The organism is Gordonia sp. NPDC003376, from assembly GCF_053589235.1.
In genome coordinates this window covers 442890-499679 of sequence record NZ_JBSFRM010000001.1, presented here as the reverse complement: position 1 = coordinate 499679, position 56790 = coordinate 442890, and the positions used below count along the sequence as shown (strand labels likewise).

At 66.6% G+C, this 56790-nt stretch carries 55 protein-coding genes and 2 pseudogenes (1 of these 57 cut by a window edge); 30 read left to right on the top strand and 27 right to left on the bottom strand.

The annotated features are described in order from the left end of the window. The 5 genes from ACWDUA_RS02210 to ACWDUA_RS02190 form a co-directional block, all read right to left on the bottom strand. Positions 1-650, bottom strand: partial view of a mycofactocin-coupled SDR family oxidoreductase gene (locus ACWDUA_RS02210; protein WP_449749363.1) — the 5' portion only. The gene continues 184 nt to the left of window position 1, outside the view; 650 of the gene's 834 nt are visible here — the first part of the coding sequence; it begins with the start codon at positions 648-650; its stop codon lies beyond the left edge, outside the window. Between the two features lie 79 nt (positions 651-729). Continuing rightward, entirely contained in the window at positions 730-2364 is a 1635-nt protein-coding gene (locus ACWDUA_RS02205; RefSeq protein WP_449749362.1) for a flavin-containing monooxygenase, read from the bottom strand. Positions 2365-2423: 59 nt separating this feature from the next. Beyond that, entirely contained in the window at positions 2424-3365 is a 942-nt protein-coding gene (locus ACWDUA_RS02200; RefSeq protein WP_449749361.1) for an alpha/beta hydrolase, read from the bottom strand. Between the two features lie 53 nt (positions 3366-3418). Further along, positions 3419-3661, bottom strand: a complete 243-nt coding sequence (locus ACWDUA_RS02195) for a hypothetical protein (RefSeq protein ID WP_449749360.1) — start codon at positions 3659-3661, stop codon at positions 3419-3421. Next, the gene (locus tag ACWDUA_RS02190; RefSeq protein WP_449749359.1) at positions 3592-5055 is read right to left on the bottom strand and encodes a flavin-containing monooxygenase; all 1464 of its coding nucleotides are present in this window, start codon (positions 5053-5055) and stop codon (positions 3592-3594) included. Before ACWDUA_RS02190 ends, ACWDUA_RS02195 begins: the two co-directional genes overlap by 70 nt. 796 nt (positions 5056-5851) lie before the next feature. On the opposite strand from ACWDUA_RS02190, the gene ACWDUA_RS02185 reads away from it, so the two are divergent. Then, complete coding sequence (locus ACWDUA_RS02185) at positions 5852-7210, top strand: anaerobic C4-dicarboxylate transporter family protein (RefSeq protein ID WP_449749358.1); 1359 nt, start codon at positions 5852-5854, stop codon at positions 7208-7210. Positions 7211-7581: 371 nt separating this feature from the next. Here ACWDUA_RS02185 and ACWDUA_RS02180 read toward each other — a convergent pair whose 3' ends face one another. Further along, positions 7582-8184 carry a DNA/RNA non-specific endonuclease gene (locus tag ACWDUA_RS02180; protein WP_449749357.1) on the bottom strand — a complete coding sequence of 201 codons (603 nt, stop codon included), beginning with the start codon at positions 8182-8184 and terminating at the stop codon, positions 7582-7584. 121 nt (positions 8185-8305) lie between these two features. Between ACWDUA_RS02180 and ACWDUA_RS02175 the strand changes: the two genes are divergently transcribed. From ACWDUA_RS02175 to ACWDUA_RS02145, 7 genes are all read left to right on the top strand, one after another. Beyond that, complete coding sequence (locus ACWDUA_RS02175; protein ID WP_449749356.1) at positions 8306-8959, top strand: GntR family transcriptional regulator; 654 nt, start codon at positions 8306-8308, stop codon at positions 8957-8959. A 5-nt stretch (positions 8960-8964) separates the two neighbouring features. Then, the gene (locus tag ACWDUA_RS02170; RefSeq protein WP_449749355.1) at positions 8965-10302 is read left to right on the top strand and encodes an MFS transporter; all 1338 of its coding nucleotides are present in this window, start codon (positions 8965-8967) and stop codon (positions 10300-10302) included. Between the two features lie 210 nt (positions 10303-10512). Then, positions 10513-11445 carry a hypothetical protein gene (locus tag ACWDUA_RS02165; protein WP_449749354.1) on the top strand — a complete coding sequence of 311 codons (933 nt, stop codon included), beginning with the start codon at positions 10513-10515 and terminating at the stop codon, positions 11443-11445. A gap of 133 nt (positions 11446-11578) precedes the next feature. Next, positions 11579-12388: a hypothetical protein gene (locus ACWDUA_RS02160; protein WP_449749353.1), complete on the top strand. Its 810-nt coding sequence runs from the start codon at positions 11579-11581 to the stop codon at positions 12386-12388. A gap of 10 nt (positions 12389-12398) precedes the next feature. Continuing rightward, positions 12399-12884 carry a hypothetical protein gene (locus ACWDUA_RS02155; protein WP_449749352.1) on the top strand — a complete coding sequence of 162 codons (486 nt, stop codon included), beginning with the start codon at positions 12399-12401 and terminating at the stop codon, positions 12882-12884. 62 nt (positions 12885-12946) lie between these two features. Next, positions 12947-14620 carry an asparagine synthetase B family protein gene (locus ACWDUA_RS02150; protein ID WP_449749351.1) on the top strand — a complete coding sequence of 558 codons (1674 nt, stop codon included), beginning with the start codon at positions 12947-12949 and terminating at the stop codon, positions 14618-14620. After that, positions 14617-15375 carry a hypothetical protein gene (locus ACWDUA_RS02145; protein WP_449749350.1) on the top strand — a complete coding sequence of 253 codons (759 nt, stop codon included), beginning with the start codon at positions 14617-14619 and terminating at the stop codon, positions 15373-15375. The genes ACWDUA_RS02150 and ACWDUA_RS02145 overlap by 4 nt, the downstream gene beginning before the upstream one ends. 15 nt (positions 15376-15390) lie before the next feature. Here the strand turns inward: ACWDUA_RS02145 and ACWDUA_RS02140 are convergent, their stop codons facing one another. Beyond that, positions 15391-15924, bottom strand: a complete 534-nt coding sequence (locus tag ACWDUA_RS02140) for a MarR family winged helix-turn-helix transcriptional regulator (protein WP_449749349.1) — start codon at positions 15922-15924, stop codon at positions 15391-15393. Between the two features lie 560 nt (positions 15925-16484). Between ACWDUA_RS02140 and ACWDUA_RS02135 the strand changes: the two genes are divergently transcribed. Next, the gene (locus tag ACWDUA_RS02135) at positions 16485-16730 is read left to right on the top strand and encodes a hypothetical protein (RefSeq protein ID WP_449749348.1); all 246 of its coding nucleotides are present in this window, start codon (positions 16485-16487) and stop codon (positions 16728-16730) included. A 14-nt stretch (positions 16731-16744) separates the two neighbouring features. Here the strand turns inward: ACWDUA_RS02135 and ACWDUA_RS02130 are convergent, their stop codons facing one another. From ACWDUA_RS02130 to ACWDUA_RS02115, 4 genes are all read right to left on the bottom strand, one after another. Next, positions 16745-18187: an MFS transporter gene (locus tag ACWDUA_RS02130; RefSeq protein WP_449749347.1), complete on the bottom strand. Its 1443-nt coding sequence runs from the start codon at positions 18185-18187 to the stop codon at positions 16745-16747. Then, complete coding sequence (locus tag ACWDUA_RS02125; protein ID WP_449749346.1) at positions 18184-18636, bottom strand: MarR family winged helix-turn-helix transcriptional regulator; 453 nt, start codon at positions 18634-18636, stop codon at positions 18184-18186. The genes ACWDUA_RS02130 and ACWDUA_RS02125 overlap by 4 nt, the downstream gene beginning before the upstream one ends. 192 nt (positions 18637-18828) lie before the next feature. Next, positions 18829-20283, bottom strand: coding sequence for an APC family permease (locus tag ACWDUA_RS02120; RefSeq protein WP_449749345.1), 1455 nt, complete (start codon positions 20281-20283; stop codon positions 18829-18831). Next, positions 20280-21536, bottom strand: a complete 1257-nt coding sequence (locus ACWDUA_RS02115; RefSeq protein WP_449749344.1) for an aminotransferase class III-fold pyridoxal phosphate-dependent enzyme — start codon at positions 21534-21536, stop codon at positions 20280-20282. The genes ACWDUA_RS02120 and ACWDUA_RS02115 overlap by 4 nt, the downstream gene beginning before the upstream one ends. Positions 21537-21629: 93 nt before the next feature. Between ACWDUA_RS02115 and ACWDUA_RS02110 the strand changes: the two genes are divergently transcribed. Further along, positions 21630-22229 carry a TetR/AcrR family transcriptional regulator gene (locus tag ACWDUA_RS02110; RefSeq protein ID WP_449749343.1) on the top strand — a complete coding sequence of 200 codons (600 nt, stop codon included), beginning with the start codon at positions 21630-21632 and terminating at the stop codon, positions 22227-22229. Between the two features lie 66 nt (positions 22230-22295). Here the strand turns inward: ACWDUA_RS02110 and ACWDUA_RS02105 are convergent. Both ACWDUA_RS02105 and ACWDUA_RS02100 read right to left on the bottom strand, forming a co-directional pair. After that, positions 22296-23884 (bottom strand): annotated as a pseudogene (locus ACWDUA_RS02105) (ABC transporter permease). A gap of 17 nt (positions 23885-23901) precedes the next feature. Beyond that, positions 23902-24807 (bottom strand): ABC transporter ATP-binding protein, encoded by a 906-nt coding sequence (locus ACWDUA_RS02100; RefSeq protein WP_449749342.1) that lies wholly within the window; start codon positions 24805-24807, stop codon positions 23902-23904. A gap of 101 nt (positions 24808-24908) precedes the next feature. Here ACWDUA_RS02100 and ACWDUA_RS02095 point away from each other — a divergent pair, with 101 nt between their 5' ends. After that, a complete protein-coding gene (locus ACWDUA_RS02095) occupies positions 24909-25544 on the top strand; it encodes a TetR/AcrR family transcriptional regulator (RefSeq protein WP_449749341.1) in 636 nt (211 codons plus the stop codon). 109 nt (positions 25545-25653) lie between these two features. On the opposite strand, the gene ACWDUA_RS02090 is transcribed toward ACWDUA_RS02095, so the two are convergent. The 6 genes from ACWDUA_RS02090 to ACWDUA_RS02065 all read right to left on the bottom strand — a co-directional run bounded on the left by ACWDUA_RS02090 (position 25654) and on the right by ACWDUA_RS02065 (position 32329). Continuing rightward, a complete protein-coding gene (locus ACWDUA_RS02090; protein WP_449749340.1) occupies positions 25654-25935 on the bottom strand; it encodes a hypothetical protein in 282 nt (93 codons plus the stop codon). 29 nt (positions 25936-25964) lie between these two features. Continuing rightward, a complete protein-coding gene (locus ACWDUA_RS02085; RefSeq protein WP_449749339.1) occupies positions 25965-26126 on the bottom strand; it encodes a hypothetical protein in 162 nt (53 codons plus the stop codon). After that, positions 26123-27559: a wax ester/triacylglycerol synthase domain-containing protein gene (locus tag ACWDUA_RS02080; protein ID WP_449749394.1), complete on the bottom strand. Its 1437-nt coding sequence runs from the start codon at positions 27557-27559 to the stop codon at positions 26123-26125. The genes ACWDUA_RS02085 and ACWDUA_RS02080 overlap by 4 nt, the downstream gene beginning before the upstream one ends. Before the next feature lie 14 nt (positions 27560-27573). Next, a complete protein-coding gene (locus tag ACWDUA_RS02075; RefSeq protein ID WP_449749338.1) occupies positions 27574-29067 on the bottom strand; it encodes an HAD-IB family hydrolase in 1494 nt (497 codons plus the stop codon). Further along, a complete protein-coding gene (locus ACWDUA_RS02070) occupies positions 29064-31337 on the bottom strand; it encodes a glycerol-3-phosphate 1-O-acyltransferase (protein ID WP_449749337.1) in 2274 nt (757 codons plus the stop codon). The genes ACWDUA_RS02075 and ACWDUA_RS02070 overlap by 4 nt, the downstream gene beginning before the upstream one ends. Before the next feature lie 122 nt (positions 31338-31459). Further along, positions 31460-32329 (bottom strand): D-hexose-6-phosphate mutarotase, encoded by an 870-nt coding sequence (locus ACWDUA_RS02065; protein ID WP_449749336.1) that lies wholly within the window; start codon positions 32327-32329, stop codon positions 31460-31462. A 755-nt stretch (positions 32330-33084) separates the two neighbouring features. On the opposite strand from ACWDUA_RS02065, the gene ACWDUA_RS02060 reads away from it, so the two are divergent. Genes ACWDUA_RS02060 through ACWDUA_RS02005 form a run of 12 tightly spaced genes read left to right on the top strand, consistent with a single transcriptional unit; the run spans position 33085 to position 42054 of the window. Further along, on the top strand, positions 33085-34101 hold the full coding sequence (locus ACWDUA_RS02060) for a type 1 glutamine amidotransferase domain-containing protein (protein ID WP_449749335.1): 1017 nt from the start codon (positions 33085-33087) through the stop codon (positions 34099-34101). Positions 34102-34141: 40 nt separating this feature from the next. Next, positions 34142-34570, top strand: coding sequence for a nuclear transport factor 2 family protein (locus ACWDUA_RS02055; RefSeq protein ID WP_449749334.1), 429 nt, complete (start codon positions 34142-34144; stop codon positions 34568-34570). 14 nt (positions 34571-34584) lie between these two features. Continuing rightward, positions 34585-35064: a nuclear transport factor 2 family protein gene (locus ACWDUA_RS02050; RefSeq protein WP_449749333.1), complete on the top strand. Its 480-nt coding sequence runs from the start codon at positions 34585-34587 to the stop codon at positions 35062-35064. 20 nt (positions 35065-35084) lie between these two features. Continuing rightward, entirely contained in the window at positions 35085-36611 is a 1527-nt protein-coding gene (locus tag ACWDUA_RS02045) for a toluene monooxygenase (RefSeq protein ID WP_449749332.1), read from the top strand. Further along, a complete protein-coding gene (locus tag ACWDUA_RS02040; protein ID WP_449749331.1) occupies positions 36608-36913 on the top strand; it encodes a toluene-4-monooxygenase system B family protein in 306 nt (101 codons plus the stop codon). The genes ACWDUA_RS02045 and ACWDUA_RS02040 overlap by 4 nt, the downstream gene beginning before the upstream one ends. Then, positions 36910-37230 carry an MmoB/DmpM family protein gene (locus ACWDUA_RS02035; protein WP_449749330.1) on the top strand — a complete coding sequence of 107 codons (321 nt, stop codon included), beginning with the start codon at positions 36910-36912 and terminating at the stop codon, positions 37228-37230. Before ACWDUA_RS02040 ends, ACWDUA_RS02035 begins: the two co-directional genes overlap by 4 nt. Next, positions 37227-38240 (top strand): toluene hydroxylase, encoded by a 1014-nt coding sequence (locus ACWDUA_RS02030; RefSeq protein ID WP_449749329.1) that lies wholly within the window; start codon positions 37227-37229, stop codon positions 38238-38240. Before ACWDUA_RS02035 ends, ACWDUA_RS02030 begins: the two co-directional genes overlap by 4 nt. Before the next feature lie 5 nt (positions 38241-38245). Next, positions 38246-38572 carry a Rieske 2Fe-2S domain-containing protein gene (locus tag ACWDUA_RS02025; protein WP_449749328.1) on the top strand — a complete coding sequence of 109 codons (327 nt, stop codon included), beginning with the start codon at positions 38246-38248 and terminating at the stop codon, positions 38570-38572. Next, positions 38569-39813 carry an NAD(P)/FAD-dependent oxidoreductase gene (locus ACWDUA_RS02020; protein WP_449749327.1) on the top strand — a complete coding sequence of 415 codons (1245 nt, stop codon included), beginning with the start codon at positions 38569-38571 and terminating at the stop codon, positions 39811-39813. The genes ACWDUA_RS02025 and ACWDUA_RS02020 overlap by 4 nt, the downstream gene beginning before the upstream one ends. Further along, positions 39810-40622: an iron-sulfur cluster assembly protein gene (locus tag ACWDUA_RS02015; protein ID WP_449749326.1), complete on the top strand. Its 813-nt coding sequence runs from the start codon at positions 39810-39812 to the stop codon at positions 40620-40622. The genes ACWDUA_RS02020 and ACWDUA_RS02015 overlap by 4 nt, the downstream gene beginning before the upstream one ends. 45 nt (positions 40623-40667) lie before the next feature. Continuing rightward, the gene (locus ACWDUA_RS02010) at positions 40668-41069 is read left to right on the top strand and encodes a nuclear transport factor 2 family protein (protein ID WP_449749325.1); all 402 of its coding nucleotides are present in this window, start codon (positions 40668-40670) and stop codon (positions 41067-41069) included. A gap of 28 nt (positions 41070-41097) precedes the next feature. Further along, on the top strand, positions 41098-42054 hold the full coding sequence (locus ACWDUA_RS02005) for an AraC family transcriptional regulator (protein ID WP_449749324.1): 957 nt from the start codon (positions 41098-41100) through the stop codon (positions 42052-42054). Between the two features lie 80 nt (positions 42055-42134). On the opposite strand, the gene ACWDUA_RS02000 is transcribed toward ACWDUA_RS02005, so the two are convergent. From ACWDUA_RS02000 to ACWDUA_RS01975, 6 genes and pseudogenes are all read right to left on the bottom strand, one after another. Next, positions 42135-42530: an SRPBCC family protein gene (locus ACWDUA_RS02000; RefSeq protein WP_449749323.1), complete on the bottom strand. Its 396-nt coding sequence runs from the start codon at positions 42528-42530 to the stop codon at positions 42135-42137. A gap of 62 nt (positions 42531-42592) precedes the next feature. Next, positions 42593-43306 carry a type 1 glutamine amidotransferase domain-containing protein gene (locus ACWDUA_RS01995; protein ID WP_449749322.1) on the bottom strand — a complete coding sequence of 238 codons (714 nt, stop codon included), beginning with the start codon at positions 43304-43306 and terminating at the stop codon, positions 42593-42595. Positions 43307-43489: 183 nt separating this feature from the next. Further along, positions 43490-44378, bottom strand: a pseudogene (locus ACWDUA_RS01990) (hypothetical protein). A gap of 4 nt (positions 44379-44382) precedes the next feature. Continuing rightward, entirely contained in the window at positions 44383-45330 is a 948-nt protein-coding gene (locus ACWDUA_RS01985; protein WP_449749321.1) for a DUF808 domain-containing protein, read from the bottom strand. A 189-nt stretch (positions 45331-45519) separates the two neighbouring features. Next, positions 45520-46134, bottom strand: coding sequence for a 3-oxoacid CoA-transferase subunit B (locus ACWDUA_RS01980; RefSeq protein ID WP_449749393.1), 615 nt, complete (start codon positions 46132-46134; stop codon positions 45520-45522). Positions 46135-46181: 47 nt separating this feature from the next. Continuing rightward, positions 46182-46949 carry a CoA transferase subunit A gene (locus ACWDUA_RS01975; RefSeq protein WP_449749320.1) on the bottom strand — a complete coding sequence of 256 codons (768 nt, stop codon included), beginning with the start codon at positions 46947-46949 and terminating at the stop codon, positions 46182-46184. 182 nt (positions 46950-47131) lie between these two features. Between ACWDUA_RS01975 and ACWDUA_RS01970 the strand changes: the two genes are divergently transcribed. After that, positions 47132-47893 carry an IclR family transcriptional regulator gene (locus ACWDUA_RS01970; RefSeq protein WP_449749319.1) on the top strand — a complete coding sequence of 254 codons (762 nt, stop codon included), beginning with the start codon at positions 47132-47134 and terminating at the stop codon, positions 47891-47893. A gap of 115 nt (positions 47894-48008) precedes the next feature. Continuing rightward, on the top strand, positions 48009-49154 hold the full coding sequence (locus ACWDUA_RS01965; protein WP_449749318.1) for a DUF2235 domain-containing protein: 1146 nt from the start codon (positions 48009-48011) through the stop codon (positions 49152-49154). On the opposite strand, the gene ACWDUA_RS01960 is transcribed toward ACWDUA_RS01965, so the two are convergent. After that, a complete protein-coding gene (locus tag ACWDUA_RS01960; RefSeq protein WP_449749317.1) occupies positions 49148-50950 on the bottom strand; it encodes an ABC transporter substrate-binding protein in 1803 nt (600 codons plus the stop codon). The genes ACWDUA_RS01965 and ACWDUA_RS01960 overlap by 7 nt on opposite strands. 360 nt (positions 50951-51310) lie before the next feature. Here ACWDUA_RS01960 and ACWDUA_RS01955 point away from each other — a divergent pair, with 360 nt between their 5' ends. The 4 genes from ACWDUA_RS01955 to ACWDUA_RS01940 are packed head-to-tail and all read left to right on the top strand — an operon-like array spanning position 51311 to position 54274. After that, entirely contained in the window at positions 51311-51841 is a 531-nt protein-coding gene (locus ACWDUA_RS01955; protein ID WP_449749316.1) for a flavin reductase family protein, read from the top strand. Then, positions 51838-52887, top strand: coding sequence for an LLM class flavin-dependent oxidoreductase (locus ACWDUA_RS01950; RefSeq protein WP_449749315.1), 1050 nt, complete (start codon positions 51838-51840; stop codon positions 52885-52887). The genes ACWDUA_RS01955 and ACWDUA_RS01950 overlap by 4 nt, the downstream gene beginning before the upstream one ends. Before the next feature lie 47 nt (positions 52888-52934). After that, positions 52935-53843 carry a nitrilase-related carbon-nitrogen hydrolase gene (locus ACWDUA_RS01945; protein ID WP_449749314.1) on the top strand — a complete coding sequence of 303 codons (909 nt, stop codon included), beginning with the start codon at positions 52935-52937 and terminating at the stop codon, positions 53841-53843. Positions 53844-53845: 2 nt separating this feature from the next. Further along, positions 53846-54274, top strand: a complete 429-nt coding sequence (locus ACWDUA_RS01940; protein WP_449749313.1) for a hypothetical protein — start codon at positions 53846-53848, stop codon at positions 54272-54274. Here the strand turns inward: ACWDUA_RS01940 and ACWDUA_RS01935 are convergent. Then, complete coding sequence (locus ACWDUA_RS01935; RefSeq protein ID WP_449749312.1) at positions 54229-55362, bottom strand: hypothetical protein; 1134 nt, start codon at positions 55360-55362, stop codon at positions 54229-54231. The genes ACWDUA_RS01940 and ACWDUA_RS01935 overlap by 46 nt on opposite strands. 286 nt (positions 55363-55648) lie before the next feature. On the opposite strand from ACWDUA_RS01935, the gene ACWDUA_RS01930 reads away from it, so the two are divergent. Then, complete coding sequence (locus ACWDUA_RS01930; protein ID WP_449749311.1) at positions 55649-56416, top strand: acetoin reductase; 768 nt, start codon at positions 55649-55651, stop codon at positions 56414-56416. Positions 56417-56790: the final 374 nt, after the last annotated feature.

Below are 56790 nucleotides of genomic sequence, written 5' to 3'. Positions count from 1 at the left end.
GGCCGGAACATGCGGTAGATCTCGTCGTGCATGATCATCGGGGTGTCGACCTGGGTCGGATGGATGCTGTTGACCCGGATGCGGTGCTGCGCCAGTTCATTGGCGAATGCCCGCATCAGGCCGACGGTTCCGTGCTTGGCCGCCGCGTAGTGGGCGAGATTCTGTGGTGCGATCAGGCCGGCGGCGGAGCTGATGATCGTGATCGACCCGCCGCGGCCCTGTTCGATCAGTTGCGGCACGGCGGCTTTGATCGTCTGCCATACGCCGGTGAGATCGATGTCGATCATCTCGCGGAAGGCGTCCTCGGTGATGAGGTGGCCGGGTGCGTAGCTGGCGATACCCGCGTTGGGGACGACGATGTCGAGACCACCCAGTTCGGCGACGCCCCGATCCAGGGCCTCCTGGAGGGCGGTGGCGTCCCGGACATCGGCGACCGCCGACACCATACGGCGTCCGAGCGCGGTGACCTGCCGCTCGGTCTCCGCCAGGTCTTCCCTGGTGCCCAGCTCGTAGGTGACGCTCTCCACGGGCGCGCAGATGTCGATGCCGATGATGTCCGCGCCCTCCTCTGCCAGCCGGACGGCGTGACTACGCCCCTGCCCGCGGGCGGCGCCGGTGATGAAGGCGACCTTTCCTGCTACGCGACCCATGTCGTGCTCCTCTGTCGGTTCTGACGGACCTCGATCGGTCCGTTGTGGTGATGGGGTGATCCGGGTGCTGCCATGGCGGTCAGACGACCGAACGGGCTTCGGCCGGAGTGAGGATGAAGTCGGAGTACCCGTTGCGCGCGACCTCGTCGCACTTGTCGCGGAACACGTCGAGCCCGCCCGCATAGGGCAGGAACCGCCGCGGCTTGCCGGGGACGTTCTCACCGGTGTACCAGGACTTGGCCTTCACATAGAGCGTGCCGGCGCCGACCTCGTCGACGTGGGCGGCCCAGGCATCGTCGAACGCGTCGGTGGTCTCGATCGTCGCGATCGAGTTCTTCTGCAGGTGGTCGATGCAGTCGGTGATCCATTCGATGTGTTGCTCGGCAAAGCTGACGACGTTCCCGAGGACCGCCGGGCTGCCCGGGCCGTTGACCAGGAAGAGGTTGGGGAACCCGGAAACCTGCACGCCCAGTGTCGCTTTGGGGCCGTCGGCCCAATAGTCCCGGAGTCGGCGTCCGTAGCGGCCGGTCAGGTCGATATCGGTGACCGCTCCGCTGATGGCGTCGAACCCGATGGCGAACACGATGATGTCGACGGCATATTCCTCTCCGCCGCAGATGATTCCGTTCGGAGTGATCCGTTCCAGGGGCTTCTTGCGCAGGTCGACGAGATCGACGTTGTCCCGGTTGTAGGTCGTGAAGTAGTCGGTGTCGACGCACAGCCGCTTCGCGCCGAAGGGGTACTCCGTCGGTGACAGCGAACTCGCGGTCTCGGGGTCGTCGACGATCTCGGAGATCTTGGCGCGGACGAAGTTCCCGACGGTGAGATTCACACCCTCGTCGGTCATCACGTCGGTGAAGGCCCGAAGCAGGCCAGGCGCGCCACCGAGCTGCCAGCCGGCCTCGAGCACCGCGATCCGCTCGTCCTCGGAGAGCGGTGCGCCCGGTTCCGGCACGCTCATCGGGGGGACTCCGGACGGTGCGCGGCGTGCGCGGGCCCGACGATCCGCGTAGGTCGCCTTGACCTCGTCGAGCTCTTCGCCGCCGAGCGGCCGGTTGCCGGCGGGCACCGAGTAGTTGGGTGTCCGCTGGAGAACATAGACCTGGTCGGCCTGCTTCGCGAGCTGGGGAATCGCCTGGATGCCGGTGGATCCGGTGCCGATGACGGCGACCCGCTTGCCGGTCACGTCGATGCCCCCGGACGGCCAGCGCGCGGTGTGGAGCCACTGGCCACGGAAGCTGTCGAGGCCGTCGAAGTCGGGCTTCTTGGGAACCGAGAGCCCACCGGAGGCCATGATGGCGAACCTGGACCGGACGGTTTCGCCGGTGGAGGTGGTCACGGTCCAGGCGTCGTCGACGAACTCGGCGGCATTCACCCGGGTGTCGAGGCTGATGTGCCTGCGGAGGTCGAAGCGGTCGGCGACGTGGTTGAGGTAGGCCAGGATCTCCGGCTGCGCCGCATACCGTTCCGACCAGTTCCATTCCTGCTGGAGCTCTTCGGAGAACGAGTACGAGTAGTCGATGCTCTCCACGTCGCATCGGGCGCCGGGATAGGTGTTCCAGAACCAGGTCCCGCCGACGCTGGGGCCCGCCTCGAAGACTCGGACGCTCAGCCCCATCCGTTCGGCGCGGTAGGCCAGGTAGAGGCCGGAGAAACCGGCACCGACGACGGCGAGGTCGACGTCGACGTCAGATGGGGTGGTGTTGTCGGTCACTGGAGTTCCCTTCGAGGATGTTCGCGGCGCCCACGTGGGTTCGGGGGCGGCGGAGTGGGTCATCGGGTTGCGGTCCGGGTGATGGCCTCGGCCGTGGACCGGATCGCGTCGTCGGCGGTCGGCAGTGCGGCATACATGGGAAAGAAGCCATGCGCCATCGAGTCGTATCGGCGAACGGAGGTCGGGACACCCGCTTCGTCGAGACGTCGCGCATAGTCGAGGGCCTCGTCGCGCATGGTGTCGTACTCGGCCACGACGACCAGCGTCGGCGGCAGTCCGGTCAGATCCGCCGTCGTCGCCGGTGCTACCCGATGGTCGTCCCGCTCATCGGGTTCGGGCACGTAGCAGTCCCAGAACCACGCCATGTCGTCGGCGCTGATCAGGTACTTCGCGCCGTGTTCGCGATACGACGGGGTGGCCATCGTGTGGTCGAGGACGGGGTAGACGAGTACCTGCATGTCGATGCGGGGAGCGCCCCCGGACCGGACGTGGTCGAGGGTCACGGCGGCGGCCAGGTTGCCCCCCGAACTGTCGCCCATGACCACCAGCGGGCACGAGTCCGGCAGCATCGCGGCGATGTGTGCGACCGCGTCCCGGGCGTCGTCGTAGGCGGCCGGGAAACGATGCTCGGGCGCCAACCGGTAGTCGACGCTGAAGACGTCGAAGCCGGTCAGCGCCGACAGATACCGGCACAGGCCGTCGGACTCCGCGATACTCCCCAGAACCCAGCCACCGCCGTGAAAGAACACGATGGCACCGGTTGCGGTCGGGGTCGGCCGGTACCGGCGGACGGGGATCGACCCGGCCCGGCCGGTGACCTCGAGGTCCTCGACCGACTCGACGTCGGCCGGTGGCGGGGAGACCTTCTGCAGTGCGGCGCGACGAATCCGGAGGTCCGTCGCACCGATCTCGCGCATCGGCTCGCCGAGGTGGGACTGGAAGGCGTCGATGATCGTCTTCAACTGGGGGTCGAGTGGTGTTCGAGACGGTGCCGGGTTCATGGAGGACCTCAACTCGGGGAGTGTGGGAGGGATGTCGGTGTCGGGCTGTCGGGTCAGGACCTGTCGAACCCGGGGTAGCCCTTGGCCGATTCGTCGCCGAGCACGTCCCGGTAGCCCTTGACCCCGCCGAGGTAGAAGAACGGCGCGTGGGCCTTGCCCGGGATGTTGTCGCCGAGGAAGTAGTTGTTCCGGCCCTTCGCGACGACCGTGGCGTTGAGGATGTCGGTCAGGTTGTCGCGCCAGACGTCCGAGCACTCGGCGGACGGTTCGCTGACGGCGAGGTCGTGCTCGCGCATGTACGCGATCCGTTCGGCGATCCACTCCGCGGAGTCCTCGATGACGACGGGGCGTTCGCGAACGGTGCGTGCGGTCCGAAGATCATGAAGAAGTTCGGGAAGTCGGGGACTGCCACGCCGAGATAGGTCGACGGTCCGTCGGCCCACTTGTCGGCGATGGACAGGCCGTCGCGGCCGCGGATGTCGATCCGGGTGATCGAGCCGGTCGCGGCATCGAAGCCGGTGGCGAAGATGATCACGTCGGCTTCGTACTCGGTGTCGCCGACCCGGATCCCCTTGTCGGTGATCCGGGAGATCGGATCGACGCTCACATCGACCAGCGACACGTTGTCGCGGTTGAACGTCTCGTAGTAGAAGTGTCCGAGCGGAGGCCGCTTACCGCAGAACGGATAGTCTCTGGGGCACAGCAGTTCTGCCGTCGCCTCGTCCTTCACGATGGTACGGATCTTGTTCCGGATGAACTCCGAGATCACATCGTTGGTGCGTTCGTCGGTGAACACGTCGTCGAAGGTCTCGAACACGAAGTGGAATCCACCGATCTCCCAGCCGCGTTCGAGGATCAGCTGCATCTCCTCCGATGTGACGTCGTCGAAGGTCCGGCCGGCGAGGCCGAGGTCGAAACCGAAGACCTGGTCACGGGCCTGATCCCAGATGTTCGGATAGCGACTGCGGATGCTCTCCCGCTCCCGGTCGTGAAGGGTGGCGTTCCGCGCGGGCACAACATAATTGGGGGTGCGCTGGAAGACGGTGACCTGCTCGGCGGTGTGTGCGATGGTCGGGATGAGCTGGACCGCACTGGCGCCGGTTCCGATCACCGCGACCCGCTTGCCGGTCAGGTCCGGATCCACCTCCGGCCAGCGTGCGGTCATGTACCACTCGCCGCCGAAGTCGTCGATCCCGGGGAAGTTCGGCTTGTATGCAGCCGACAGCGGCCCGGTGGCACTGATGAGGAAGCGGGAGGTCACGCTCTCGCCGGTGCTGGTGGCCACGGTCCACACCGCCCGGTCCTCGTCGTACGTCGCCGATTCGACGCGCGTGTTGAGCGAGACCTGGTCGCGCAGATCGAAGCGGTCGGCGACGTGGTTGAGGTAGGAGTAGATCTCCTTCTGCGGTGTATACCGCTCACTCCATGTCCACTCGTTCTGCAGGTCCTCGGAGAACGAGTAGGCGTAGATCCAGGACTGGCTGTCGGTGCGGGCGCCCGGGTAGCGGTTCCAGTACCACACGCCGCCGATCTCCGGTGCCTCGTCGAAGCAGCGGGCCGAGATCCCGCGCTGTCGCAGGTCGTAGAGCTCACGGAGTCCGGCGAATCCGGCTCCGATCACGATCGCCTCGACGTCGACCGTCGATTCTCGATTCCTGAGGTCAAGGGGCCTGCTTTCGGTGACAACCATGGGGAGTCCTTTCGGCTTCTTCGGGTGGTGGCCGGGCAGCTGTCGGTCGGGTGGCCGGAGCTGGTGGTGCATGCCGTGTAGCTGCATGCCCGTGCGCTTCGGAGGCGTCGGTGGTCGAGTATGTTCGTATATAAGTTGTTCGATGTCTTAACTACGAACATGGTCAGGCTATTACGCGATCTGGATCACGTCAATGTCCCCGTATGCGAGAAGTCACTGGCGTGAGCCGCAGCAGGGACGACCGTGTGCCGGCGGTGGCCGCTGGGCGGTCGGATCGATCGGGACGCGAGGGAGCTGGGAGCCGGGCGTCGTGACGACGACGGGTGACAGCCGCGCGGGGATTCACAGCACGGCCCGGCGTCACGTGACAGAACGAATCTGCTTGTGTGCCCCTGCCGGCGCGGACGTCGGCCGGTGGTGTGCCCCACGCCGGCGGCGCCGACGATGACGGCGTCGGAGAGGCGCCCCGGGCGGGAACGTATCCGGTGGTGAAAGATATTGCCCGGTGATCGGATTCGCGATCCGCGTTGTCCAGTGCTTATGGCAGTACGCGCGCCCGGTGGCCCGAGTCCTGGCGGCGTCGGCGGACTCCGCGAGGACACCACACCCGGAAGGGTGGTGTGGGTCACCGGTGTCGGTGGCGAAAGTCGTTGCCGTGCCGCATCACTGGTGGAATTGGGACAACTCGGGCCGTCCGCGGCGCAGCGGGGTGGGCCTCGGCTAAGGTTCCGTACCGTTGGCGCCGACGTGCTCCCGCCGTCGGCGACGGATCACCCGAGAGCGGAATACGAGCCCTGTGCAGACCTTCGAGGTGATCGTCCAGATCCTGCTGTTCATCGCACCGCTGGCCATCAGCGTCCGGTACGGGCCGATGGCCCTGATCGGGTGCTCGGCGGTGTCGGTCTTCATCATGGTCGAGATCATGCGGATGGAGCCGGCGTCGCCACCGCTGTCGGCGGTGTTCATCATCCTGTCGGTGATCTGCGCGACCGCGGCGCTGACCGCCGCCGGTGGCATGGAATGGCTGGTTCGCCTGGCGGGCAAGGCGATGCGCCGCCACCCGCGCAGCATCCCCGTCGTCGGACCGCTGTTCGTCTGGCTGTTCACCGTCATGTCGGGGACGGGGAACATCACCTTCGCGCTCGTCCCGATCATGTACGAGGTGTCGTATGCGGCGAAGATCCGTCCCGAACGCATCCTCGGTACCGCGGTCGCGGTCTGCCAGCTCGCCCTGATGGCCAGTCCGGTGGCCGCGGTCACCTACGTCTTCCTCACTCTCACCGAGCCAGAGGGAAATACGCTTCTCAAGACGCTCGCCGTGACCATTCCCGCATCACTGATCTCCACCGTGCTGACGTCGATGGTGATGTCGCGGTACGGCAAGGATCTCGCCGACGACCCGGAGTACCAGCGGCGGCTGGCGGCCGGCGAGATCGAGTCGCCGAACACCGACGTCGACGACGCCGAGGATCTGCCGCCGCTGCGTGATCGTGCGCCGTGGAGCGCGTTCATCTTCCTCGGCGGCGTGATCTGCGGGTGCGTCCTCGGGTTCTTCGAACCGTTGCGGCCCACCAATCAGGTTGTGCAGGCCGATGGTTCGGTGCTCGACCACACGGTGTCGATGGCCTTCATGATCCCGATCACGATGTTCGCCGTCGCCGGGCTGATCATGATCGTGTGTCGGGTCAAGACCCAGGATGTGATCGGTCAGCCGATCATCGGTACCGGTCTCATCGCCGCGCTGCTGCTGGCGTCGGTGCCGGTACTCGCGGGCACGATCCTCAACGCGCACATGGACCAGGTGGCGTCGTTCGTCGGCAGCGCGATCGGGGTGTCGGTGGCGTTGTTCGCCCTGATCCTGTTCCTGCTCGCCTCGCTGATCCAGAGCCAGGTCGCGTCGCTGACGATGCTGGTCCCGGCCGCGTTGGCCGGGGGCCTGGCCATCGGCCCGATGACCGGCATGCTCGGCGCCGCCAGCGGCAACAACCTGCTGGCCTCGATGAGCGGTCTGGGGCAGGCGTGCATCCTCACCGACAAGACCGGCTCGACCAAACAGGGGTCGATCCTGATCAACGGGTCGTTCCTGCTGCCGATGCTGCTGGGATCGGTGTTCGCCATCGCACTCGGGCTGGGGATTCAGGCGCTGGTGTATTGACCGCATGCACGGCGACGATGACGATGAGTCCTGCTGGTCTCTGAGTCACCTCATGGCTGTATCCACGTGGCGGCTGACAGGCGGCTGATCGGGGCGCAGGTTTGCCGACACCGGGAAGGCCGCTCACCAAGTCGGCGAAGCTGCCGCGTGCACTCGACGGTCGGTCGACGGCCCGGGTCGGTTGCCAGACCGACAGCACCCAGCCGGGACGCCCAGGCCACGCAGTAGAGCGGGGTCTTGCCGACCGCTTCCCCCGGCAGTGCGGGCTTCAGCCAGCCGCCGGCATGGACCCCGCCAACGTGGAACCAGAGTGGCCGACCTCCTCGAATGGCTATTGCGTGCACGGGTTCTCGGTGAGTTGGAGAGAGTCGTCATCGGTTGAGAAAGCGCTCGACGATGATCGAGTCGTCGTCGAGTATCAGTCCGTACTCGAACGCAGCGGGCGTACTGCTCGTATCCCGATATATGCAGCGCACGAACAGAAACGTTCCAGGCCTCGTGGCCGCATACTTTTCCATCCTCCGCCAGCGTGCGCTGAGGTTCACCCGCGCGGACTGGACGACCAGGTTGAATCCCTCGTCGGGTCCTCCCACGCTGTGCGCGGCAATGTGTCCACGGTGGACGTCGAAGCCACCAGGTGGCCGACGCAAGGGGAATCCGGCCATGCGTGACGAACTGCGTCGATGCCGGGGCTTCGCGGACGTTCCATAGACGCCGACCATCCGAGCGTCGAAGGCACTGTCCTCGGGACTCGTCACATCCCACAGGTAGGTGAATGTCCCAGTGGTGAAAGCACGAACGTCGCGCCGGCCTGGTGTGGCTCGCTCATACAATGCCGCCCATTCCCCCTCCAGGGCCCTCGGGATCGTAGTACCGCTCGCCGGGTAGACGGCCCAGGAGAGAAGGTCCGGGTAGTCGACAAAGTGCGTTCCCCCCGGCTCGAGCTCGTCGACCACGTGATCGTGTTCATCCACGGATCCGATGGTGCACGATACCGAGACCCGGGATCGGCGAATCGTCCTCGTCGAGGTCGGCGACGGATGCTCCTCGACAGCACTTGCATGCATCGATGCATGCAAGTGCTATCGTCGTCCCATGTCCATGCGCACTCCCGACGACCAACCTGCGGTTTCGGCGTCTGATCGCGCCTTCCACCACGTGAAGGCGGCGATCATCCGCGGCGACTTCGCGTCCGGGACGATGATCAGCGAAGGGCTCGTGGTCGCCGATCTGGGGATCAGCCGGACGCCGGTCCACGAGGCGTTCCTGCGGCTGGCCGCGGAGGGGCTTCTCGACCTGCTCTCGCGCAAGGGCGCGATCGTCCGGCCGATCGCCCCCAGCGAGGCCGAGGACGTCCTCGAGATGCGCGAGGCCATCGAATCGGCGGCAGCGCAGCGGGCGATCCGGCTCGGCGACATCGACACGCTCATGCCGAGGCTTCGCCGGCTTCTCGACCTGCAGGTCGTCGCTACCGAGACCGCCGATGTCGTCGCCTATCTCGACGCCGACGACGAGTTCCACTCGGCGGTCGTCGAGGCGTCCGGGAACCGCATCGCCGTCGACTTCATGGGGCGACTGCACGACCGGCAGCAGCGCCTACGCCACCAGTTGGTCCGGGTGCGACCCGAACAACTGGTGGAGGGCCTGGCCCAACACCGGCAGCTGGCCGACGCCCTGGCCGCCGGTGACGGCGAGCGGTATGCGGCGGTCCTGCATGATCACGTCGCCTCGCATCGCGGGGCACTGTGATGGCGGTGTCGGCCGCCGCAACCGGAGTCACCTCACGCCTGCGCCCCTGGATGGCGGTGTGGGCCGGGATCTTCGCCTGCACCTGGGGCGGAAACCAATTCAGTCCACTGTTGCTCATGTACGAAGAGCGCGTGCACTATTCGTCGATCGTGGTCAACGGTCTCCTCGGGATCTACGTGCTCGGACTGATCCCGGCGTTGCTGATCGCCGGGGCGATGTCGGACCGGCGTGGCCGCAAGCGGCTGATGCTCGGCGGTGTGCTGGCGACGATCACCGGAAGCGTGCTCCTGGCCTTGGGGCCGTTCGGACTCGGATTCTTGGCCGCGGGCCGATTGTTCTCCGGGATCGGAGTCGGTGTGGCTATGGCCGTCGGGACCAGCTGGATGACCGAACTGTCCATGCGCCCCTACGAGGCGGGTGCGCGCCCCGGTACGGGTGCGCGGCGGTCGGCGGTGGTCTTCGGCACCGGATCGGCGTGCGGCGCACTGGTTGCCGGTCTCCTCGCACAGTGGGGACCGCTGCCGGAGACGCTGCCCTTCCTGGTGCACATCGCGCTGAGCGTCCCGGCGCTGGCCGCCGTCCTCACCGCACCCGAGACCCATCGCGCATCGGCCGACACCGCAGAATCGGTGTCACGACGCAGGTTCCGTGCGCCCGGCATGACCCACAAGCGTTTCCTTCTCGTCGTGATGATCGCCAGCCCATGGCTTTTCGGTGGCGCGGCGATCGGATACGGATATCTCCCGACCAGGCTCGAGGATGCGACGGGCGCCTACGGTCTGGTGTTCGCCACCGGTGCCTCGGTGATCGCGCTCGCGACATCCTCACTCGTGCAGCCGTTCGCGCGCTGGATCCACTCGGAGAACTCGGCTCGCGGACTGATCGTCGCGGTGCTCGCACTGACCGCCGGGATCGCCCTGGCCACGGTCAGCATCGACCTCCAGTCGATCGTCCTGGCCGTGGTCTCGAACGTCGCGATCGGCGCCGGTATCGGGATCGGGCAGGTCTCAGGGCTTCTCGAGGTGCAGCGGATCGCCGGACCATCCGAACTCGCGGTGCTGACCGGCGCCTTCTACTCGCTGGCCTACGTCGGCTTCTTCCTGCCGTTGATCATCGCCGGGCTGGCCGTCCACGTCGGACTGTTCGTCGTGCTGTGGTCGGTGGTGGCACTCGCCGCGCTGACCGTTCTGGGACTGGCATTCTCGTCCACGAAGTACCTGCCGCCGGTGCGCGGACTCGTCGAGGTGGAAGTTCCCGAGAGGCAACCAGGCGCCGGTGCAGACGGCGCACTGCCACAAGACGGGCACCGAACTGTCCAAACGGAACCATCGCCGCCGGGTTGAGAGACCCCGGTCGAACGACGGACCGTGTGAACCCACCCGACCAGGTCGCCCAGTTCGTGATAGACCAGTCGGGTCAGGCTGTCTGTCGCGTCACCGGGAGGGTGCCCTGTGATCTGTCCGCGCTGTTCGCAGGACCTGCGTCGTCGCGATCGGGAAAACCGTGTGTGTGCCAGGTGTCGTGCACGGTTTGCCCTCGAACCCAAGCAGACCATGCACAACCTCCACGACGTGCGGCTCCGCAAGCTCTCGGCGAAGCTCCGCACCGACGACGACCTGACCTTCACCTATACCCAACTCGTCTACGCCGCCGCACGCGGGCGGCTGCCGCGCCTGGGCGCCGGGTGGTCGCGCAGCGCGCTGGGCTGGACGATCGCGGTCTTCGTCGTCGTCGATGTTCTGACCGTGGCGTCCGCGGCCTTCCTGACCTCCAGGGGCGGCGACATCGCCGGGATGCTGCCGGTGATCATCGCCTGTGGTGTGGTGGCGATCATCGCGTCGGTGGTGGTCAATGTGGTGCGCAGGCCCGCGGCGCTCCGGAAGGCCCGCGTCGGAGTCGATGTGGCGCCCGCCGACGTCGTCGCCGAGGTCGAGAGGTACTGGAAGGCGGTCTACCGGGAGTCGGTCCCCGGGGCGGTCAACGACGACATCGCAGCCCTTCCCGCATGTCCGAATCCGAAGGTCGCGGTGGTCTGTCCGAGCCGGAGCGTGCTGGTCTGCCTGGCCGCCAACGGGTTCGCCGACCGGTATGCGATGGCCTTGGTCCACCGTCCCGAGGATGCACCGTCGGACCTGCCGATTCTGTTGCTGCATGACGCGAGCCCCGCGGGGACGGCGTTGGCGGAGCACGCCCGCAGTCGGTTCGGGCCTCGTGTCCGCGACGTCGGACTCGCTCCGCGGATGGTGATGGATTCGGAGAAGGCGCTGATCCTGCACGAGCCCGCGTTGTCGGCGGCCGAGGTGGCCGCACTGCCGTCGGGACTGTCCGAGCGGGAACGCGATTGGCTCGCCTACGGCTGGTGGTCGCCGATCGCGGCCGTCCCTCCGCGCAAGCTCCTGTCGGCCGTCGAACGGGCACTTGCGCCGTCGCGTGCGGGTGAGCAGACCGCGCACGGCGTGGGCTTCCTCACCTGGCCCGCGGCGTGAGCGCATGTGCCCCGCCGGGAGGCGGGAACGTCGACGGCGGCCCGCGGGCGGTGTGATAGATGTGGACTCACCCACGCACGGCCCGCAGCGCGTTCACGGGCTGCCCGGAGACCGGCCCAGGAGGACCCGTCAGATGACCACGAGGACGCCGCCCCGGCCTCGGCGTGTACGTCTCCGAGGGCTGATCGATCGTGTCGTCGACGCCGTCCTCACGCGCGCCGTGCAGCGGGTCGGGGCTCCCACCGACCTGCAGTTCACACAGCGCCAGCTGTACTACGAGGTCTGTCGGACACTTCTGCCGGTGCGCGGGTTGCCCCGTCGTCCCGCCTTCACCATCCCCGCCGTCGTGCCGTACCGACGGTTCAGCGCCTGGCTGGAGCGGTCCGGTGAGCTGCCCGGTCTCCTCCATCCCCGGGCTGAACCGACCGGTGGGATCAGTTGTCACACCACCGAACCCGACCTGTATGCCTACGGACTCCCGCGGGTGCTGTGCTGCCAGAGTCAGGAGATCGCAGAGATGCTGCGCGCCAACGAGTTACCGATGGAATCGGCGTGCCTGGTGGTCGGCGTCGACGAGTTGCCGCTGTCCGACGGGATCATCCGGATGCTCGGCAACGCCGACGACGGTCCCGCCCGAATCTATGTCCTGCACGACGACTCGCCTGCGGGTAGGGAGTTGCCGGGACGGATTCGCGAACTCACGTCACTCCCGGACGCGGTGCAGGTGGTCCCGATCGGCCTGCGCCGTGCTCAGACGGCCCCACTGCATCTGACCCGAACCGGATTCGGCGTGTTCTCGGACGTCGAGGTGGCCGCCGTCGCCCCGGCGATGCTGCTCCGGAGCGTTCATCGACTGGTCCGCGAGGTGCACCGGCACCACGAACCCCTCGTCGACGTTCGCGGAGCACGCTCGGCAGGATTTCTGACATGGCCGCACCGGTGAGGGAGTCGCGATGACCGGACAGTCTCCACAGCAGCTCACCTACAGTGACGAACTGCTCGCCGACCACTCGGTGTACCGACGGTATTCCGATGGCCGTCAGGAGTGGCGTCGCCGCGACGACCAGGGTCGGGTGTGGTGGCGCGACGATCGAGGGAACAGCGGTGTCGACGAACCGCTCGGCACCCGGATCGTCAAGCGCACCTACCACAATGGAGCGGTGATCTACGGACGCGAGAACGGATTCGGGCGCACGCTGTGGAGTGACGGCATCCTCACCCTCAACCGTTCCCGGTTCGGTGGCAGGCTCGGTGCTGCCCTCGCCGCGGTGGCCGGTGGCGCTTTGCTGGTCGGCCTCATCCATCCCCCGCAACACCTGACGCCCGAGCAGGAGGCGCAACTCCAGACGGAGCCGGTCGACCCCGGCAGCGGCGGCGGGAGCGACTCCTATTCGTCCTGGGATGACACGGGTGACGATGATGGCGGTGATTTCGGTTGATCCCATGGATCTTTCGTCTCCGCTTCATCGTCGGGTCATCGTTCGGCCCGGTGAGGTGGTAGGTGGCCCGGTTCATCGTCCGCCCCGGCAGCGCCGATCGGGCCGGTCACGACTGGGTGCTCGTCGACGGCCCCGGTGTCGCCGACGGCCCAGTGACCGTCGGTGGGTTCACCGCTGTCGGTGAGGCCACGGTCTTCAACGGCGCCGCCCTCCGACGTCGGCTGTTCCCACCTGCACCCGAATCATGCACGGACATGGAGTTGTTGGTCCATGCCTACGCGCAGCACGGTCTGCCCGGTGTCGCCGAGGCCGACGGCATGTTCGCGATGGTCGTCTCGGACGGCGATGACCTGGTCCTGTTGCGCGACCACGTCGGCGCGCGCACGCTGTTCTATGCACGCGCCGGTGGGTCGTGGGCGGCGGCGAGTTCGTTGCGGTCCTTGGCATCCTGGCCCGCGCTCGACACCGGGCTCGACGTGCGGGCGGTGCGGTCGTTCCTGACCTTCGCCTACCTTCCCGGGGCCGAGACCTTCTTCCGCGGCATTCGCGAGGTCGGCCCCGGGCGGTGCCTCCGCCTGCGTGCAGACGGCGGTACCGACGAGAGCGTGCTGTGGGATCCGGCCGAGGCCGACGATCCGCGGGGGGCCGACCCCGATGGGGTCCGGTTGCGGGAGTTGTTGGAGGAAGCAACCATTCGACGCCTCCCGGCCGCTGAGCCGGTGGGTGTGCTGTTGTCGGGTGGGGTGGACAGCAGCCTGGTGACCGCGTTGGCGGCGAAGTTCCACGACGAGCCGGTCACCGCCTACTCCATCGGCTTCGACTCCGACACCCCCAATGAACTCGCCTACTCCGGGCTCGTGGCCGCACACTGCAACGTGGAACGCCGGGTGCTCACCGTGCCCGGGGCCGTGATCGCCGAGCGGATGGCCGAGACCGTCGCCCTGCTCGACTGTCCGGTCGGAGATCCGCTCACCGTCCCCAATCTGCTGCTGGCACAAGAAGCGGCCCGCGACGGACACTCGGTGATCCTGAACGGCGAGGGCGGCGACCCGGTGTTCGGCGGGCCCAAGAACCTGCCGATGCTCATCTTCGAGCTCACCCGCGACGACCCGTCGGTGCAGGCCCGAGCCGCCGCCTACCTGTCGAGCTATCGGAAGTGCCTCGACGACCTGCCGACCCTGCTCACCGGCGACGTCCTGGACGAGCTCGCCACCACCGCACCGTCCACCGAGGTCCTGCTCCCGTACCTGGGTCCTGGCCAGATGCGCAGTCTGCTCAACAAATTGCTGCACACCAATCTGAGAACCAAAGGTGCGCACCATATCCTGACGAAGGTGGAACGGCTGACCGCGGCCAGCGGTGTGGAGGGACGTTCCCCGCTGTTCGACAGCGCCGTCATCGATCATGCGTTCGCCATCCCGCCGGAGCTGAAATTGCGTGGCACCACCGAGAAGTGGATTCTCAAGCAGGCGGTGCGCGATCTGCTGCCGTCGACCATCGTCGACCGACCCAAGAGTGGCATGCGGGTCCCGGTGCAGCAGTGGCTCGACGGCCCGCTTCGCGATCTCACCCACGACGTGCTGCTCAGTGGCGACGCGGACCGCGGACTGTTCCGTCGCGACACCATCCGGGCCTGGTTGCGCAAGGACGGCTCCTTGCTTCCGCGCCACGGCGGAAAGCTGTGGCTGGTACTGACTCTGGAACTCTGGTTGCAATCATTCGAGGTGGGACAGTGACAGGTACGTCGCCGATCAAAGCGCATGCAGACGATGTCAACGAGGTGCACGACCTCGCGACCTTCGCCGATCCCGGGCACAACGTCGTGACACCGGTTGCGCAGTTCGCCCCCGAGGTGGCGTTGGCGGTGGTCTCGACCCTGGCCGGGATCGTCACCCGGGCCAAGACGAGCACGGCGGCAACGACTCCCGACGCCGACGGCATCACGCGTTCGCAGGTCTTCGAAGAGGGCGACGTCTACATGATCGAGAAGCCCTTCGACGGGTTCTTCGCCGATCGCTATCTGATGGACTTCTACGACGTCACCCACCGCGATCTGTGTTCCCGGATGCACCTGCACACCGGGCTGCGTTTCGTTCGCATGATGACCGGCCCGGACACCAGGATCCGGGTCGGCAGTCTCTCCCCGTTCGCGATCACCGAGGTTCCCGGTGTCACCCCGTTCACGTTGCGCACCTTCACCGACGAGCTCCCCGACACCCCCGACGGCGTCGTGCGGACCCGCTACAACCTCGTCGTACCGCCGTGTTCGTTCGTCGACATGCAGGTGCCCCGCGGGGTGAGCCACCAGTTCAATGCGATCGGCCCGCATGCGGTGATCGACTCGGTGCACCCGGAGGAATCGATCGAGGTGTTCCGCGAACAGATGTCGGGTTACCGGATGATGGCCCAGACGGTGTTCCTCGCCGACGAACTCCACTCCGCGGACGGGTGTACCGATCTCGGGGATGCAGACGTCGAGGCCGGGGGCTGAGGCCGGGGGCCCAGCTCAGCTGGACTCGGTCTGTGTGCCGCCGACCGTGTCGCGCATGGCGGTGAGGGAGGCGAGCAGGATCTCCACCATCTGCGGAGTACTGCTCTCCATTCCGAAACCCTTCTCGCTGAGCGCCTCGGTGGCGAGGGTGCGGCCCTCATCGGTGATCGTCACACAGGTGGCGCGGCGGTCGGTCGGGTGCGGGCTGCGGTAGAGCAGACCGCGGTCCTCGAGTCGATCGGTGGCCAGTGTCGCGGTGGTGGCGTGGACGAGCAGATTGCGCGCCAGGCCGGAGATGAGGCGGGTACCCGATTCCGACAGCAGCAGGGTCATCAGCATCAGGTAGTCGGTCAGGTTCAGGCCGTCCTGCTTCAGTTCCGCCTCGACCCGGTCGGCCACGATGCGCTCGAAACGCAGCAACGAGGTCATCGCCTGGAAGCGTCGGGGATCTCCGACGAGGTCCTGCTGCTCCCAGTAGTGGGCGGCCCATTCGACGGGGTCGGTGATGTCGGGTAGTTGGCCTTCTACCTTCTTCTTCTCGGTCGCCACCGGGACTCCTTACCGATCACCGGGCATGTCATCGGTGCCCCCTCGTCGGATTGGTCGACAGAATCGGACATCTCCCGCAGTGGTACAGCGGGTCAGCGCAGCCGCTATCGAGTACTCGAGCCGGTATGTCAGTACGAGGCCGATCGCCTGGCCGGGTCGTCGGACGCCGGTCTCGTGCACCGGCGTCACCGGGACTACTACTTCCGGTTCGCACAGCGGGTCGCCACCGAGTACGGAAGCGATCGTGACGTCGACTGGTACTTCACCACCCGGGCCGAACACGCCAATCTGCGCGAAGCGCTTGCCTTCTCACTCCGGGGCGTCGACGAGGCTCGATACGCTTTGGAGGTGGCGACGGTGCCGGCACCTTGTGACAGCAATCCAGCTCCCTTCGCGAAGGATACGAGTGGATCTGCGCCACCCTCGGCCAGGTCACCGCGCCGTGCCGGGAACGGGCGGTCGGACTCGCCGCGGCAGGCATCGTCGGTTTCCTGCTGCGCGAGGTCGACGATGCCCGAGCACTCCTGCGCGAGCACCGAGAACCCATCGCTCGACTGGGGATGCCCGATGACTCCATGGTGACCCTGCAGGCCCTGGCCCTCGAGACATTCACCGACGGTGACATCGACCGATCACTCGCATTCGCCGAGCGGGTGGTCGAACGTGGGATCGCGGGTGCGAATCCGGGCCGTGTATCCGAGGTGATGGCGCTGACAGTGCTCTATGCGATCGTCCTCGAGAACGACAGGGCAGAGGGGCTGGTCTGCGCGAGGTCGGGGGCGGGCGGCATCCCTGCGGAGGAGTGATCCGCGGACTCCGGTCACGCCTCATGATCGACGGCGGTGTGACCGGCTCGAACCGGCTTCCCCGGTCGCGGGCCCATGTTCTTCGACATCACGATGCCGACGAGCAGGACGGCGGCCACGACGACGATGAACCACCCGGTGGTGTGGAGGCCGTGGTCGGTGATGGTGGCCCCGGCGGTCAGCTGCATGACGACGACGGCGAGGTTGGCGCCGATGAAGGCCATGGTGCGGTACATGCCGATGGCGGTGCCCACGTCGTCGACGGAGGTGACGGCGTTGATCAGGTTCTGATTGCCGATGTTGTTGAAGCCGTTGGGTATTCCAAGAACTGCTGCCACGAGCAGGAGCACGAGGATCGGGGCGGTGGACTTCTCGACCGAGGCGATCAGGATGCCGCCGGCGAGCAGTGCCGCGGTTCCGATGAACAGTGTGGTGCGGGGGCCGTGGCGACGATAGGTGCGTGAGCCGACCATCGTCGCGATCACGCTCACCCCGGCGACCGGCAGCATCGTGAGTCCGGTCTGGATCGGGGTCATCTCGCGGACGTACTGCAGCCATTGCGGGATTCCGAAGAACACGCAGTAGAAGCAGGTGTAGGTGAGCAGCGTCCGCCCGAGGGTGGCGCTCAGTGCCCGGTTGCCGAACAGTGCGCGGACATCGAGGAACGGCTCGGGGGTGTGCCGTTCCCACAGGACGAAGGCGACGGCGGTGATGACCGAGACCGGGAGCGCCCACCAGGCGATCGATGCGCGCAGGGACACCAGGAACACCATCAGGGTGGTCAGGGCGGGAACGAACAGTGCGATGCCGGTCATGTCGATGGCGTGCAGGGCGGCCGGCACCGACGGTGGCCGGTCGCCGGCGAATCCGACGTCGGCGCGGAGGATGAAGAATCCGCTCAGCGCGGCGACCGGGATGTTGACCCAGAGGATGGACTGCCACCCGAACGTGCCGACGAGCAGTCCGCCGAGGGTGGGGCCCAGGGCGGCCACCGACTGTCCGCACACGACGAGTGTGGTGATGGCCGTTCGTGATTGGCGCCGGTACTTCTCGGCATAGCTGCGGACCATCGTCATCGCGTTCGGCATGTGCACCGAGATCCCGATGCCGAGCAGCACATAGGCGACGATGAGCCATTCGATCCCGGGGGCGACCATGCCCACGACCGATCCGATACACACCAGGACCAGGCCGGCGAGGAAGACCCGGCGGGCGCCGAACATGGCGCCGAGGCGTCCGGCCATCGGCGCGCACACCGCGGTGGTGATGTACATCGCGGAGATCACCCAGGAGACGCTGGCCGAGGCGCCGAACTGGGCGGCGATCCCGACGATCGCGACCGCGATCATCGAGGAGTTGAGGGGCTGGAGGACGGTTCCGGAGGCGGCGGCACCGCTGACGCCGAAGGGGACCGGTCGCTTGTCCTCGGTGGTGGGCGGGTTCTGGGTGAGGGTCATCGGGCGGCGCCGGTGACATCGTCGGCCGGGGCGTCCTCGGCGATCCTGCGGAGGAGGTTGCCCGCCAGGAACAGCAGGTCACGCTCGACGGGAGTGCAGTGCGTGCTGATCGCCTCGGCCAGCCATTCGTTGCGGGTGCTGCGGTCGGCCTCGAGGGTCTGGTGGCCGACGTCGGTGATCGAGATCAGGGCGGCGCGTGCGTCATCAGGATCGGGGTGACGGGTGACCAGGCCTTGTTGTTCGAGGTAGGCGACCGTCCGCGCCACGGTCTGGGGAGCGACCATCTCGGCGTCGGCGAGCGCGCGTGCGCTCATCGGGCCGAGCCGATCCACATGTGCCAGGGCCTGTACCTGCGTGGGGGTGAGCAGATGGTGTCCGGCGCTCTTGGTGCGGATGCGTCGGTTGAATCGGACGATGTCGTCCCGGAGCTGATCGACCCTCTCGTCCATCCGTCATCCTCGATACTTGGCAGCAGTTGATACACAGCATAGCTGTCTAATTGCCTCGAATATTTCAAGTTCGTCGCCGATGTGCGTCACAATATGGAACGCAGTGCGTTCTATTTGGCGGATGTGGTCGATGATCTGCAGTCGCCACGCCCACGTCGTATCCGACGAAGGATGGGCGTGGCGACGCCGTGGTCACTCGCTGAGTGAATCGAGGTCGACCACCTCACCTCTCCGTTCCCGCCGCCGGGCGACGGCGACACCGACGACGAGTGCGAGCGGGATGACGACGGGAAGCGAGTTGATCAGAGGTGAATCGCTTCCGGTGAGGACGTGATAATTCAGCGCGATCGCGATCACCCCGAGCAGGATCCCGATGCCGCCGATCGCCGGCGCCCAGAGTGTCGCCCACCGCTTACGGTCCGGATCACCGCGGAAGTACCGGATCACCGACAACGCGACGAGCACCTGAACGCCGATCACGCCGATGGTGAAGATGCCGGTCAGGCTGGTACCGATGCTGAGGTACGGGTCCGCGCCGGTCAACGCGCAGCCCAGGAGGACGACGGCGGTCGAGGCCACCACCACATCGCTCGCGATGGACGGGGCGCCGTGCTTGGTGTGGATGCGGCCCAGGGCCCGGGGCAGGAAGCGCTGCTGCCCGAGTGCCTGGACGTAGCGCACCGTCGCGTTGTGCAGCGCGAGGAGGCAGGCGAGCAGGCTGGTGCAGAAGAACACCTGCATCAGGACGAGGAGTGGGTCGCCGCCGTTGTCGGCGGCGATCGCGAACACGAAGTCGCCCGACATCTCGGTGGCCATCGGGACGGCCTGGTCGGCGCCGACGGCGCCGATGATGAGCCAGCTGCTGAGCAGATAGATCACGATGATCACCGAGACCGCACAGTAGGTCGCACGGGGAATGCTGCGGTGTGGGTCCTTGGCCTCGGACTTGTACAGGATGGCCGACTCGATACCGATATAGGACGTGAACCCCATCATGATCGCGGGTCCGATGGACCCCGACAGCACCGTCGAGGGGCTGAATGTCGTCAGGGGGAACGCCGAGAACCCGTGGTTGACCAGGATGGCGACGTCGAGGATTCCGACGACGGCGAACTCGGCGATCATCAGGCCGAGCAGGGCGCGCGCCGAGACCGTCGCCGCGCGTCGACCCAGGGTGAGGACGAGCGCCAGTGCGATCGCCGACCATCCCCACCAGGGCAGATCGATTCCGAACCCGCCGAGGATCAGGTTGGAGTAGTACCCGGTCGCCACCGCGAGCGCAACGGTGCCGGCCAGGTATGCCAGCCCGGTGGCGAAGGCGGTCCCGAGCCCGAGCGCCGGACCCAGGCCCGCACCGACCAGCACAGAGAAACCGCCGGGGCCGTCGACGCGCGCGCTCAGTGCGAGGTATCCGGTGGCGAGCAGGGCGACCAGGACTCCGGCCACCAAGAACATCACGGGCAGCCCTGCCCCGTTGCCGAGAATGATCCCGATCGGGATGTTGCCGATCATGACGCCCAACGGGGCAGCTGCCGCGACCACCAGCATGGTGACGCGCGGAGCGGTCAGGGTGCGGTGGAATCCGGGAACGTCACCCGGGGCGACGGCCGGTTGTGTGCCGGGCGGGTTCGATCCGAGTTCGGTCATCGTGCACCCCGGACTGCTCGAACGGCGTCGAATCCGGCGGCGGCCGCATCGATCATCTGGTCGACGACCTCCGGCGTGTGTGCGGTGGACAGGAACCAGTTGTGCCAGGGGTGGAAGAAGGTCCCCGCGTCGAGCGCTGCGGCGCAGAACGCCATGGCCTGGGACAGGTCGGCATCGTCGTCGAAGGTCATGAAGGGCATCTGGACATGACCGGACTGCCGGATGGGTACGCCGGCGGCGGCGGCGGCCAGGCCTGACCGGAGACGCTCACCTGCCGCCACCATGGTGGCGATACCGTCCTCCTCGCGAAGCTGTGTGATCGTGGCCAGTGCGGCGGCCATCGGGGCTGCCGACGACCAGAACGAGCCGGTGATGAAGATACTGCCGGCGGCATCCTTGAGCGCATCGGTCCCGGTGACCGCCGAGATCGCGGCGCCGTTGCCGATGGCCTTGCTCAGCGCGGTGAGGTCGGGCCGTACGCCGAGGTGCTCCCAGGCGCCGGCGAGGCTCAGTCGCATGCCCGTCCGCACCTCGTCGAGGACGAGAACGGCCCCGATCCGGTCGCACAGCTCACGGACACCCTGGGCGAACTCGGGTGTCGCGAACTCCTGGTCGACGAATCCGTCATGCTGCAGGGGGACGACGATCACCGCGGCGACGTCGCCGTCGTGGGCATCGGCAGCGGCGGCGAGGGATGCGAGATCGTTGTAGTCGAACTCGACGATGTTGGCCCGGTCTGATTCGGCGACGCCGACCATCGACGGTGTGAAGACGTCACTGGCCCCGTGATAGGCCTTGCGTGCCTTGAGGATCTTGGTGCGTCCGGTCGCCGCGCGTGCGATTCGGAGGCTCATCGCGGTGGCATCGTTGCCGTTCTTGCCGAACATCGCCCAGTCGGCATGCGCGACGGTGTCGACCAGCAGTTCGGCGAGTTCCACCGCCACCGGACCCGGCCCGTTGAGGGTGTTGCCGAGCCGGATCTGCTCGCACTGCGCGGCCACGACGCGCGGCTCGGCGTAGCCGACGACCATCGGGCCCCAGGCGCACATGGCATCGCTGAAGCGCCGCCCGTCGACATCGATGAGGTGGGCGCCCTCACCCCGCGCATAGAACTGGGGATATGTCGGGGGTAGCTGGTTGACCCCGACCGACAGATGTCCGGGATAGCCCCCGGGACCGGGCAAGACGTGGGCCGCTCGAGCGCGAAGGCCCGCGTCTCGGGTGAGGGTGGGAGGAGTGGGGGTTGGTGTCATGCGAGGAGCGTATCTATTTCGCACGCGCGTAATAATACGAATCGATTAAGTGCTCGTTACGCCCGATTCGAGGCGGTCTGAGAGGGTTGAGGCATGCCGAAAGTGGTCGATCACGAGCAGCGCCGCGCAGAACTTCTGACCGTGGTCTGGCGGGTGATCGCCCGCGACGGACTCGACGGGGTGACGATGCGATCCCTCTCGGCGGAGACCGGATGGTCGAGCGGGGTACTCCAGCACTACTTTTCCGGCAAACGCGACATCGTCGTCTCCGCGCATCGACTCGCCTACGAGCGGGCGGGAGAGCGGATCGAGGCCCGGATCCGGGGGCTGCGTGCGCGGGATGCCCTACGGGTGGCACTGCTGGAAGCATTGCCCCTCGACGAGGAGCGGTTGGTGGAGGCGCGCGTGGAGGTCAGCGCATGGTCCTTGGCGATGAACGACCCGGAGTTTCTCGCGATCCGGGAGGAGAGCCTGCAGGCGTGGCGGTCGTTGCTGGTCGACATCATCGCGGCCGCCCGGGCGAACGGGGATGTGCACTCCCCGATGACCGATGATCTGCTCGCGCACGAGGTGTTGGCACTCGTCGACGCGATGTCGGTGCAGGCGGTGCTCTTTCCCGCGCTCGCGACCCCACGACGACAGGTGGAACTCGCCGACGCGCTCCTGGGCAGGATTCTGACCGGGGACGCTTGATCGCGGCGCGTCGTCGATCAGGACGTCCTCACCGATGACCCGCTCTCGCCCGACGACGGGTCCCGATCACGGTGTGTCGCGCTGCCGGAACCCGGCGAAGCCGACGAGCAGGAACCCGGTGGCGAACAAGCTGATCCACAGCAGCCCCCACCAGTTCTGCGCTCCCGCAGACACATCCGGCACGTGATAGAAGGGGCTGATGGCCAGGGCCCAGTCGGGGAGCTTGAAGCTCGGTCCGAACAGGGTGAGCACGAACGAGGCGAGGACCCCGATCCACGCGGCGACCATGACCTGGGGCCGCACACCGGTCACGGTCACCGCGATCGCGATCACCGTCCAGACCGCGGGGATGGTGACGATCGCCTGGAACAGGGCGTCCCCGAATCCGATTCCGATCCCGGCCGTCGAGGCGAAGATCCCGATGAACACACCGGCGACGACCAGGAACAGGATCGGCGCGGCGAAGGCGACCATCACCGATGCGGCGAGGTACCGTTGCCGGCTGACCGCGGTGGCGAGTACGGGTTCTGCGCGATCGGAGAGTTCTTCGGTCCGGACGCGGGTGATGATCTGGACCCCGGCGATCGCGGCGATGATGCCCACCAGGGACAGGATGGTGGTGAGGAAGGCGGCGATGAGGTCGGCCGGCGAGGCCGCGCCCGACGCGAAGACCTTGGCCATGACGGGATTGGCGGCGAAGAGGTCGTTGACCGACCGGGTGAAGTAGCCGAACACGACGCCGAGCCCGATGAACGCGAACGACCAGGAGATCACTGCCGACCGGTTGAGCTGGATCGCCAGGGCCAGCGGCGTGCGGGCCCGGCCGCGCGACGGGCCAGGGGACGGGGCGATGAGTCCCTGACCGAAATCGCGGGAGATCTGAAGGGCGAAGCCGATACTCGCGACGACGAGGGCGAACACGACACCGAGGAGCAGCGGCCACCAGTGATCCCCTGTGGCAGGTCGGGTCTCCTCGATCCAGCCGAGCGGGTTGATCCAGGCGGTCCACGCGGGCGCGTCGATCGAGTACAGGAATCCGCGTAGCACGAACAGGATTCCGAGCACCGTCACCGCGATCGAGGTGGCGGTCCGTGAATCGGAACCGATCTGGGCGGTCACCGCGGCCACCGCTGCGAACATCCACCCGGTCACCGTGAACCCCGCGCTCAACAGCAACGATGCCTGCCAGCCGCCACCACACAACCCGGTGACGACACCGGAGACCACGCCGACGGCGAGAGAGGCGACCACGGCCATCAGCAGTGCGGTGAGCAGACGTGACTGGCGGCCGAGCACACCGGCGGCGAGCAGTTCGGCCTGTCCGGAATCCTCTTGTCCGCGACTGGCCTTGACGACGATGAAGATGGCTCCAGTGCGGTGATGAATCCACCCAGGGCCAGACTGCGCCACGCGGTGAAGCCGTCCACGGTCGAGAGGTCGAAGGCGGGGCCGAAGATCAATCCGAGCGCCGGATTCGATCCGACGGTGGCAGCGAACACCTGGCGGTCGAGGAGATCCGGATACAATAGCGGATACGCGATCACCGACGACACGGTGAGGGCCGTCGCGATCACCACCCATGGCGCGAAGGAACGCGCATCGTGGCGCAGGGACGCCCGCAGCAGCGGTGCGGTGCCGGCGACTGCGCCGGACACGACCGTCGGGGTGGCCGTCACCGGTTGCCCTCGGCGGCGTCGTCGTACAGTCGGAGGAACAGGCTTTCCAGGGACGGTGGTTCCACCGTGAGCGACTGCAGGCCATAGGGTGTGAGCGCTTCCATCGCCGTGCCGATGCGGTCCGAATCGACGGTGGCGGTCAGGCGGTGTCCGTCGATGGTCAGGTCATGCAGCATCGAGAGATCCGCACGGTCGGGAACGGTGCCGAGATCGGCGCGCACGGAGGTGCGGGTATGTCCGCGCAACTCGGTCAGGGTGCCGGTCTCGACGATCGCGCCGTCACGGATGATGCTGACGCGATCGGCCAGGGTCTCCACCTCGGCCATGATGTGGCTGCTGAGCAAGACCGATGCCCCGCGGGCCTTGGCCTCGTCGACCACCTCCTGGAAGACGCTTTCCATCAACGGGTCGAGACCCGACGTCGGTTCGTCCAGGATGAGCAATTCCACGTCGGAGGCCAGCGCGGCGACGATCGCCACCTTCTGGCGGTTGCCCTTGGAGTACTGACGTCCCCGCTTGGTCGGGTCGAGTTCGAAGCGGTCGATGAGATCGGCCCGGCGCGTCTCGTTCAGGCCACCGCGCATCGACCCGAGCAGATCGATGGCCTCACCCCCGCTCATCGACGGCCACAACGACACATCGCCCGGGACGTATGCCAGCCGACGGTGCAATGCGACAACGTCGGTCCACGGGTCCCCGTCGAGGAGACGCACGCGCCCGGAATCGGCGCGCAACAGACCCAACAGCACGCGGATCGTGGTCGACTTCCCGGCGCCGTTGGGTCCGAGGAATCCGTGGACCTGTCCGCGGCGCACCTGCAGATCGAGGCCTTGCAGCGCGGGGAACTCTCCGAATGACTTGTGCAGACCTGCGATGTCGATGACGAGATCATCGGTGGCCATGGTGTCCTCCAGGGTGGTGCGGCTGGACCGATGGTTCCACATACGAGGAATTAATTCCACGGTAGAGGAGATATTTCGACACCCCGGGTACTCTTGTCCAGGTGAATCACGACGTGGCGGCTTCGGAGCGTCGCGGCCGCGGTCGTCCCGCCGGCGACGGCGCGAACCGTGCGGCAATCCTCGATGCGGCGAAGGTCATGTTCGGTGCCCACGGATACGACGGTGCGTCGATGCGGGCCATAGCCGCGGCCGCCGGGGTCGACCCCGGCATGATCAGGCACTTCTTCACCGACAAACACGGCCTGTTCGCCGCCACGATCGCCGACCGGACCGAGTTCCCCTCCCGGATGGCCGCCGCGTTTGCCGGTGACCGGGCGCACCTCGGTGAGCGGGTGGCGGCGGCCTACCTCGGCGCGTGGGAGGACGAGGCGACCGCGCCGATCCTGCGTGCGATCGTTCGGACGGCACTGACCTCGGAACGCACCGCGAATGTGCTGCGCGCGATGTTCGCGACCATGATCATCGCCGAGCTACCGTCCGATATGGCCGACATCGGTCAACTCCCGCTGCGCTTCGCGCTGGCGGGCTCGCATCTCCTCGGTGTCGCGGTGGCGCGCAACCTCGGGCACATCGAGGCCTTGGCCACGATCGACCACGACCATCTCATCGCGATCCTGGCCCCGGTGATCCAGGCATATCTGACCGGGCCGCTGCCCGCGGGCACCGATCCATCGTGACCGGGTGCGCCGGTCGGCGACGTGTGTCGACGACCGGGGCGAGTGTCCCGGTTCGGATGGCCGGATCGGTCGTCGCGATGGTCAACCCTCGTGGGGGCCTGGGCGACGATCACGCGGTCGAACGGGTCGCGATGGTCCCCGGTCGGTTGGTCTGAGGTCGCTGCGTCGGTCGATCGACCGCGAGGGCGGTCGCCGCCATCGCCTCGAGGGTTTCTCCCCACGCCGCCAGCAGGGGGCCGCCATCGAGACGCCCCAGTCTGGTCTTGATCGCGATCTCCCACGCCCGGAGCTCGGCATCGGGCAGCGGTGCATCGAAGTCCTCCGGGACCGTCGACCCCGGGAACTGCCCGAACCGACGTACCTGTGGTGTGACCGGGCTGATCACGGCCACCGGACGCCCGTGTTGGTGATGGTGATCTCCTATCCGGTGCGCTCCACCTCGGCGAGCACCGCATCGAGCCTCGCCTTGGCCTCGGTGCTGCTGATGGTCTTCACCGCACCAGTCCAGTGCGGGCGGACCAGTAGGACAAGTCGGAGTGACTCGATGAAGGGTGGGAGTGGCCGGTGTGGGGCGATCCTCACTCCAGCCGGCGTAGCACGCCCGGTTCGACACCGTCGTCGGCGGCCAGTGCGAGCACCTCACCGAAGCCTGCGATCAGGCAGTCCGCGAACAAATCCAGGTCGGTGACCGCGGCACCGTCGGAATTGATTCCGAGACAGGCGGTTCCGTTGTGGGTGATCATGGTCGCCATCATCGCGCAGCCGGGCAGCGGGCCGAAGGGGAACATCCGCTCCACCTTGGCGCCGGCGACATAGCTGTCCCAGGGGATTCCGGGGACGTTGCTGGCCTGCAGGTCGTTCTGGCTGGTGGTTCCGCTGAACTGCATGAGCACCGTTCCGGGTAGCCAGGCCATCACCGAACCGAGGGTGTTGAAGATGTCGACGGCCGGTTCGTGACGGGCCAGCCGTACCTGCTCCCGGATGGTGAGGACCCGCTCGAAGGGGTCGGCGATGCCGACCGGACCGGCCAGGCGTCCCACGGCGATCCGGTTTCCGCCGGCCGGATCCTCGGGGCGGCGCACCGAGATCGGGATAGCCACCGGGATCGCGTCCACCGGGGAGTCCATCTTCTCGTGGTAGATCCGGAATCCGCCGATCAGGCCGGCGAGATAGACATCGTTGATCGAGGCGTGCACCGCCGTGGCCGCCGCCTTGAGATCGGTGAACGGCACTTCGAAGGCGCTGAACCGCCACGACAGACTGCGATGGGCGAGTAGCGGGGAACCGGGCGGGCTCACCAGACCGGCCACCCGTGGAACCGAACGGCCGTAGCGCAGTGCGGAACTCAATGCCCGACGCGGATTGGCGAGGGCGCGTACCCCTTTGAGAGCCAGGTCGATGCGGTGCGGGATACGTCCGATCTCGTCACCGATCTGCCGGCCGATGAGGTCGAGTGCTCCGATGTTGACCGGGTCGGGGCTCGGTGGCTGCGGTTTGCCCGGACTGTGTTCTCGCGTGGGCGAATGCAGTTGGGCCAGAACGATGATCGCGCCGAGGCCGTCGGTGAGGGCGTGGTGGGCCTTGAGGAAGTACGCGGCCTTGCCGTCGGGTAGTCCCTCGATCAGGGTGCCCTCCCACGGCGGGCGGGCCGCGTCGAGCGCAGTCATCGCGAGCTGCTCACACGTCACCAGCAACTCGCGCATGCTGCCATCGCCACCCAGCTTGATGCGGCGTAGGTGGTAGTGCAGGTCGAAGTCGGGATCGACTGCCCAACTGGGTGTTCCGGCGCCCAGCGGTGAGTCGACGACGCGTTGTCGGAACCGCGGCGCCATCCGGCTTCCCCATTCATGTGCCGCCACGAGACGATCCCAGTCGGGGCTGCAGTCGTAGATCTCCAGCATGCAGATGGTCCCGCGCATCCGACGGTCGGTGTCGCCGCGCCACATGATGGTGTCGACGGAGCTCATATGGGGTTCATTGGCCCAGTCGAGGGGCCGATCCCTGCCGCCCGTCATCTCGCCCTTGTCACTCACGAACGGTCCTCCTCGGTTGCCCGGTCTGCGGTGTCGTTCGTCCCGTCGGCAAACGACTCGAGTGGCCAGTCGGCCAATGCGGTCACATACATCTGACGTACTTCTGCTGCGCGGGAGGGGATCTCGTCGGCGGTCCAGTTCGAGGTGTCGATCGGTGGCAGGACCATCACCTCGACGGTGCCCGGCCGGATCAACTGCGAACCACGCCACATCAGTTCGCCGGTGTTGCGCAGCACCACCGGGACGATGGGTACTCCGGCCTGCATGGCGATGTGGAACGGCCCCTTCTTGAACGTCCCGACCCGGGGTGTCGGAGAGCGGGTCCCCTCCGGGGCCACCACCAACGACATCCCCTCTTCTCGAAGGGCTTTGACCGCGGGGGCCAGTTGCTCGATCGCACGGGACCGGTCGCTCCGGTCGATGAACACCAGACCCGCCTGATCGAGGATCTGCCCGAGGACGGGAACCCGCTGCACCTCCTTCTTGGCCACGCCCGTCGCGTCCGCCCGGATGAGGTTGATCATCACCGGCAGATCGAGTTTCGACTGATGGTTGAACAAGAAGACGCACGGCCGTGCCGAGGTCAGGTATTCGCCGCCGTCGAGCACCCGCACGTGGATGCCGGCCAGCGACAGCCCGACATCGGTGCCGGTCGGCAGGATGTCGACGAGGGCATGCGGGTCGCGTCGGATCAGCCCGGTGGTGAGACCGACTGCGGCGGAGGCGATGAACGACCCGTAGAAGGCGCCGGTGCGGGCCAGCATGCCCACCCGGTTGTAGGTGGGGTTCTTCAGATCGATGATCGGCCACCCGCGGGACTCGGCCTCGGCGCGAAGCACCCGCCGCGGTGACACCGCAGCCGGATTGCCCACCGACTCCAGGTAGGGGATGTCCTCGTCGCCGTCGCTGTAGGCGAAGGACGAGGCCAGATCGATTCCCTGCTCGCGCGCCAGCGCCCGGACCGCGGCGGCCTTGCCCGGACCCCACAACGGCCGGCCCAGCACGTTGCCGGTGACCACCCCGTCGACCACCTCGACGTCGGTGGCGAGGGCGTAGTCGGCGTCGATCTCCCGGGCGATCGGCTCGATCTGGAACCGGGTGGCCGACGACGCGATGACGATGGTGTGCCCCATCTCGCGATGTGCGCGCAGGATCTGCCACATCTGCGGGCGCAGTTTGGAGGCGGTCTCGTGCTTGAACAGGTGATCGCCGAAGTCGATGAGCTCGGCGTAGGTCTTGCCGGCGAAGGTGGGTTTGGTGGCCTCGAGTACCTCCGCGTAGTCCTGTTCGGAGACCACACCACGCAACCCGATCAGCAGGAACTCGGCGAGCTCGCCGAGCCCGAATTCCATGCTGCGAACCCGTGCCCGCATGATGTCGGCTGCCGAGAAACCCTCGATCAGGGTGCCGTCGTAATCGAACAGCGCGGCCACCTTCTTGCCGGTCGGGGCGGAGCGGATGGCGTGCATCCGGTCGGTGAAGGCATTCACCGTGCCACCTCCGATCCGATCGCCGGCTGGATCGCCTCGATCGAGGCGATCCGGGACAGCCGGTCACGCATCAGTTCCACCTCGTCGAGCCACCGTTGTCGTGCGAGCGGGAGGTCATCGATGTTCTCGCCGTGGATCAGACCCCGGTTGTCGGCGAGCTGGTACCCACCGTCATAGAGGTCCTTGGACACCGAATCCTTGCTGCGCACAATATCTTGCAGCGAGAGCTGTCGGCCCAGACCGAGACAGTCGGAGATCAGGTCGTCCCGGTCGCGGGATGCGGAGCCGAGTTGCACCAATCGCGTCGCCACCACGAGCTGTGCGTCGAAGAACGGCTGGAGGGTGCGTCGGGCCAGCAGGGCGCCGGTGTGTCCGTGTAGCACCTCGTAGGTCCACTCCTGGGTGGGTGTCACCTCGCGCCAGCCGGGGGCGAGCAGGTCGAGTTCCTGTCCCAGCCGGTGCAGGAACTCGGTCTTGGGCGGGAAGAAGAACTCGAATTTGAGCAGGTCCCGGATGCGCAGCGCCTCCTGTTGGGACGCCGTGAGCAGACTGTCCTTCGTCTCGGGATCCCCGAGGTGGGTGACCTCGCCCTCGGCCACCACCAACATGCCGACCTCGACGATCGCGCGATCGACGAAGTGGTGGAGCGCGCCGTTGCGGTAGTAGGCGGCCACCGCCCGGTTCTCCGGAACGATCGACCACACCGGCTCGGAGCCGCCCTCGAAGCAGCTCACCACGCCGTTGCCGGCCAGGACCCGCAAGGTCTGGGTCAGCCCGACGCCGCGACACAAGGTCGGGTCCGGGCCGGGCAGATCGCGCCGGGCGATGTAGGTGAGCAGCGGTGACAGGATCGCCTCGATCTCGGGCAGCGTGTACGCCCGGTCCTGGGCGCCCAGCAGCGCGAAGCCCACCAGCGACGTCGCCGTGATCGGTGTGGCGGAGTTGATCTCGTCCATCACCCGGAAGGCGACCTTCTCCAGCCGGGCGGGCCCGTCACCGGCGGCGGCGAGGGCCGCACGCAGGGAGATCGGCGCACCGAAGCGCACTCTGGCCTCGCCGAGGTAGTGCCGTTGCGCCTTGGCGTAGCGCAGCAACCACGCGACGCCTTCGGGCTTCTTGGTGCCACCGGCATCCTCTGCGGCCATCGCCCGGATCTCGTTGAGCTGGTCGTAGACGATCGACGTCGGAACGATGGTGACGTCGGCGTCGTCGAGCTGGCAGACGGCATCGACGACGTAGGTGAGCAGGCCCAGTTTGGGCTGGCGGAGCTTGCCGGTCCGGCTGCGGCCGCCCTCGATGTACCACTCGAGGTTGAACCGCTTCTCGACGATGTGGGCGAGATAGGAGCGCATGGCGAACTTGTAGACCGGGTCCGCGCCGAACTTGCGGCGGATGAAGATCATTCCCGCGCGGCGGGCGACCGGTCCGACCGGCCAGAAGGCGAGGTTATTGCCGCCGAGTACCAGATTCGGAGGGAAGTCGTTGTTGCGCAGCACCTTCGCCAATACCAGGGGATCGACGTAGGAGCGGTGGGACGGCAGAAAGATCAGGCCGGTGGTCTTGTTCAGCGTGCGGAGCTCGTTGAGGTGGTCGACGTCGACGGACACATTCCAGGCCCGCTCGTGCAGTCGGTTGAACGTTGCGGAGAACACGTCGTCCATCAACCGGCTCTGCGTGGCGACGAAGGTCGACAGTTTGTCGGTGGCCTCGGCGATCACCGCATCGGTCGGCCGGCCGAGTTTCGCCGCCAGTGCGGCCGCACCCGATTTGAATCGGGCCGAACTGCCGATCTGCTCGGCGACGAGCCGGGGGACCTTGTATCGGTCGCCGACGATCTGGCGTTCGGCCCGCTCCGCCGACAACGACGCCTGCACGGAGACGAACTCGCCGAACGGTTCCCCCTCGGCCTGGCTGCGCGTGTAGCGGGTACGCAGTTCGGCGATGGTGGCGGGAGCGCCGGCCGCCACTCTCAGACTGTCGGGGCGTCTGCTCTTGATCACCGGTTGCATGAGCCGGGCGGGGCGGCGCGGGTTGGACAGCACCAGCACGTCCCCGAGGGTGACCCGGCGCTCGCCCTGCCGGACCGCGGGCAGCCAGACGGGTCGGACGGGGACGAGCAGGGCCTGCGGCGGTAGCGCGTCGTAGTCGACATCGGCCAACTGGTGGACCTCGGCGTCGGGATAGGTCGACGACGCCCAGTCGGTCACCGCACGCAGCTCGCTCGGCGTACGGGCCTTGGTCAGGACCAACACCGGATCGGTCATGCGCATCACCCCGCGTGTCATGGGTCGGTGCCGCTGCGGCACCGACCACCAGAGCCTCATTGTGACCTGGGTTACACCAAGCGGGGTGGTTTTTGGTGATGGAGCATGGAGTCGTGCAGGTAGAGAAGTCAGTCGAGTGGTGACACCGTGATGATCTGACTCATCGAGTGCGTGGTCCGACCCGGCACCTCGACCACGTCCGGCCCCGCATTCGCGGCCTCGACACACACGAACCCACGCCAATGCGGGCCGACGTCGGCCATCCCGGAGGCCACCGCCTCACCCGGGTTCCAGACCACCGCGGAGTGCGCGCCCTGCGTGACGATCTCGATCCGACGCCCCAGTCCGGGGTCGACGAGGCGATACCGTCCGCCGGCACCGGGATAGATCCGGTCGCTGCGGGCGGGATCGGCCGGGAGCCGCCAGTCGCCGGTCTGCTCGTGGGCGGTCATGCCGTCGAACTTGTCCAGATAGGTCAGACCGGAGAGCCCGTCCACGTGGACTGCCGTGGCATCGGAGACGCGGAAGTAGTTGTGGAACGCCTCGGTGAGGCGGACCGACCGTGTCCCCGGGTTGGTGGTGTGCAGTGTCTGTTCGAGGGATGCGCCGACGCGCAGCGTCATTCGGAGGCGAAGGTCGAGGTGATCGAGGCCCTCGGGTTCCAATTCGATCTCGACATCTCCGGTGTCGAGGGCGCGCCCTCCCGTCGCCGTCCAACCGGCGGTACGCGCATATCCGTGCGACGGCACATCGCCGGTCTGCCCCTCCTTGCCGAAATACGGCCAGCACACGGGGGTACCGCCGCGGATCGGGGTTGGCGGGGCCTTGACGAGTGGCGACACCCAGAACACGTCCTCGGCACCGGTGGGGATGAAGGACAGCACCTGTCCGCCGAACAGCGAGACGGCCGCCCGGGCGTGCGGTGTCTCGACGAGGATCGCGTCGAGACCTTGGTGGGGTCCGATGCTGACGCCGGGGATCTGTTCGAAGTCGATCACCCCATGAGCCTGGCATATGAACGGATGGGGTGTCGGTTCCGCCGGGGGATGCGGCGGCATCATGTGGTCCGTCTCGCCGACGACGTCGACACCGAGTTCAGCGCGCGGCTGTCGGCCGAACCGTGCCCTCCGCGCATCGATTGCCGATTTCGGCGCAAATATGTCGCATTCCTGCCGGGTGTGCCCGCTTGCCGATGGCCGACGCGCATCCCTCCGGTTCACTCGGATCTGTGAGCGCAGAGGTCGACACCGAGACATCCCGGGGTGGTATCCGCCCGGCTGTCGTATGGAACCGGCGTGCTCGCGTGCGTGAACGGCGGCCCTCGACCCATCGGGGAGCTCCTGCGGAGCTCGCCCGACCGGCACAGTCGGGAACCGGGTCGATCCTTCAGAACCGTCAAGATTCTCCGAAGTCTTTCTCCCGGAGGGCTATTCGTTGAAATCGCTCGACGTCGAGAAGTAGACGGCGACATCGGACACGTGAAGACCGCCCCGACGATGACCATCTCATCGCCGGGGTACCGTCGTGTGGATTACGAAATGTTTTGTAGCGCAATGGTTTACACAAATTGCCCATTGGGAAATGTGATCGCAACACTCCAGATGTTTCCTGGGATCAGACGGAGTCCACTGCAGCTATCCGAACTCGAATGCAGGAATCCGCAATACCCCAGCAGGATTGTCCGATGTGCTCCACCGCATGCCGGCGATAGATTTCGACACAGATCACAACAGCCGCACGAAGAGGAAAACGCATGCCCCGCATCGCTTATCTCGTCACCAGCGCACGGGAGATAGATTTCCGTGACAGCCCGCAACATCCCACCGGCTACTGGGCGGAGGAAGCCCTCAAGTCCTACGAGATGTTCGTCGCCGCAGGGGCCGATGTCGTGGTGATGACACCGGACGGCGTACCGCCTGTCGCCGATCCCTACGGCCTCGAAGCGATCTTCCATTACCCAGACGAGGATCGGGACTACTTTGCCTCGGTCTACCGAACCTTCCATCATGATCCGGACGACATTCGGATCACGTTGCACCACACGACAGATCTCCAGCTGATGGCAGCACGGCGGATTACCAAGCGGATGGTCGACAACGGTACGACGCCGATCGATGCGCATGCGATCGTGAGCAAGGCCGCCAAGATCGCCTGGGCCGAGGATCTGCTGCTGGTCGAGGTCATGCTCGACCACGGCCTCGACGCCGGCCTGCCCGAGGCCGCTCTGCGGAGTGCGGTCGAGGAGCTGGAGGCCGACAGCCAGGCGGTATCCGACGACCGCAAGGCCCGGCTCGATGCGATCGACGGCTTCCGATCGCCGGTCAACCTGGCCGACCTCACCGACGCCGACCTGGCCGAATTCGACGCGGTTTTCGCCCCCGGCGGACACGGGCCGATGGTGGACCTGCCCGCGAACCCGGACGTAACCAGGCTTCTGGCCATCCTCCACGCCAAAGGCGCGCCGATCGTCTCACTGTGCCACGGGGTCGCGATGCTTCTCGCTGCCCCGGAGCGGGCCGATGGTCAGTGGTTGTTCGAGGGGTATCGGATGACCTCCTACACCGACGAGGAAGAAGACCAGAATCGTCTGGGGCAGTTGGGGATGTCCTGGTATCTGGACGCCGCACTGAAGAATGCCGGCGCGGTGTTCGACGACGCGCCGTTCGCCTGGGCCTCCCACGTCGTCGTCGACCGCAACGTCATCACCGGGCAGCAGCCCAACTCCACCGAGGCCACCGCCGCGGCGACGCTCAAGGCGCTGGGCCTGTGAAACCCCATCCGATCACCCTGGACCCGAGGAGAGGCCGACCATGAGCACAGCACGCCAGATCGTGGAGGGGTTCGTCACCGGATTCCGTCTGCGCGATCCCGACGCGGCGGTCGCGGCCGTCCTCGAGGACGTCGCGGTGACCGTGTATCCGCTACAGATCGCCGATACCGGAGTGGGCGTCATCCGCACTGTCCTGCAGGACATCTGCACCGCATTCCCGGACCTGCACATCACCCTGACCCATCTCGTCGACGTCGGTGCGGTGCTGGTTGCCGAGATGAAGATCGAGGGCACCCAGGCCGGGGACTATGCCGGGGTGATCAACCAGGAGAAGCACCTCGATGTGGATTCGGCGTGGCGGTTCACCGTATCCGGTGAACGGATCACGGCCGTCGACGTGTACTGGTGCCAGAACCAGCTCCTGCGCCGCCTCGCAGTCAAGCGCACCGACCACGTGACGATCGTCTAGGAGGGAAACAGACAATGACGCAGACTATTTCGGCAACAGAGATCCCCACTCGAACACCGACCGACGTCGTCACCGAGTTCTTCGACGCCTATCGCCGCCGGGACGTCGAGGCGATGACCGATCTGTGTACCGACAACGCCGATTTCTCCTACATCCCCTTCGAGGTGTGGGCCAAGCAGCGCGTGATGCGCGGCGACGGCAAGGTCCGCACCGTCGGCAAGGTGATCTGGAGCGGCCTGATCAACGCATTTCCCAACCTGTACAACGTCGTACACCACATCGATGGCAACGACGACGGCGATGTCGTGGTTGCCTGCGACATCGCCGGAACCCAGCAGTCGGCGTGGGCATTCATCGCGCCGCAGGGCAAACCGTTCTCCGAGCCGCACCTGTTCATCATGCATGTCGACGGCGACGGACTGATCGACAGCATCCGCTGCTACTGGGACAACGCCGGCGTGTGCCGACAACTCGGACACCTCGAAGTCGACTGACGAGAAGGACAGGAACAACCATGGCATTGCTCAAACGAGAAGAGTGGCAAGACTTCGTGCGCGACGTCGACTGGACACTGTCCTACGTCGACGACGAGGCGGTCTTCCCCGAGTGGTTCTGCGGCACCGGAAAGGTCCCGCGTGAGGCATGGCTGACGTGGGAAGAGGACTACAAGGTCAGCTATCCCGAATACGTCTACACCCAGCGCGAGAAGGAGGCGTCGACCTACGCCGTCAAGGCGGCGCTGGCCCGCTCCACCGTGTTCGACAACCTCGACGAGGGATGGAAGTCGTCGACCAAGATGCACTTCGGTGGTGTCGCCCAGGTGGAGTACACCGCGACCCTGGCCGAGCTGAAGATGGCCCGCTTCGGACTGAACGCCGCCTGGCGGAACATGGCCACCTTCGGCCAGCTCGACGAACTCCGGCACAACGCGTTGACCACCTACTTCGGTCACGAATTCGTCAGCAAGGACCCGCAATTCGACTGGACGCAGAAGGCGTATTCCACCAACGACTGGGTACCCATCGCGTTGCGCACCTACTTCGACGGCATCATGACCACCTCGAATGCGGTCGATTGCGCGCTCCAGGTCCCCCTGACCTTCGAGACGGGATTCACCAATCTGCAGTTCGTGGCGCTCTCCGCCGATGCGCTGGAGTCCGGTGACATCAACTTCGCCAACATGATCTCGTCGATCCAGACCGACGAGGCACGACATTCCCAGCAGGGTGTCGCGACGCTGGAGATCCTGGTCGAGCACGATCCGGTACGCGCACAGTGGGTGATCGACAAGGCCTTCTGGGGGTCGGCCCGTCTGTTCGCCGCGCTCACCGGACTGCCGATGGACTACTACACCCCGGTCGAACACCGGAAGCAGTCCTACCGGGAGTTCATGGAGGAGTGGATCATCGACCAGTTCGTGCGGACGATCGAAGACTACGGACTGAAGAAGCCGTGGTTCTGGGACGAGTTCATGCGCGGGCTCGACACCTGGCACCACAGCCTCCACCTGGGCATGTGGTGGTGGCGTCCGACTCTCTGGTGGAAGCCGAAAGCCGGTGTCTCCAAGGACGAACGGGACTGGCTGCGTGAGAAGTACCCGACCTGGGAGAAGATCTACGGCGAGAAGTGGGATGTGATCATCGACAACATCAACGCCAACAACGTCGAGGCCACGCTCCCCGAGACGCTGCCCTGGCTGTGCAGCACCTGTCACCTGCCCGCCTGCAACCCGACACAGGCACGCGACGGCAGCTGGCGGGTCCGTGACCACTCGCTGAAGTACGACGGCAAGACCTACCACTTCTGCACGATGGGGTGCCGCCAGATCTGGTGGAAGGACCGCGACAACGTCAACCACCAGACCCTGGTCGATCGGTTCCTGGACGGTCAGATCCAGCCCATGACCGTACCCGGTCTCCTCGAGTACATGGGGGTCACCGCTGATGTGATGGGCGATGACCCCGATTACGCGGCCTGGACCAAGGACTACATCGGCCGCGAGGCCAGTGGTCTGATCGTGGTGGGGGACGGACGTCGATGACCACCGAATACGCCGATCGCCCTGCCGCCGACCGTGCACCGGAACTGGTGCCGCTCAACGCGATCTTCCACACCGATTTCGTTCAGATCCTGGTACCCGTCACCACCGCCGACACCCTGGACGACGTGGCAGCCGCCATTGCCGGGCATTCCGAGGGCCGCCGCGTGCGCGCACTCCCGTACCCCAAGGTCGTCATTCACAACGGACGAAAACTGCCAGGGCACATGACTGTTGCCGAGGCCGGCATCGAGCCACTCGACCACGTCACGGTCGAGTACGACATCCCGGGAGGGACATCATGAAGAATCCGGTCGGACCCGTCCTACGGATGGGAGAAGAGGTCGAGCAGATCGTGGCCGCCATCGAGGACGACAACCCGGACACCGAGATCGAGGTCATCGATCGCGGCGCGTACGTGCGCATCCAGGGGGAGGGGCGGGTGGTGCTGACCGAGGCCACCCTGCAGGTGTACCTCGGCAGTGACTATCGCATCCGGTCACTGGAGAACCTGATGTCGTCCTTCAGCGGACGGGCCATCACCGCCAGCGATTCGATCACCTGGCAGAGCGCATCCGCCCCCAAGAACCCCGTCGCCGTCCCCGGAGGAGCCCCGCGATGAGCAGTCCCGGAAAGAAGCGAAAACTCCGTACCTTCAGTGCATTCGGTGATGTGCGCCGGATGCCCAGCGAGTACGAGATCGTCACCCACGCCCAGAACTGGAACACCCGAAGCAGCCGCCTGAGCACGTTCGAACAGAACTCGTCGTCGCCGTTGAATCTCTGGTTCCTGACGTACCGGCAGAACTCGCCGCTGCAGGCCGACGAGTGGGACGGGTTCCGTGACCCCGAGCAGGTCGCCTACCGCTCGTATGTCAATCTCCAGGCCGACGAACAGACGAGACTCGATGCCGCGTTGGACAGCTATTCCGATGCCGCGATCGAGGGGGCGCTGCCGGCGGGGCAGGTGGAGCGTCTGGGAACCCTCTTCACGCCGTCTCGCTACCTGATCCACGGCTTTCAGATGGCCCAGGCCTACGTCGCCTACATGGGGCCGAGCTCCTACATCACCAGTGCCGCGGGGTATGCCAACGCCGACTTCCTGCGCCGCGTCACCACGATCGCCTATCGGACCCGGTCGCTGCAGATCGCCCATCCGGACTCCGGGATCGGGACCGCCGAGCGGTCGATCTGGGAGGGGCACGCGGCCTGGCAACCCGCACGTGAGGCGATCGAGCGGGCGTTGGTGGCCTACGACTGGGGGGAGGCCTTCACCGCCCTCGACCTCGTCCTCGCGCCCACGCTCGACGACCTGCTCATCCGCCGGCTCGGTGAGATCGGCAAGGCCGAGGGTGACGAACTCACCTGGTTGCTGTGCCGGCATCTCGCCAAGGACAGCGCCCGTCGGGACAGCTGGAGCGCGGAGTTGGCGCGGTATGCGGTCACCCGGCGACCGGAGAACGAGGCACCGTTGAAGAAATGGATCGCCAAGTGGGCGCCGATCGCCGACGCGGCCGTCGAAGGGCTCTCGGAATTGCTGGGTACACCGTCGGCGGATGTCGTAGCTGATGCGCGGGCGGCTCGGGAAGTACTGCACCACAGCATCTTCGATGTCGAAGCCGTGGTCGGGTGATCAGCATGGGTGAGACGGTGCACCAGCACTGGCATCAGGTGTCCCATCTCGACGACCTGTGGGAGGGAGAGATGGAGTCGGTCGTGGTGGAGGGGACGCCGGTTCTCCTGGTCAATCTGGACGGTACCGTGGTGGCCTACCAGAACCGCTGCCCGCATCAGGAATGGCCGCTCGACGACGGCGACCTCGACGACAACAAGCTGACGTGTGCACAGCACCTGTGGGAGTTCGACGCGCGGACGGGTAAGGGCATCAACCCGTCCAGTTGTGCGCTGGTCGGTTACGACTGCCGCGTCGACGAGGACGGCTCGATCTCGGTGGCCGTCAAATGAATCGCGTGGTCGTGGTCGGTGGCGGGGTCGCGTCGGCGGCCACCGCTGCCGGCCTCCGCGAGGCCGGGTTCGACGGATCGATCGGCATCGTGTCCGATGAACCGCACGCCCCGTACGAGCGGCCACCCCTGTCGAAGCAGGTCCTGGCCGGGACCTTCACCCGGGACGACTGCCGGATCGGTCCCGAACAGTGGTACGCCGACAACGACATCGACCTGATCCTCGGCACCCGGGCGACGGAACTCGATCTCGGGAGGCGGCGAGTCACCCTGTCTGGCGGTGGTTTCCTGGATTACGACGCGTTGGTGCTGGCCACGGGTGTCCGGGCACGGACCATTCCCGCGTTCACCGGTGAACGGGTGCACACCCTGCGGTCCATCGCAGATTCCGAGCGCCTCGCCGAACGACTCATACCGGGCCGTCGCCTGGCCGTCCTGGGCGCCGGGTTCATCGGCTGCGAGGTGGCCGCGGCGGCCACCGGTCGCGGGGTGCAGGTCACGGTGTTCGACCCGAACCCCACACCCCTGGCGCGGGCAGCGGGAACACACATCGGCCGCGCCATGACCGAGATCCACACCGACCACGGCGTCGACATGCGTGCCGGTGAGGTCATCGTCGAGATCGCGGAGACCGCAACGGGACTGGAGCTCCGCACCAGCCGCGGGCAGGTGACGGAGTGCGACGACCTGGTGGTCGGCATCGGCTCGGTGGCGAACTCCGGATTGGCCGTGGCCGCCGGCCTCGAGGTGCGCGGCGGCATCGTCACCGACGAGTTCGGGCGCACCGCGGCTCCCGGCGTGTATGCCATCGGGGATGTCGCCGAGCGACCGTATCCGGGCCACGGCGGCTGCGTTCGCGTCGAGCACCACGACACGGCCCGCCGACATGGCGCCAACGTGGCGGTCACTCTGCTCGGCGGTACCGTGTCCTACGACCAGCCGCACTGGTTCTGGTCGGATCAGTACGACCACAGCCTGCAGGCCGTCGGCCGGTTCGACAGCACCGCAACACAGGTCATTCGGGGATCGGTCGAGGATCGATCGTTCGCGGTCGTCACCGTCACCGGTCGGCAGATCACCGGGATCGTCGCCCTGAATCGGCCCCGCGATGTGATGCAGGCCCGAAAGGTGATGGCCACAGCGCACGAGGTGAGCGTCGATCAGCTCGCCGACGACGGATTCCAGCTCAAGAGCCTGTTGCCGCAGAGGGCCGGCACACGACGCAGAGAGGTTCGGATATGACCACGATGACCGAGGTCGCAGACATCGTCGTCCGCGAGGAACAGCTCAGGATCTCCGAAGCGGACGCACTGGCCGCATTGTCGCGGGTGCACGGTGAATCGGCGGTAAACGCACGCACAATGCTGCGGTACGGCCCGGGCCGCACCTGCGAACCCCTTGCCCGCATGCTCGATGCGGCGTTGATCCGCGCAGGCGACGCCGGACTCGACGTCGAGTCCCTGGTGCTCGACTCGGGCACCGCCTCGGCCGCCGAGGACATCGTCCGGGTGCGTCGCAAGGCGCACGGGGTGGCCGACTGGATCCGCAGTCCGACCAGCGAGGTCACCCTGGTCTTGCGGCCCCGGGGGGTGGCCGGGATCGCCACCGCAGGTCCCGACACAGCAGGCGCCGGCCCAGCAGACGCTGGCACAGCGATGTCCGCGGTCGGGCGAGCAGCAACCGAAGCCGCCGCAACCGAGCAATCGGCGCCGACAGCGGAACGGCCGGCGGCCCCGGAAGGCCCTGCCGAACGTGCCGTGCGTGAGGCGCTCTACGACGTCATCGACCCAGACCTCGGCGTCAACATCGTCGATCTCGGATTCATCCGGCGAATCCACATCGACCCGACCGGTCGGGCGATCATCGCGATGACGCTGACGTCGGCGGCGTGTCCGCTCACGGTGGTGATGGAAGGACAGATCCGCTCGGTCCTCTCGGCGATGGACACCGACTTCGAGGTGTGTTGGGAGTGGTTGCCGAGCTGGCGGCCCAGCGAGATCACCGAGGACGGCCGCGACCAGTTGCGTGCTATCGGCTTCAGCGCGTTCTGACCGCGAGATCCGCACAGACCGACCACCATCGAAAGGAATCCACCCATGCCCGCAACTCCTACCGTGACTCCCACCGCGTCGATAGAGGTGCTCGAAGCGCTCATGACGGCGTTCAACGCGCACGACCTCGACGCGATCATGGAGTTCTTCGTCGACGACTGTTCGTTCGACACGTCCCGCGGGCCCGAGCCGTGGGGCCGGCGGCTCGTCGGCAAGGCCGCTGTTCGAGAGGGACTGGCAGCCCGATTCGCGGGCGTTCCCGATGTCCGGTACGACGCCGACCGGCATTGGGTCAGCGGTGACCTCGGGGTGTCGGAGTGGACGGTCACCGGAACGACATCAGACGGCAACGAGCTGCGCGTGCGTGGATGTGATCATTGGGAATTCCAGGACGGCAGGATCCGGCGTAAGGATTCGTACTGGAAAATCGTCGACCCATCGGATTAGCTGGGCGAACGAGATCGAGGAGACTGCGATGACCGATATTCTCAATCCGCTGGAGTTCCGGATCACGTCCGGTGATCTCGTCGCCGAGCTCAGATCCCGCGCGTCCGAACCCGGCATCCTCGAGACCGACTACCCAGGTCTGACGATCTACCGATTCGACGAGCCGGTCGAACCCCTGTGGGAGGAAGTCTCCCAGCTGCACCTGTGCGTGATCGCGCAAGGGCGCAAATGCGTCACACAGGACGGTGTCGAACGTTACTACGACCCCTTCACCTACCTCGCGATCAGCGGTAACCGTCCTTTCCGGACCGAGATCATCGAGGCAAGCAAGGCAAAGCCGTTTCTGTCCTTCGGGCTGCAGATCGATCCCGACCTGGTCAGACAGGTGTCGTCAGACATCCTGTTGGAACGCGAGACGGCAGCCTTCACCCGCAACCGGCACCCCGACCACGTGGCCCGCGGGTTCGTCTCGGCGCTGGACCGCGACATGATGGATGCGATCCTGCGGTTCCTGCGGTCGCTGTCGACGGCCACCGACCGGCGCGTGCTGACCCCGACCTACCTCAAGGAGATCGTCTACCGCGCGCTGCAGGCGGAGCAGTACGGGTTGCTGGTCGAACGGGCCGCGAGTGAACGGGCGAACAACCCGGTCAGTGCGGTCATCGCCTATGTCCAGGAGCATTTCGCGGAGCCGTTGAGTGTGAGCGACCTGGCCGAGAAGGCCTTCATGAGCCCGTCGGCATTCTCTCACCTGTTCCGCGACACCACCGGCAAGTCGCCCTATCAGTTCGTGAAGGAGATGCGGCTGACCCGAGCACGGGAGTTGCTCATCGCGAACGAGCAGAACGTCACCGAGATCTCCAAGGCAGTCGGATACCGGAGCACGTCGCACTTCATCAACGAGTTCCGTGAGCGATACGGGCAGACCCCGCGTGCCTGCAGCGAGTCGATCTCCGGCAACGATCTCCGCCGCGCTCGGGGTTGAACACACCGACACGCGATGCGCCGCCACTGTGATGAGGCCGATGCCCCCGCCATCGGCCTCATCACAGTGTTCGACAAGGATCACTCAGCGGAGAGATGGTCGGGCAGGTTCTCGACCGCCTCGTCGATCGCGGTGTGGAATGCCGCGGCCAGGTCGGCCGGTTCGATCTCGGTACTGTACGACAGCAGCGTGCGGCCCTCGCCGATCTCGAAGACATCGACGGTGCCGAGGTGGCTCTCGATGGGGAGATCGCCACCCACCGCGCGATATTGCATCCGGCGCAGTGTGTCGTCGAGGGTCACGATGTCCTCCACGATGGTGCTGCCGTCGCCCAGGACGACGGTGCGTTGCCGCGTGTTACCGACAGACGTCGTGATCCCGGGGAACCATCGGCTGATGTTCGACGTGTCGCGGATGACGTCCCAGACCGTGGAAGCGTTGTGGTCGAGCAGGACTGACGAGCGCAATGTGGTCACGAGTGGCCTTTCTCGAGGAGATCCGCGGGGATCGACGGTCGTCGTCTGCCCCGCAAGGGGTTCTAGGTGGTGACCGGTATCGACGCGACGAGCTGCTGTGCCAGCGGCTTGGTCGACGCCGGGTTCTGACCGGTGTACAGGTTGCCGTCGACCACCACGTACGGAGCCCACGGATCGTCGGCCTGTTCGTACTGTCCGCCCGCATCACCGAGGCGATCCGCCAGCAGCCAAGGAGCTGTGTCGGCAAATCCGAGCTGGGTCTCCTCGACATTGGAGAACCCGGTCACGCGACGTCCGGCGAATGTCCAACCGCCGTCGGGATCGACGGCCGGGAGCAATGCGGCGGGCCCGTGGCAGACCGCTGCGATCGTCTTGCCGGCGGCGTCGAATGAACGCAGCAGAGAGCCGAACGTCTTGTGGACCGCGAGATCTTCCATCGGTCCGTGACCGCCGGGGATGAAGAGAAGGTCGAAATCGTCCGCCGAGACCGAGTCCAGGTCCAGTGGTGTGGCCAGCTCGTCATCGAGATCGGCGAGTTGCCTGCGGAACCGGGCACCGGCCTCGGTGTCACCGAAGTTCATCTCGACGGTGAATCCGGCCTCGTCGGGTATCGGTCGGACGCCACCGGGCGTGGCGATGGCGATGTCGTGGCCGGCTTCCCGGAAGATCTCGTAGGGGACGACCAACTCCTCCGGCCAGAAACCCGTGGTGTGGCGGGTGCCGTCGGCCAGGGTCCAGTACCCGGCACCTGAGACGGCGATGAGCACGCGTGTCATCGGCTGCTCCCTTCGTGTGTCGCGTTGATGTTCACGCTCTTCACGCTAGGAGTGACGATGTTGCGCACCAATACCTTTCGGCCGATCATCCTCGATCCCGGCACTGATCGAGACGTTCGCGGCATCGGCGACCCGAACCGGGACCGGGCTTGTGACAACGGCCGCCGACATCACCCGAGCGGTCTATCGGCCTGGTTCCACCGCCTCCGCGGCGCCTTCCACCTCTTCCACCACCGGCGACATCGCCACCACCACCGCTCCGACCACCGCCGCGACGAAGGCGATGACCGCCGGGATCTGCCATCCGGCGCGGGTGGTGTCGCCGAGCAGGGCGATGCCCACGACACCGGGGATGACGGTCTCCCCCACGACGAGGGACGCCGACGCCGCGCTCACCGACCCGGTCTGCAGCGCCACGGTGAACATGTAGAAGCCGCCCGGTCCGCACACCAGGATGGCCCAGAACGCCGGGTCGCCGAGCAGCATGCCGACGTCGAACGGATCGAGTCCGTCGACGATGCGCACGGCGACGGCGAGGACTCCGAACAGCACGCCACCGGTCAGTCCGGCGAGCACGGCGACATGTGATCGCAGGCGAACCAGTACTGCCGCGCCGATCGCGAGCAGGCCAAGGCCCACACCGAGGACCGCCCAGTGCAGCCACGGGTCCTCGGCATGTCCCTCCTCCCCGGCAGCCACACCGAGCACCACCAGGGCCGCGACGACCACACCGATCGCCGCCCAGTCGCGTGTCGAGAGTCGGGCGTGTAGGAACAGGACCGCGAGTACCACGGTGACCACGAGATTGGCACTCACGATCGGCTGGGCGAGGAACAGCGGCAGCAGGCGTGCGGCCACCATGTTTCGCGAGGAATCCCAGGCCGTCCAGCAGCAGTCCGGCCAGGTACGACACGGTCAGCACCGCGGTGATGGTCGAGCGTAGTGAGGGGGCCGAACCGCTCGTCGGGCCGACGGACTCACCGCCGACGCTCTGGGCGCCGTGTGCCTGCAGGACCGACGCGGCTCCGTAACCCAGAGCTGCGAGGACGGCGGCGACGATTCCGAGGAGCATGACGTCAGTGTGCGGCGTCGGTCTTCTTGCGCTTCGGCACGAAGTGCATGATCAGCACCACGATCGCGCCGACGATCAGACCCACGATCGCCGACACCACGGTGCCCGCCGTCCAGGACAGGACGCCCCCGAACCAGCCGTGGACGAGCTCACCGGCCCAGTGCTCGAGATCGTGCAGACGGTCGGCGGGCCAATGGAATCCGGCCTCACCCAGGTTGGCGATCAGGATATGGCCGCCGACCCACAACATGGCGGCGATACCGACGACCGTCAGCGTCGACATCACCTTGGGCATCGCACGCACCAGGCCGCGTCCCACTGTCTGGCTGAACGTCGAATCCCGTTGGGCCAGGGCCAGTCCCACATCGTCCATCTTGACGATCACCGCCACCACGCCGTAGACGAGTGCGGTGATGACGAAGGCGACGACGATGAGGACCCCGAGACGCACGAAGAACGGCTCGTCCTCGACCGAGGCCAGCGAGATGATCATGATCTCGGCAGACAGGATCAGGTCGGTGCGGATGGCGCCGCTGACCATCGTCTTCTCGAACTCGGGTCCGCGCTCGGCGGTGTCCTCGGCCTCTTCGTGATGTCCGGCGAGGGCCTCGTAGACCTTCTCGGCACCCTCGTAGGACAGGTACAGGCCACCGGCGATCAGGAGGTAGGGGAGCGCCCCCGGCAGGAACTGACTGAGCAGCAGCGCCACCGGCAGGATGATCACCAGTTTGTTGCGGATCGACCCGAGGGAGATCTTCCAGATGATCGGCAACTCGCGGTCGGGGGTGAACCCGTGCACATAGCGCGGGGTCACGGCGGCGTCGTCGACCACGACTCCGGTCGCCTTGATGCTGGCCTTGCCGGCAGCGGCGCCGATGTCGTCGATGCTCGCGGCCGCGGCCTTGGTGATCGCAGCGACGTCGTCCAACAGGGCGACGAGACCTCCGGACACGCGAACCTCCTCGGAGTAGATGGGTGTGTTCGCGTCGAACGATACGTGGTCTTCGGCGGCCTGCGGCGTGTGACGGCTGCCAGGTATGCCCGTTCGCCGCTGCGTTGTCGGCGGCACGGGGCGTCACAGTGCCATCACACGCCGGTTCCCGTGAGCCGCCGCAGACGGGAACCGGCGCGCGATGCCCACCTATTCGGCGGCGATCCGGGCGTCGGTGGCCGCGAGGACATCCCCTCGCGAAACTCCCGGGGCCAGTTCCCGAATGGCGAGCGTGCCGTCGCCGAGCACGTCGAGCACGGCGAGGTTGGTGATCACCCGGTCCACCACACGGGCACCGGTGAGCGGCAGGGTGCAGGTCTCGACGAGCTTGGAGTTGCCCGCACGGTCGGTGTGTTCCATCAGCACGATCACCCGGTCGGCCCCGTGGACCAAGTCCATGGCGCCACCCATCCCCTTGACCATCTTTCCGGGGACCATCCAGTTCGCGAGGTCACCCCGGCCCGAGACCTGCATGCCGCCGAGGACGGCGGTGCCGATGTGGCCGCCGCGGATCATGCCGAACGAGGTCGCCGAGTCGAAGAACGCCGCCCCGGGGTTGACCGTGACGGTCTCCTTGCCCGCGTTGATCAGGTCGGCGTCGACGTCGTCGACCGACGGATACGCGCCGGTCCCGAGGATGCCGTTCTCCGAGTGCAGGGTGACGTGCACGTCGGCGGACAGATGGTCGGGGATCAGTGTGGGCAGCCCGATCCCGAGGTTCACATACTGGCCGTCCACCATCTCCGCGGCCGCTCGGGCCGCCATCTGGTTGCGGGTCCAGCCGACCTGGGCGGTGACGGGGGTCGGTGCGGTCACGGGCGGGCTCCTTCGGCGTCGCTGACGGTGAGCTTCTCGATGCGCTTGTCCTGCGGTCCGGTGTGCACGATCCGCTGGACGAAGATGCCGGGAAGGTGCACCGCACCGGGATCGATCTCGCCCGGTTCGACCAGGTTCTCGACCTGCGCGATCGTGATCGTGCCGGCCATGGCGGCCAGCGGATTGAAGTTCATCGCAGACTTCTCGAACACGAGATTGCCCGCGGTGTCACCGAGCTTGGCATGCACCAGGGCGAAGTCGGCGTGGATGCCCTCTTCCAGGACATAGGTGCGGCCGTCGAACTCGCGGGTCTCCTTGGGCGGGGACGCGATCTCCACCGTCGCCCCGTCCGCGGAGTACTTCCACGGGATGCCGCCGTCGGCGACCGGGGTGGAGACCCCGGCCGGTGTGTAGAACGCCGGGATACCGACGCCACCGGCACGGAGCCGCTCGGCGAGCGTGCCCTGTGGGGTCAGCTCCACCTCGAGCTCACCCGACAGGTACTGCCGTGCGAACTCCTTGTTCTCCCCCACATACGACGCCGTGACCCGGCGGATCCGGCCCTGCGAGAGCAGGATGCCCAGACCGTGGTCGTCGACGCCGCAGTTGTTGGAGAAGACCTCGAGGCCGGTGGAGGCGGTCGCGGCGATCGCCTCGATCAGGGTGTCGGGGATCCCGCACAGACCGAATCCGCCGACGGCCAGCGTCGCCCCGCTGCCGATGTCGGCGACCGCCTCGGCCGCACTGGAGAAGACCTTCGACATGTTCTCACCGCCTTGCTTTCGTTCATTGGACGGACGCATCCGGTACGTGTCCGTCGGAGTGGAACCGAGTCTGCATGACGACATGCTGCAGGTGAAGGCGATCTGCCGGCTACTCGGCAAGCTGCTCGGAGAATGATCGAAGCAATCGAGGGTGTCCATCCAGTGGACTATCCTTCGGGGATATGGAGACCTCACCGGCCACCGGCGTCATCGAGCGGGCCGCCGCGGTCCTGCGAGCCGTCGGTGCGCGGGCATCGTCCGGGGCGTCCACCACGGAGATCGCGAGGGCGGTGGATCTCGCGCGGCCCACGGTGCACCGCTTGTTGACGACGATGGCCGACGAGGGCTGGGTGGACCGGGATTCGCGCTCCGGACGCTGGACGTTGGGGCCGGAGCTGTATCTGCTCGGCGCAGGTGCCGCCGCACGCTACGACATCGTCGACCAGGCCCGGGACATCGTCGACCACCTCGCGCGCGAATCGGGCGAGAGCGCCTTCCTCTCGGCCCGCCGGGGGGACGAGACCGTGTGCATCCACTCCCAGGAGGGCAGCTTTCCGCTGCGCTCCCATGTCCTGCACGTCGGGCTCCGTCTGCCACTGGGTGTGGCCTCCGCCGGGCTGGTCATCCTCGGCCATCTCCGCGATCGGGAGATCGACGAGTACCTCGACCGTGTGTCACTCGAGGGTCGCTGGGGTCCCGAGCACTCCGGCGACGGAATCCGGGAGCGCATCGCACAGACGCGTGAGACCGGGTACGCCACCAACCCGGCATTGCTCGTCGAGGGCAGCTGGGGCATGGGCGCGGCGGTCTTCGACGGACGCGACCGGCCGACGTGGGCGCTGAGCCTGACCGGGGTGGAGACCCGGTTCAGGCCTGATCGTCGGATCGAGCTGGGACAACTCCTGCTCGAGCAGGCGCATCGGTTGACAGTGCGATTGCGGTAGGCGCCGTCGCATACCGGCCCCGGAGTGCGGGCGTACCCGAATCGTGCACCGTTCGCTATCGTCGACCCAGCGTCGGCGGTCACCGTGCCGCCGCACCGACCAGGTTGGGGGACCGATGACCGAGCGCGCCGCGTCCGACCCGCGGGCTGCGGTGGAGCCGCGCAATCTGGTGATCTGTCTCGACGGCACCACCAACGAGCCCGAGACCGGATTCACCAACGTGGCGCGCCTGTTCGACGTGTGCGTCAAAGACGACACACAGCTGGTCTACTACGACCCGGGGGTGGGGACGATGGGGTCGCGGGCCGCGGTCACCCAGATCGGGCGGGCCGCAACCCGATTCGGTGGCATGGTGGCCGGATACGGGATCCGTGACAACATCGAGGAGGCGTACGGGTGGTTGTGCACCCGGTACCGGCCCGGTGATCAGATCTACGTCTTCGGGTTCTCCCGCGGCGCCTACACGGCCCGTGCCCTGACCGGAATGCTGCGCACCGTCGGACTCCTCCACCCGGACGCACTCAACCTCGTCCCCTACGCCCTGAAGCTGTACACCACGCGCGGTCCGCAGGACGTCCCGGTAGCGCCGGATGAGCCGAAACCCGCGGCCGTGCAGGACTACTGGCGTCTACGGAACGACTTCCGCGCCAAGTTCGGCAATCCGGACTTCCCGGTGCCGTTCCGGCGCACCAAGCAGATCCGCTTCCTGGGGTTGTGGGACACCGTGAAGTCGGTGGGCTGGCTCAACCTGCGGGCACGCGTCGAGATCGCGCGGTGGCCGTTCACCGCCAACATCGACAACGTCGAGACCGCCCGGCACGCGCTGGCGCTCGACGAACGGCGACGACCCTTTGCCGAATACCGTTTCGCCGGTGAGAAACTCGGTCGACGCGACGTCCAGGAGATGTGGTTCGCCGGGGTACACGGCGACATCGGTGGCTCCTGCCGCCCGGACAGCCGACTGCCCGACGTCGCGCTGTCGTGGATGGTCGACGAGGCACATGCCGCCGGAATCCGCGTCAACCGCAAGGCATATCGGCGCAACCTCGACATCGGCTTCGGCACCCCGTTGCCCGACGACCGGGTGCTCGGCCCGATCGTCGGCAACAACGCCGTCTGGCGTCTGGCCCGGGGATGGCGCGACCGCGAGGTGCGGCACGACGATCTGATCCATCCCAGCGTTGCGCATCGGGTGCAGCACACCGCCGGTGACGCGAAGCCGTACCGTGCCCCGGTCAGGTCGGCGACGCCGGATCAGTAGTTCGGTCCCGGGAACCGTCGATGCCGATCGTCGATCCAGTCCGGGACGCGGAATCGACTGGTGATGTGCGGCCGTGGGGCGATGATCTCCTGTCTGCCATCCTGGACCTGGTAGACGACGTGGGCCTGGGCCAGGGAGGGGTCGCCGCCATCGTCATCGTAACCGACTGCGACACCTGTGATCTCGTCGAACGAGTAGGCACCGTTCACGCCACGATGGGTGGACCGACGCAGTCGCCTCGCCACCTGCCCGAAGTCTCGGAAGTCATCGGTTCCGGCCCAGGCCTTCCCGATGATGTGCGCGCGGTCGTAGGCCAAACCGGCATGCGAGCGGCCCGGCGCGGTTCCGAACCGCCGCGCGTACCGGTCGGCGAATCTGCGTCCGATCGCATCCGAGTACGTGCCGGTGGTGGTCGCCCACACCACGCCGTCGGCGGCACCGCCGAGCCTCTCCCGCCAGTCCGGTACCGATGGCGCGTAGATCGAGTAGACCAGTGACGGCGTGCGGGCGCCGCGAACGGCGCGGACCACGCTCTCGTGGTTGTCGGGAAAATACGATCCGATCAGGATGGCGCAGGGCTCCTGGGCCAGTGCCTGCTCGGTGATCGTGGTCCAATCGTCACCGTCGGAAACGTCGATGACGGCGAGCTCCCAATCGTCGGCGTCGGCCAGCACCTGCGCGCGTGTGATGCCGAAATCGACCAGATGCCAGGATGTCTGCTGGAGGCATACCAGGGTTCGTGACTCCGAGGGCAGCTGACGTGTTCGACGCAAACCGGACATGAACTTGACGAACCCCGGCGCATAGTGGGTGTCGCTCGGACAGACCTGCAGGATTCGGGAGAAGTGCGCCGGATCGTCGCCGACGCGGCGTTCCATCACCCCTGACGTCGCGGCGTGCAGATACGGGATGCCGGTCGACGCGGCCTCGTCGTGCGCCGCATCCTGATGTGCCACATAGCCGGAGGTGAGGACATCGACCTCCCGGTCGGCGAGGGTCTGAATCGCTCGTCGCGTCGATGCGGCGTCGTCGATGTCGATGTCGGTGAGCTCGATCTCGATCATTCGCCCGTGGATTCCGCCATCGGCGTTGATCTCCTCCTGGGCCAGGCGGAGTCCGTGCAGCATCTCCTTCCCGTCGGTGGCGCCCTTTCCGTCGGTGGGCAGCGCCGCGCCGATGATCAGCGGACGCCGCCGCAGCAGCCGCGGACGTTGCTCACCACGGGTGGGTGCGGGCGGGACCCCGGTCCGTGACCCTGAGGCCAACAGCCTGCCGATCCGCGTGTGGCGTAAGCACTCCCGGGCATCCTCGGATGGCACTGTCAGGAGGCCCTCGTCCAACGCCCGTGCTGCAGCAGCGGTGCGGGACACGGCATCGAGCTTGCGGAGCACGTTGTCGACGTGAGTGGCGACGGTCCGGGGCGAGAGCCCCAGTGTCGCGGCGATCTCGTTGTTGCCGTCTCCGGTGGTGAGGAGCGTGAGGATCTCGACCTCACGCTTGCTCAGCTCGTAGGGCAGGGCATATACCGGCTCGCCTGCCAACAGGACGACGTCGGATCCGGTCGCACGGCACGACGTCAGACGCACATCGCAGTACGGACCGGAAGTTCCTGCACGCCAATAGAATCTGGCATGCATGACCTCTTCGTCGAAGGCCGCTGCGGCGATCTGCAGGAGCGCATCCGGAACGGCCGACCAGCGGCCGCACTCCGCGATTCCCCGTCGTCTGCCCCCCAAGACCTGTACGCAGAACGCCGAACCATCCCATTCCTGGATGTCGGGATCGGTGCGAGGCATCGGTGAGTCCTCACTGGGTCGGGGTCGGAGTGTTCAGAATAGTCGGCGCCACCCAGACGCGCAGGTGGCGCGGTCGGACGCCGCACCGGCCCGTCCGGAGATCTCGCGGCAGTGCCCACGCAACGCGACCGTTACCAGCACTCCGCAATCTGACGGATCTGCGGCCGTGCGCCGCCGCCTAGCTTTGCTCCCAGTGATCAGACGATGCAGAGAAGGTGCGATGAAGACGACTGTCGTGGTAGGCAATCCCCACCCTGCCTTCGAGGCCGGCGATAGGTGACCGCCTCGACGATCCCGTCCTCGATGTCCGCCCCGGCCTCCGGGGTGGCGGTGTCGCCACTCCCACCGCACAGGATTCCGATGTCGGCTGACAGCGTCGTCGCGTCGACGGGCGTGCCCCGGTCCGTCATGGCCGCGTATCCGAGCGGTGTCGTCGCGATATGTGCCGAGGTCGACGGCATCCGGCACGCTCTGGTCGCATCGTCGTTCATGGTCGGTGTCTCGGAGACACCGCCCTTGGCATCGGTGTCGGTCCAGCACTCTTCGCAGACCTGGAAGCACATCAATACTGCGGCACACCTGGGTATTTCGGTCCTGTCAGACGAACACGGCGAGCTGTGCCGCCGGTTGTCCTCGACCGCCGACCGTGACCATCGGCTTCGCGGCGTCGACATCCACGGTGACGAGGGAGCGATCTTCGTGCAGGGGGCTCCGCTGTGGTTCGGCTGCCACGTACACGACGTGGTGCCCGCCGGGGACCACGATCTCGTGCTCCTGCACATCGACAGCTTCCGTGAGCGGCCCGAGGCTGCACCACTCCTGTTCTACCGATCGGGGTTCACCCAGATCTGTCATCACCCAGAATCCGTCACCGAGAGGAACTCCGAATGAAGTTAGGTGTCTTCGCCCCCACACTCAGCACCGGCTGGGTCATCTCCACCGCGTCTCCGCAGTACCGCCCGAGTTGGTTCCTGATGCAGGAAACCGCGCTCAAGGCCGAGAACTACGGATTCGACTTCCTTCTCGCGCCCAACAAGTACAAGGGTATGGGCGGTGTGACCAGGTTCTGGGACTACGCCCTCGACTCGTTCACGACCATGGCAGGCCTGGCTGCCGTCACGCGCAGGATCCAGTTGATTCCGTCGATCTCCCTGCTCAGCGTGCCACCGGTCTACGCGGCCAAACAGGTCGTCACCGTTGCGAACATGGCAGGCCCCGGCCGCTTCGGGGTGAACATCATCACCGGCTGGGAGAAGCCGGAGTGGGAGTCGATGGGTCTCTGGCCCGGTGACGAGTACTTCCAGTCCCGCTACGACTATGCGGCCGAGTACCTCACCGTGATGCGTGAACTGTGGTCCACAGGCCAGTCGGACTTCAAGGGCGAATTCTTCCAGATGGACGACGCCAAGCTGGAACCGCACTTCGGCGAAGACCTGAACGTGAAGATCGTCTGCGCGGGACAGTCGGACAGGGGTATGGCGTTCACCGCGGCACATGCCGACTACCAGTTCATGGGCGGCAAGCTCGATCACGCCGAGCTCGAGGCCCAGGTGGCGCGGGTGCGCGCGGCCGGTGACGCGGTCGGCCGACCGGCCGAGGCCTACCCCCTCTACCAATGTGTTGTGCGTGACAGCCTCGACGAATGTGAGGACGTGATCGGCAGGTGGCGGGAGAGCCAGGATCTCGAGACGGTCGCAACCATGACCGGGCACGCGTCGATGGACACGTCGGGTGACGTCAACTCGCTTCACGCCACGCTGAAGGGCACCGACAATTTCATGTTGTGGGAGGTCATCAAGGGTGATCCCAAGAGCGTTGCCGAGCAGATCCGAGCGATCTCGGAGGTCGAGGGCGTCGGCGGCGTGATGTTCACCTTCCAGGACTACCTGGCCGATCTCGATCGGTTCGGTACCCAGGTCATGCCCCTGGTGTCGTAGTCGATCATCTTCGGCCGCACCTCACCGATCAGACGGGAAGAACGTCCTTGAATCATCGAATCTGCGTCGGCGCAGTACAATTCGACATCCGTCCGGCCAGTGCGTGGGATGTCCTGGCTCGGCGGGCGAGTGCGCAACTCGATGCGGTCGGTGAGGCCGACCTCGTCGTATTCGGGGAGTGCATGACCATCGGACTCGTCGGTGGAGCCGCAGGGTGGGAGGACTCCTCGCCACGTGAGGCCTATCAGATGGTGGCCGACCACACTGCAGCGTACGAGGAGTTCTTCTCTGCTCAGGCGGTGGCGCGGGATCAGGCGATCCTCGCGGGCACGCACTTCGTCCGCGAGGATGCCGGGTTGATCAACGTCGCCCACCTCTTCCTGCCGGATGGCTCGGTGACACGTCACCAGAAGAGTCACCTCTTCCCTGCGGAATGGGGCTGGTTGTCCGGCGAAGGTGAGCGACTCACCTGTGTCGAGATCAACGGGGTGCGGTGCGGGATCATGGTCTGCTATGAGGCGGAGGTTCCGGAGATCGCCACCATCTACCGCGGCCTCGGCGTCGACGTACTGCTCTGTCCCAGTTTCACCTTCACGCGAGCCGGATATCACCGGGTGCGTCATTCGGTTGCCGCGCGCTGTATCGAGAACCAGGTCTACGCCGTGCACTGCCCGGTGGTCGGCGGCGGTGCGGGTCCCATCCCGTTCGCGCGGGGTCGTGCCTCGGTGCTCGGCCCGTGCGACACCGGCCTGCCGGAGGACGGTGTGATCGCCGAAGGGACCGACGACGCCGTCGGCACGGTGATCGCGACCCTGGACATCGATCTGCTGCAGGAACTTCGGGAGAGCGGCGTCGCGACCACGGTGCGGGACCGGGCCCGCAGGCGCGATCTGTACCAGAGATATGCCGAGTACCTGTGGCCGCAATCGGCAGCGACGTCCGGCAACGAGGATTGACCATGCATGTCCGGGTCAGGGCCGTGCACGACATCACCGTCGTCGATGTTCCCGCCGACGATCTGTGTCTGGTGACCGCGGCTGCGCTCGCCCCGTATCTGAACGGAATCCTGCAGATCGCGTCGGCGGGACACACCGACGGTGCCGGATCTGCACTACTGCACGCGCGATGGTTACGTGAGCGTCTCGCCGGCCCCGACCGCCCGGGTTCATCAGAGGATATGGTGCGCTTCGCAATTCGGTTCGAACACGATGAGGCCGGTGGTCGGTCGAGTCGATCGGTGTCGGCCGACCACCAGCGGGTCGTGTTCGGGGGAATGCTGTTCGCCGGCCGGGGCCTATCGATCCATGCCCCGCCGTCTTGCCCGGGGAGAGAACTCAGACCTCACCTCAACCGGCTCAATCCGATCGAGCCGAAGCCCACCACGTAGATCAGCGTCCACAACACCAGCCAGTCGATGAATCCGAGGGCGTTGCCGTACAGGCCGTCGGCGACCGCCGGTTCGTGTAGTACGTGTTGGGCGGCGAAGCGGTAGTACAGCAGGAACGTTCCGATTGCGAGGGCGAAGGTCAGGACCGCTCGGATCGGCGGGGCAAAACGGTTGCCGAAACCGTTGGCCCAGAAGATCATCCAGAACGCCCAGCAGACCCCGATCTGCGCCGGGAACTGATGGAGGACGCTGCCCAGCTCGGCGGTGGCGGTGGGACCGACCAGGAACTCGGCCAGCGGCACCATGATGAAGTAGATGCCGGTGCCGACGACGACGTTGCCGATGGTGGCGGCCAGCGCGGTCCGGCCACCGCCGCCGAACAGCTTCCACGGCCAGTTGTCCAGCGTCTGACCGGTCAGGATCACCGACACCACGATCGAGTAGAACCAGCCGAGTACGGTGTCCACCGACATCGGCGGATCGGCGATCGACGACGACACCGCGGGCAACCCGAGGACGACGTAGAGGGCCAGTGTCGGGACCGCGACAAAGGCGATCTCGCACAGCCCGATCAGGGGTTGCTTCATCCCGAGCGCGGTCCACGGCCAGTGCTGCCAGTTGAGGACCACCATCACCCAGGTGCCGAACCCGAACAGGACGAACAGCGCCCCGGTGAAGTAGCCGAGACCACCTTCTCGGGAGCCGGCGAAGTCGGGGAAGATCGCGCCCAGCCCGCTGCCGAGCAGCCAGGTCACCACCACGGAGAACACCGCGGTGCAGGCGAGGATCGCCAGGCCACGAGCCGGTTGCCCCCACCGGTCGAAGCCGTGGAACTCGGCGTTGAAGCCGATGAAGACGATGAACAGGATGGCCCAGAACAACGCGGCGTTGAACGGCAGCGGATAGAAGTCCCACGGGCTGGTCGTGGGGTCCGCCAGCAGATACCAGGTGGCCAGCGACAGGGCCACCACGATGGCGAGATTGGCCAGGCCGAACGCCACCCAACGGCTGTCGGTGGCGGTGGTTGCGGCAGATGGTGGTGCCACCTGCGTTTCGTCGGGCGGTTCGATACCGGTGGTTGCGGCCATGGCGGGACTCCTCGGGGGATCGCGGTCGATGATGCGCGCTCACTATGAGCTGCCTCACACCATCGGTGTCAGAGTTGCGGAGGGTTGCATCGCAGACCGAGCCGGTGTGCGTGTGTGGGCTGCAACCTCTCGCAACCCTTGGCTTCTGTGCTCCGGGTCACAACGATTGCTGCACATCGGCACCTGCCGACGAGAACAGGAGTCACAACGTCATGGACGCAATCACTTACGACAGTGCCCGCATATACGACACGGCCCGGCAATCGATTCGATCGGCGGTGCGGGCATGAGCGTGGCACTCGTGACCGGAGGCGGTCAGGGAATCGGACGCGGGATCGCGCTGCGCCTGGCACGCGACGGACATGACATCGCGGTGGTCGACATCAACGAATCGACCATCGCGTCGGTCGTCGACGAGATCCACGAGATCGGTTCCAAGGCAGTGGGAATCGTTGCCGACGTGAGCGACCGCGACCAGGTGTTCGCGGCGGTCGACTCCGCGGCCGAGCAGCTCGGTGGTTTCGACGTGATGGTCAACAACGCCGGCATCGCACAGGTCGCCCCGATCGACGACGTGACACCGGCCGACGTCGACAAGATCTGGCGAATCAACGTCGACGGTGTCCTCTGGGGAATCCAGGCGGCGGCCGCCACGTTCAGGGCACTCGGATGCAAGGGCAAGATCATCAATGCGTCGTCGATCGCCGGCCACGACGGCTTCGCGATGCTGGGCGTCTACTGTGCCACCAAGTTCGCGGTGCGGGCACTCACTCAGGCTGCGGCCAAGGAGTATGCAGCGCAAGGGATCACGGTCAATGCCTACTGTCCGGGAGTTGTGGGCACCGACATGTGGGTGACCATCGACAAGCGTTTCGCCGAGCTGGCCGGTGCCGCCGAGGGTGAAACGTACGACAAGTTCGTGGGCGGTATCGCGCTGGGTCGGGCCGAGACCCCCGACGACGTCGCCTCGTTGGTGTCGTACCTGTCGGGACCAGACTCGGATTACGTGACCGGACAGGCGATCCTGATCGACGGTGGCATGGTCTACCGGTGACCCGTGAGGGCGGTGGTGGTTGAGTCGCTGAGGAGCGTGGCGACGGGGCGTGTGGAAACCTCTGTCGGCTGGGTTCGGGTGGTGAGCACCTCGGAGGTGGTTGCGGGTATTGGCGGCTCGCCGGGTTTCGACTCGGGTCCTCGCTGCGCTCGGTCCCGGCTCAACCATCAACGGGTGGTTGGTGGTTGAGTCGCTGAGTAGCGTGGCGACGGGGCGTGTGGAAACCTCTGTCGGCTGGGTTCGGTGGGTGAGCACCTCGGAGGTGGTTGCGGGTATTGTCGGCTCGCCGGGTTTCGACTCGGGTCCTCGCTGCGCTCGGTCCCGGCTCAACCATCAACGGGTGGTTGGTGGTTGAGTCGCTGAGGAGCGTGGCG

Excerpts from the sequence above, each read along its gene's own strand:
- ACWDUA_RS02035 (WP_449749330.1), top strand. The coding sequence starts at position 36,910 with ATGAAGAATCCGGTCGGACCCGTCCTACGGATGGGAGAAGAGGTCGAG.
- ACWDUA_RS01965 (WP_449749318.1), top strand. The coding sequence starts at position 48,009 with ATGACCGAGCGCGCCGCGTCCGACCCGCGGGCTGCGGTGGAGCCGCGC.
- ACWDUA_RS01960 (WP_449749317.1), bottom strand. The coding sequence starts at position 50,950 with ATGCCTCGCACCGATCCCGACATCCAGGAATGGGATGGTTCGGCGTTC.
- ACWDUA_RS02135 (WP_449749348.1), top strand. The coding sequence starts at position 16,485 with ATGCCCGATGACTCCATGGTGACCCTGCAGGCCCTGGCCCTCGAGACA.
- ACWDUA_RS02120 (WP_449749345.1), bottom strand. The coding sequence starts at position 20,283 with ATGACCGAACTCGGATCGAACCCGCCCGGCACACAACCGGCCGTCGCC.
- ACWDUA_RS02020 (WP_449749327.1), top strand. The coding sequence starts at position 38,569 with ATGAATCGCGTGGTCGTGGTCGGTGGCGGGGTCGCGTCGGCGGCCACC.
- ACWDUA_RS02010 (WP_449749325.1), top strand. The coding sequence starts at position 40,668 with ATGCCCGCAACTCCTACCGTGACTCCCACCGCGTCGATAGAGGTGCTC.
- ACWDUA_RS02115 (WP_449749344.1), bottom strand. The coding sequence starts at position 21,536 with ATGACACCAACCCCCACTCCTCCCACCCTCACCCGAGACGCGGGCCTT.
- ACWDUA_RS02080 (WP_449749394.1), bottom strand. The coding sequence starts at position 27,559 with ATGACGGGCGGCAGGGATCGGCCCCTCGACTGGGCCAATGAACCCCAT.
- ACWDUA_RS02060 (WP_449749335.1), top strand. The coding sequence starts at position 33,085 with ATGCCCCGCATCGCTTATCTCGTCACCAGCGCACGGGAGATAGATTTC.
- ACWDUA_RS01930 (WP_449749311.1), top strand. The coding sequence starts at position 55,649 with ATGAGCGTGGCACTCGTGACCGGAGGCGGTCAGGGAATCGGACGCGGG.
- ACWDUA_RS01940 (WP_449749313.1), top strand. The coding sequence starts at position 53,846 with ATGCATGTCCGGGTCAGGGCCGTGCACGACATCACCGTCGTCGATGTT.
- ACWDUA_RS02130 (WP_449749347.1), bottom strand. The coding sequence starts at position 18,187 with ATGACCCTCACCCAGAACCCGCCCACCACCGAGGACAAGCGACCGGTC.
- ACWDUA_RS01975 (WP_449749320.1), bottom strand. The coding sequence starts at position 46,949 with ATGTCGAAGGTCTTCTCCAGTGCGGCCGAGGCGGTCGCCGACATCGGC.
- ACWDUA_RS02175 (WP_449749356.1), top strand. The coding sequence starts at position 8,306 with ATGTCCATGCGCACTCCCGACGACCAACCTGCGGTTTCGGCGTCTGAT.
- ACWDUA_RS02005 (WP_449749324.1), top strand. The coding sequence starts at position 41,098 with ATGACCGATATTCTCAATCCGCTGGAGTTCCGGATCACGTCCGGTGAT.
- ACWDUA_RS01980 (WP_449749393.1), bottom strand. The coding sequence starts at position 46,134 with ATGGCGGCCCGAGCGGCCGCGGAGATGGTGGACGGCCAGTATGTGAAC.
- ACWDUA_RS01970 (WP_449749319.1), top strand. The coding sequence starts at position 47,132 with ATGGAGACCTCACCGGCCACCGGCGTCATCGAGCGGGCCGCCGCGGTC.
- ACWDUA_RS02040 (WP_449749331.1), top strand. The coding sequence starts at position 36,608 with ATGACCACCGAATACGCCGATCGCCCTGCCGCCGACCGTGCACCGGAA.
- ACWDUA_RS02050 (WP_449749333.1), top strand. The coding sequence starts at position 34,585 with ATGACGCAGACTATTTCGGCAACAGAGATCCCCACTCGAACACCGACC.
- ACWDUA_RS02165 (WP_449749354.1), top strand. The coding sequence starts at position 10,513 with ATGCACAACCTCCACGACGTGCGGCTCCGCAAGCTCTCGGCGAAGCTC.
- ACWDUA_RS01935 (WP_449749312.1), bottom strand. The coding sequence starts at position 55,362 with ATGGCCGCAACCACCGGTATCGAACCGCCCGACGAAACGCAGGTGGCA.
- ACWDUA_RS01995 (WP_449749322.1), bottom strand. The coding sequence starts at position 43,306 with ATGACACGCGTGCTCATCGCCGTCTCAGGTGCCGGGTACTGGACCCTG.
- ACWDUA_RS02015 (WP_449749326.1), top strand. The coding sequence starts at position 39,810 with ATGACCACGATGACCGAGGTCGCAGACATCGTCGTCCGCGAGGAACAG.
- ACWDUA_RS02155 (WP_449749352.1), top strand. The coding sequence starts at position 12,399 with ATGACCGGACAGTCTCCACAGCAGCTCACCTACAGTGACGAACTGCTC.
- ACWDUA_RS02070 (WP_449749337.1), bottom strand. The coding sequence starts at position 31,337 with ATGCGCATGACCGATCCGGTGTTGGTCCTGACCAAGGCCCGTACGCCG.
- ACWDUA_RS02200 (WP_449749361.1), bottom strand. The coding sequence starts at position 3,365 with ATGAACCCGGCACCGTCTCGAACACCACTCGACCCCCAGTTGAAGACG.
- ACWDUA_RS02195 (WP_449749360.1), bottom strand. The coding sequence starts at position 3,661 with ATGCGCGAGCACGACCTCGCCGTCAGCGAACCGTCCGCCGAGTGCTCG.
- ACWDUA_RS02045 (WP_449749332.1), top strand. The coding sequence starts at position 35,085 with ATGGCATTGCTCAAACGAGAAGAGTGGCAAGACTTCGTGCGCGACGTC.
- ACWDUA_RS01950 (WP_449749315.1), top strand. The coding sequence starts at position 51,838 with ATGAAGTTAGGTGTCTTCGCCCCCACACTCAGCACCGGCTGGGTCATC.
- ACWDUA_RS02030 (WP_449749329.1), top strand. The coding sequence starts at position 37,227 with ATGAGCAGTCCCGGAAAGAAGCGAAAACTCCGTACCTTCAGTGCATTC.
- ACWDUA_RS02160 (WP_449749353.1), top strand. The coding sequence starts at position 11,579 with ATGACCACGAGGACGCCGCCCCGGCCTCGGCGTGTACGTCTCCGAGGG.
- ACWDUA_RS02110 (WP_449749343.1), top strand. The coding sequence starts at position 21,630 with ATGCCGAAAGTGGTCGATCACGAGCAGCGCCGCGCAGAACTTCTGACC.
- ACWDUA_RS02055 (WP_449749334.1), top strand. The coding sequence starts at position 34,142 with ATGAGCACAGCACGCCAGATCGTGGAGGGGTTCGTCACCGGATTCCGT.
- ACWDUA_RS01955 (WP_449749316.1), top strand. The coding sequence starts at position 51,311 with ATGTCGGCTGACAGCGTCGTCGCGTCGACGGGCGTGCCCCGGTCCGTC.
- ACWDUA_RS02100 (WP_449749342.1), bottom strand. The coding sequence starts at position 24,807 with ATGGCCACCGATGATCTCGTCATCGACATCGCAGGTCTGCACAAGTCA.
- ACWDUA_RS02125 (WP_449749346.1), bottom strand. The coding sequence starts at position 18,636 with ATGGACGAGAGGGTCGATCAGCTCCGGGACGACATCGTCCGATTCAAC.
- ACWDUA_RS02190 (WP_449749359.1), bottom strand. The coding sequence starts at position 5,055 with ATGGTTGTCACCGAAAGCAGGCCCCTTGACCTCAGGAATCGAGAATCG.
- ACWDUA_RS02025 (WP_449749328.1), top strand. The coding sequence starts at position 38,246 with ATGGGTGAGACGGTGCACCAGCACTGGCATCAGGTGTCCCATCTCGAC.